The sequence below is a fragment of the Burkholderia sp. JPY481 genome, from assembly GCF_038900515.1.
GTDB lineage: Bacteria > Pseudomonadota > Gammaproteobacteria > Burkholderiales > Burkholderiaceae > Paraburkholderia > Paraburkholderia youngii.
Genome location: NZ_JAYMRT010000010.1, coordinates 225,663 through 280,337 on the forward strand (window position 1 = coordinate 225,663; position 54,675 = coordinate 280,337).

The 54,675-nt window shown below is 63.6% G+C and carries 54 protein-coding genes and 1 pseudogene (1 of these 55 cut by a window edge); 29 read left to right on the forward strand and 26 right to left on the reverse strand.

Annotated features, from left to right (window positions below; translation table 11 throughout):
* Nucleotides 1–129 precede the first annotated feature (129 nt).
* The gene (gene phbB / locus VSR82_RS23840) at nucleotides 130–873 is read left to right on the forward strand and encodes an acetoacetyl-CoA reductase (RefSeq protein ID WP_368581284.1); all 744 of its coding nucleotides are present in this window, start codon (nucleotides 130–132) and stop codon (nucleotides 871–873) included.
* 305 nt (nucleotides 874–1,178) lie between these two features.
* Entirely contained in the window at nucleotides 1,179–1,445 is a 267-nt protein-coding gene (locus tag VSR82_RS23845; protein WP_176111277.1) for a hypothetical protein, read from the forward strand.
* 476 nt (nucleotides 1,446–1,921) lie between these two features.
* On the opposite strand, the gene VSR82_RS23850 is transcribed toward VSR82_RS23845, so the two are convergent.
* The gene (locus VSR82_RS23850) at nucleotides 1,922–2,299 is read right to left on the reverse strand and encodes a DUF3022 domain-containing protein (protein ID WP_368581282.1); all 378 of its coding nucleotides are present in this window, start codon (nucleotides 2,297–2,299) and stop codon (nucleotides 1,922–1,924) included.
* Nucleotides 2,300–2,529: 230 nt separating this feature from the next.
* Here VSR82_RS23850 and VSR82_RS23855 point away from each other — a divergent pair.
* Nucleotides 2,530–2,819 (forward strand): annotated as a pseudogene (locus VSR82_RS23855) (methyl-accepting chemotaxis protein); the annotation flags it as partial.
* A 108-nt stretch (nucleotides 2,820–2,927) separates the two neighbouring features.
* On the opposite strand, the gene VSR82_RS23860 reads toward VSR82_RS23855, so the two are convergent.
* From VSR82_RS23860 to VSR82_RS23890, 7 genes are all read right to left on the reverse strand, one after another.
* Nucleotides 2,928–3,884 carry an ABC transporter permease gene (locus tag VSR82_RS23860; protein WP_429463134.1) on the reverse strand — a complete coding sequence of 319 codons (957 nt, stop codon included), beginning with the start codon at nucleotides 3,882–3,884 and terminating at the stop codon, nucleotides 2,928–2,930.
* A gap of 2 nt (nucleotides 3,885–3,886) precedes the next feature.
* A complete protein-coding gene (locus VSR82_RS23865; protein WP_498858117.1) occupies nucleotides 3,887–4,897 on the reverse strand; it encodes an ABC transporter permease in 1,011 nt (336 codons plus the stop codon).
* On the reverse strand, nucleotides 4,894–6,420 hold the full coding sequence (locus VSR82_RS23870) for a sugar ABC transporter ATP-binding protein (RefSeq protein ID WP_429463132.1): 1,527 nt from the start codon (nucleotides 6,418–6,420) through the stop codon (nucleotides 4,894–4,896). The genes VSR82_RS23865 and VSR82_RS23870 overlap by 4 nt, the downstream gene beginning before the upstream one ends.
* A gap of 8 nt (nucleotides 6,421–6,428) precedes the next feature.
* A complete protein-coding gene (locus tag VSR82_RS23875; protein ID WP_410851250.1) occupies nucleotides 6,429–7,448 on the reverse strand; it encodes an ABC transporter substrate-binding protein in 1,020 nt (339 codons plus the stop codon).
* Between the two features lie 90 nt (nucleotides 7,449–7,538).
* On the reverse strand, nucleotides 7,539–8,876 hold the full coding sequence (locus VSR82_RS23880; RefSeq protein WP_429463131.1) for a metal-dependent hydrolase family protein: 1,338 nt from the start codon (nucleotides 8,874–8,876) through the stop codon (nucleotides 7,539–7,541).
* A gap of 149 nt (nucleotides 8,877–9,025) precedes the next feature.
* Nucleotides 9,026–9,811, reverse strand: a complete 786-nt coding sequence (locus tag VSR82_RS23885) for an alpha/beta fold hydrolase (protein ID WP_429463130.1) — start codon at nucleotides 9,809–9,811, stop codon at nucleotides 9,026–9,028.
* A 2-nt stretch (nucleotides 9,812–9,813) separates the two neighbouring features.
* Entirely contained in the window at nucleotides 9,814–10,692 is an 879-nt protein-coding gene (locus tag VSR82_RS23890) for a fumarylacetoacetate hydrolase family protein (RefSeq protein ID WP_498858118.1), read from the reverse strand.
* A gap of 131 nt (nucleotides 10,693–10,823) precedes the next feature.
* Between VSR82_RS23890 and VSR82_RS23895 the strand changes: the two genes are divergently transcribed.
* The 6 genes from VSR82_RS23895 (at nucleotide 10,824) to VSR82_RS23920 (ending at nucleotide 16,922) form a co-directional block, all read left to right on the forward strand.
* Nucleotides 10,824–11,531, forward strand: coding sequence for a FadR/GntR family transcriptional regulator (locus VSR82_RS23895; protein WP_429463127.1), 708 nt, complete (start codon nucleotides 10,824–10,826; stop codon nucleotides 11,529–11,531).
* Between the two features lie 788 nt (nucleotides 11,532–12,319).
* Nucleotides 12,320–13,495, forward strand: coding sequence for an ABC transporter substrate-binding protein (locus VSR82_RS23900; RefSeq protein ID WP_429463126.1), 1,176 nt, complete (start codon nucleotides 12,320–12,322; stop codon nucleotides 13,493–13,495).
* Between the two features lie 95 nt (nucleotides 13,496–13,590).
* On the forward strand, nucleotides 13,591–14,451 hold the full coding sequence (locus VSR82_RS23905) for a branched-chain amino acid ABC transporter permease (RefSeq protein ID WP_176111280.1): 861 nt from the start codon (nucleotides 13,591–13,593) through the stop codon (nucleotides 14,449–14,451).
* A gap of 20 nt (nucleotides 14,452–14,471) precedes the next feature.
* Nucleotides 14,472–15,461, forward strand: a complete 990-nt coding sequence (locus tag VSR82_RS23910; protein ID WP_429463674.1) for a branched-chain amino acid ABC transporter permease — start codon at nucleotides 14,472–14,474, stop codon at nucleotides 15,459–15,461.
* A complete protein-coding gene (locus VSR82_RS23915) occupies nucleotides 15,458–16,222 on the forward strand; it encodes an ABC transporter ATP-binding protein (RefSeq protein WP_368581272.1) in 765 nt (254 codons plus the stop codon). Before VSR82_RS23910 ends, VSR82_RS23915 begins: the two co-directional genes overlap by 4 nt.
* Nucleotides 16,215–16,922: an ABC transporter ATP-binding protein gene (locus VSR82_RS23920; RefSeq protein WP_429463125.1), complete on the forward strand. Its 708-nt coding sequence runs from the start codon at nucleotides 16,215–16,217 to the stop codon at nucleotides 16,920–16,922. Before VSR82_RS23915 ends, VSR82_RS23920 begins: the two co-directional genes overlap by 8 nt.
* 23 nt (nucleotides 16,923–16,945) lie before the next feature.
* Here the strand turns inward: VSR82_RS23920 and VSR82_RS23925 are convergent, their stop codons facing one another.
* Nucleotides 16,946–17,809 (reverse strand): alpha/beta fold hydrolase, encoded by an 864-nt coding sequence (locus tag VSR82_RS23925; RefSeq protein WP_429463124.1) that lies wholly within the window; start codon nucleotides 17,807–17,809, stop codon nucleotides 16,946–16,948.
* Nucleotides 17,810–17,917: 108 nt separating this feature from the next.
* Between VSR82_RS23925 and VSR82_RS23930 the strand changes: the two genes are divergently transcribed.
* A complete protein-coding gene (locus tag VSR82_RS23930) occupies nucleotides 17,918–18,769 on the forward strand; it encodes a LysR substrate-binding domain-containing protein (protein ID WP_026228833.1) in 852 nt (283 codons plus the stop codon).
* A gap of 11 nt (nucleotides 18,770–18,780) precedes the next feature.
* Here VSR82_RS23930 and VSR82_RS23935 read toward each other — a convergent pair whose 3' ends face one another.
* Nucleotides 18,781–19,911 carry an MBL fold metallo-hydrolase gene (locus VSR82_RS23935; RefSeq protein ID WP_498858119.1) on the reverse strand — a complete coding sequence of 377 codons (1,131 nt, stop codon included), beginning with the start codon at nucleotides 19,909–19,911 and terminating at the stop codon, nucleotides 18,781–18,783.
* Between the two features lie 85 nt (nucleotides 19,912–19,996).
* On the opposite strand from VSR82_RS23935, the gene VSR82_RS23940 reads away from it, so the two are divergent.
* From VSR82_RS23940 to VSR82_RS23955, 4 genes are all read left to right on the forward strand, one after another.
* On the forward strand, nucleotides 19,997–20,611 hold the full coding sequence (locus tag VSR82_RS23940) for a TetR/AcrR family transcriptional regulator (protein WP_368581269.1): 615 nt from the start codon (nucleotides 19,997–19,999) through the stop codon (nucleotides 20,609–20,611).
* A gap of 208 nt (nucleotides 20,612–20,819) precedes the next feature.
* A complete protein-coding gene (locus tag VSR82_RS23945) occupies nucleotides 20,820–21,194 on the forward strand; it encodes a hypothetical protein (protein ID WP_026228832.1) in 375 nt (124 codons plus the stop codon).
* Between the two features lie 4 nt (nucleotides 21,195–21,198).
* A complete protein-coding gene (locus VSR82_RS23950) occupies nucleotides 21,199–21,537 on the forward strand; it encodes a hypothetical protein (RefSeq protein WP_410851241.1) in 339 nt (112 codons plus the stop codon).
* Nucleotides 21,538–21,559: 22 nt separating this feature from the next.
* Nucleotides 21,560–22,051, forward strand: coding sequence for a lytic transglycosylase domain-containing protein (locus tag VSR82_RS23955; RefSeq protein WP_410851240.1), 492 nt, complete (start codon nucleotides 21,560–21,562; stop codon nucleotides 22,049–22,051).
* Between the two features lie 48 nt (nucleotides 22,052–22,099).
* Here VSR82_RS23955 and VSR82_RS23960 read toward each other — a convergent pair whose 3' ends face one another.
* From VSR82_RS23960 to acnB, 3 genes are all read right to left on the reverse strand, one after another.
* Entirely contained in the window at nucleotides 22,100–23,368 is a 1,269-nt protein-coding gene (locus VSR82_RS23960; RefSeq protein WP_368581266.1) for an RNA polymerase sigma factor, read from the reverse strand.
* Nucleotides 23,365–23,733: a YciI family protein gene (locus tag VSR82_RS23965; protein ID WP_368581265.1), complete on the reverse strand. Its 369-nt coding sequence runs from the start codon at nucleotides 23,731–23,733 to the stop codon at nucleotides 23,365–23,367. Before VSR82_RS23965 ends, VSR82_RS23960 begins: the two co-directional genes overlap by 4 nt.
* Before the next feature lie 366 nt (nucleotides 23,734–24,099).
* Nucleotides 24,100–26,685 (reverse strand): bifunctional aconitate hydratase 2/2-methylisocitrate dehydratase, encoded by a 2,586-nt coding sequence (gene acnB, locus VSR82_RS23970; RefSeq protein WP_429463122.1) that lies wholly within the window; start codon nucleotides 26,683–26,685, stop codon nucleotides 24,100–24,102.
* A 336-nt stretch (nucleotides 26,686–27,021) separates the two neighbouring features.
* Here acnB and VSR82_RS23975 point away from each other — a divergent pair, with 336 nt between their 5' ends.
* Both VSR82_RS23975 and VSR82_RS23980 read left to right on the forward strand, forming a co-directional pair.
* Entirely contained in the window at nucleotides 27,022–27,624 is a 603-nt protein-coding gene (locus VSR82_RS23975; RefSeq protein WP_018436175.1) for a DUF1326 domain-containing protein, read from the forward strand.
* A 2-nt stretch (nucleotides 27,625–27,626) separates the two neighbouring features.
* Entirely contained in the window at nucleotides 27,627–28,421 is a 795-nt protein-coding gene (locus VSR82_RS23980; protein ID WP_429463672.1) for a DUF2182 domain-containing protein, read from the forward strand.
* A gap of 33 nt (nucleotides 28,422–28,454) precedes the next feature.
* Here VSR82_RS23980 and VSR82_RS23985 read toward each other — a convergent pair whose 3' ends face one another.
* Together VSR82_RS23985 and VSR82_RS23990 are read right to left on the reverse strand one after the other, a co-directional pair.
* The gene (locus VSR82_RS23985) at nucleotides 28,455–29,384 is read right to left on the reverse strand and encodes an alpha/beta fold hydrolase (RefSeq protein ID WP_429463670.1); all 930 of its coding nucleotides are present in this window, start codon (nucleotides 29,382–29,384) and stop codon (nucleotides 28,455–28,457) included.
* Nucleotides 29,385–29,540: 156 nt separating this feature from the next.
* Nucleotides 29,541–30,098: a TetR/AcrR family transcriptional regulator gene (locus VSR82_RS23990; RefSeq protein WP_429463121.1), complete on the reverse strand. Its 558-nt coding sequence runs from the start codon at nucleotides 30,096–30,098 to the stop codon at nucleotides 29,541–29,543.
* A gap of 288 nt (nucleotides 30,099–30,386) precedes the next feature.
* Between VSR82_RS23990 and VSR82_RS23995 the strand changes: the two genes are divergently transcribed.
* A complete protein-coding gene (locus VSR82_RS23995) occupies nucleotides 30,387–31,916 on the forward strand; it encodes a CYTH and CHAD domain-containing protein (protein ID WP_429463120.1) in 1,530 nt (509 codons plus the stop codon).
* Here VSR82_RS23995 and VSR82_RS24000 read toward each other — a convergent pair.
* A complete protein-coding gene (locus tag VSR82_RS24000) occupies nucleotides 31,905–32,318 on the reverse strand; it encodes a hypothetical protein (protein WP_429463119.1) in 414 nt (137 codons plus the stop codon). The genes VSR82_RS23995 and VSR82_RS24000 overlap by 12 nt on opposite strands.
* 77 nt (nucleotides 32,319–32,395) lie before the next feature.
* Complete coding sequence (locus tag VSR82_RS24005) at nucleotides 32,396–32,569, reverse strand: hypothetical protein (protein ID WP_013093753.1); 174 nt, start codon at nucleotides 32,567–32,569, stop codon at nucleotides 32,396–32,398.
* Between the two features lie 144 nt (nucleotides 32,570–32,713).
* Between VSR82_RS24005 and VSR82_RS24010 the strand changes: the two genes are divergently transcribed.
* From VSR82_RS24010 to VSR82_RS24020, 3 genes are all read left to right on the forward strand, one after another.
* The gene (locus VSR82_RS24010; RefSeq protein ID WP_429463118.1) at nucleotides 32,714–35,383 is read left to right on the forward strand and encodes an ATP-binding cassette domain-containing protein; all 2,670 of its coding nucleotides are present in this window, start codon (nucleotides 32,714–32,716) and stop codon (nucleotides 35,381–35,383) included.
* Between the two features lie 111 nt (nucleotides 35,384–35,494).
* Nucleotides 35,495–36,835, forward strand: coding sequence for an MFS transporter (locus VSR82_RS24015; RefSeq protein WP_429463117.1), 1,341 nt, complete (start codon nucleotides 35,495–35,497; stop codon nucleotides 36,833–36,835).
* Between the two features lie 50 nt (nucleotides 36,836–36,885).
* Nucleotides 36,886–39,636, forward strand: a complete 2,751-nt coding sequence (locus tag VSR82_RS24020; RefSeq protein WP_429463116.1) for an MGH1-like glycoside hydrolase domain-containing protein — start codon at nucleotides 36,886–36,888, stop codon at nucleotides 39,634–39,636.
* Here VSR82_RS24020 and VSR82_RS24025 read toward each other — a convergent pair.
* A complete protein-coding gene (locus VSR82_RS24025) occupies nucleotides 39,617–41,011 on the reverse strand; it encodes an MFS transporter (RefSeq protein ID WP_429463115.1) in 1,395 nt (464 codons plus the stop codon). The genes VSR82_RS24020 and VSR82_RS24025 overlap by 20 nt on opposite strands.
* Before the next feature lie 130 nt (nucleotides 41,012–41,141).
* Between VSR82_RS24025 and VSR82_RS24030 the strand changes: the two genes are divergently transcribed.
* Nucleotides 41,142–42,068, forward strand: coding sequence for a LysR family transcriptional regulator (locus VSR82_RS24030; protein WP_429463114.1), 927 nt, complete (start codon nucleotides 41,142–41,144; stop codon nucleotides 42,066–42,068).
* Between the two features lie 11 nt (nucleotides 42,069–42,079).
* On the opposite strand, the gene VSR82_RS24035 is transcribed toward VSR82_RS24030, so the two are convergent.
* From VSR82_RS24035 to VSR82_RS24060, 6 genes are all read right to left on the reverse strand, one after another.
* Nucleotides 42,080–42,277: a DUF3562 domain-containing protein gene (locus VSR82_RS24035; RefSeq protein WP_429463113.1), complete on the reverse strand. Its 198-nt coding sequence runs from the start codon at nucleotides 42,275–42,277 to the stop codon at nucleotides 42,080–42,082.
* Between the two features lie 138 nt (nucleotides 42,278–42,415).
* Nucleotides 42,416–43,450, reverse strand: a complete 1,035-nt coding sequence (gene pstS / locus VSR82_RS24040; protein WP_410851229.1) for a phosphate ABC transporter substrate-binding protein PstS — start codon at nucleotides 43,448–43,450, stop codon at nucleotides 42,416–42,418.
* Nucleotides 43,451–43,523: 73 nt separating this feature from the next.
* Complete coding sequence (locus tag VSR82_RS24045) at nucleotides 43,524–43,697, reverse strand: hypothetical protein (protein ID WP_410842367.1); 174 nt, start codon at nucleotides 43,695–43,697, stop codon at nucleotides 43,524–43,526.
* A gap of 162 nt (nucleotides 43,698–43,859) precedes the next feature.
* A complete protein-coding gene (locus VSR82_RS24050) occupies nucleotides 43,860–44,612 on the reverse strand; it encodes a lipoyl protein ligase domain-containing protein (protein ID WP_429463112.1) in 753 nt (250 codons plus the stop codon).
* 569 nt (nucleotides 44,613–45,181) lie between these two features.
* A complete protein-coding gene (locus VSR82_RS24055) occupies nucleotides 45,182–46,369 on the reverse strand; it encodes a pilus assembly protein TadG-related protein (protein ID WP_429463111.1) in 1,188 nt (395 codons plus the stop codon).
* Nucleotides 46,370–46,379: 10 nt separating this feature from the next.
* Nucleotides 46,380–46,799 carry a TadE/TadG family type IV pilus assembly protein gene (locus tag VSR82_RS24060; protein WP_368581249.1) on the reverse strand — a complete coding sequence of 140 codons (420 nt, stop codon included), beginning with the start codon at nucleotides 46,797–46,799 and terminating at the stop codon, nucleotides 46,380–46,382.
* Between the two features lie 452 nt (nucleotides 46,800–47,251).
* Between VSR82_RS24060 and VSR82_RS24065 the strand changes: the two genes are divergently transcribed.
* Entirely contained in the window at nucleotides 47,252–47,755 is a 504-nt protein-coding gene (locus VSR82_RS24065; protein WP_429463110.1) for a flavin reductase family protein, read from the forward strand.
* Between the two features lie 19 nt (nucleotides 47,756–47,774).
* On the opposite strand, the gene VSR82_RS24070 is transcribed toward VSR82_RS24065, so the two are convergent.
* Nucleotides 47,775–48,227 carry a hypothetical protein gene (locus VSR82_RS24070; RefSeq protein WP_368581247.1) on the reverse strand — a complete coding sequence of 151 codons (453 nt, stop codon included), beginning with the start codon at nucleotides 48,225–48,227 and terminating at the stop codon, nucleotides 47,775–47,777.
* A 129-nt stretch (nucleotides 48,228–48,356) separates the two neighbouring features.
* On the opposite strand from VSR82_RS24070, the gene VSR82_RS24075 reads away from it, so the two are divergent.
* Together VSR82_RS24075 and VSR82_RS24080 are read left to right on the forward strand one after the other, a co-directional pair.
* Nucleotides 48,357–48,863, forward strand: a complete 507-nt coding sequence (locus VSR82_RS24075; protein WP_368598008.1) for a PRC-barrel domain-containing protein — start codon at nucleotides 48,357–48,359, stop codon at nucleotides 48,861–48,863.
* Nucleotides 48,864–48,960: 97 nt separating this feature from the next.
* On the forward strand, nucleotides 48,961–49,257 hold the full coding sequence (locus tag VSR82_RS24080) for a hypothetical protein (protein ID WP_429463109.1): 297 nt from the start codon (nucleotides 48,961–48,963) through the stop codon (nucleotides 49,255–49,257).
* Between the two features lie 45 nt (nucleotides 49,258–49,302).
* On the opposite strand, the gene VSR82_RS24085 is transcribed toward VSR82_RS24080, so the two are convergent.
* Nucleotides 49,303–49,851, reverse strand: coding sequence for an amidohydrolase family protein (locus tag VSR82_RS24085; RefSeq protein ID WP_498858120.1), 549 nt, complete (start codon nucleotides 49,849–49,851; stop codon nucleotides 49,303–49,305).
* Between VSR82_RS24085 and VSR82_RS24090 the strand changes: the two genes are divergently transcribed.
* The 5 genes from VSR82_RS24090 to VSR82_RS24110 all read left to right on the forward strand — a co-directional run.
* Nucleotides 49,741–50,634 (forward strand): LysR substrate-binding domain-containing protein, encoded by an 894-nt coding sequence (locus tag VSR82_RS24090; RefSeq protein WP_429463108.1) that lies wholly within the window; start codon nucleotides 49,741–49,743, stop codon nucleotides 50,632–50,634. The genes VSR82_RS24085 and VSR82_RS24090 overlap by 111 nt on opposite strands.
* Before the next feature lie 164 nt (nucleotides 50,635–50,798).
* Entirely contained in the window at nucleotides 50,799–51,548 is a 750-nt protein-coding gene (locus tag VSR82_RS24095; protein ID WP_368581244.1) for an SDR family NAD(P)-dependent oxidoreductase, read from the forward strand.
* Between the two features lie 110 nt (nucleotides 51,549–51,658).
* On the forward strand, nucleotides 51,659–52,984 hold the full coding sequence (locus tag VSR82_RS24100; protein ID WP_368581243.1) for an MFS transporter: 1,326 nt from the start codon (nucleotides 51,659–51,661) through the stop codon (nucleotides 52,982–52,984).
* 32 nt (nucleotides 52,985–53,016) lie between these two features.
* Nucleotides 53,017–53,862: a transketolase gene (locus tag VSR82_RS24105; protein WP_429463107.1), complete on the forward strand. Its 846-nt coding sequence runs from the start codon at nucleotides 53,017–53,019 to the stop codon at nucleotides 53,860–53,862.
* Nucleotides 53,859–54,675: the 5' portion of a transketolase family protein gene (locus VSR82_RS24110; RefSeq protein ID WP_368581241.1), read on the forward strand. 182 nt of this gene lie beyond the right edge of the window; only the first 817 of its 999 coding nucleotides appear in the window; it begins with the start codon at nucleotides 53,859–53,861; its stop codon lies off the right edge, out of view. The genes VSR82_RS24105 and VSR82_RS24110 overlap by 4 nt, the downstream gene beginning before the upstream one ends.

Here is a 54,675-nt window from a genome sequence, read left to right on the forward strand (position 1 = left end):
CAATGCCGAAGCCGTTCCTCCACTGACGCTGGAGGCGGCAGCGCATTGTGGCAAAGCAATGGCGGGTTGTGCGAGGCGGCCATTGGGTATTCACGATCCTCGCAGACATTTCGATCACGGATGGAAAGGATGACGAAACGAACCGTAGTAGTAACGGGCGGCATGGGCGGCCTCGGAGAAGCGATCAGTACGAAACTGCACGACGCAGGGTATGCGGTGGTAGTCACGCACTCGCCGAGCAACACCGGTGCCGACAAATGGTTGGCTGATATGGAAACTCAGGGCCGAAGCTTTCGCGCCTACCCGGTCGACGTGGCCGATTACGACTCATGCCAGCGTTGCGCGGACAAGATTCGGGCGGAAGTCGGCCCCGTCGACATCCTGATCAACAACGCTGGCATCACCCAGGACATGACCCTCCGGAAGATGGACAAGGTGAATTGGGATGCGGTCATCCGCACCAACCTCGACTCGGTCTTCAACATGACCAAGCCGCTGTGCGAAGAGATGGTCGCACGAGGCTGGGGGCGCATCGTCAATATCTCGTCCGTCAACGGCTCAAAAGGCTCGGTCGGCCAGACCAATTACGCCGCAGCCAAGGCCGGCATGCACGGCTTTACCAAGTCACTGGCGCTGGAAGTGGCGCGCAAAGGGGTCACGGTCAACACCATTTCGCCGGGCTACCTGGCCACCAAGATGGTCACCGCGATTCCGCAGGAGATCCTCGACACGAAGGTCCTGCCGCATATCCCGATGGGACGTCTCGGCAAGCCCGACGAAGTCGCGGCGCTCGTGCTCTATCTGTGCTCGGAAGATGCCGGCTTCGTGACCGGCTCCAATATCGCGATCAACGGCGGCCAGCACATGCAGTGACGCGACAGACCGCGCCGGTACGTGCCGGAACACCGGACGAATCGGCGTGAACCATTCACGCAACACCCCTGTGCTTCCATGAGAGAGGAACGTGTCATGAGTGAGACCTGGATGGGCCTGATCATTGGGGGCACGGCCCTCAGCATCGCAATGCTCATGGTGATTGATCACTATCGCCGTGAGCGCAGAAGGGCAAGACTGCTACGACATCTGGATCATCATGAGTGGTGGCATCAACCGCGCGGGCGAATGTAAGTGCATCGACCGCGCCAATAAAAAATCAGATACATCGAGAGGGCTGAAGAATGACACCGGAAATCACCGGACAACAAAAGGCCACAGGCCATCAGATCACGGTTCGTACGAGGCGCGGCGGCATGCGGGTCGCCGCAGTGTGGCAGGTATTGATGCCGGTCGCCGATGCCATCGAGGACGTACGGATCACGAGCAACCGCAAACATGATGTCGAAGACATGACGATCGCGTTTGCCGACAGGTTCTCGGGATCGCTGCACACCGTTCTCAAGAAGTTCGAGACGATGCCGTGGGTGGCCGCCGCGGAGCTTTGCTGAACACCGAGGGCCGTGCCGCTTGCGATGGGTCGCGTCGCTACGAGGACCGGCGCGCGTCACGCTGCCTGGCTCGCCAGGTAGCTGGCGGGCGCCTGGGCCTCGCAAAGGTTGTATGGCATAAGCGGGCCCATTGAAGTCGGACGTACACGACCGGACCCAGCCGGTCACCACCTGAGAGAAGTGGATGAAAACAACAATCAAGAGAGGGCCCCCGGACAGGGAGAGCCCCTATACACCCCTGACCGCTGGAGATGCGATTTCGCATCTCGAACGGATCCTGTCCCACGATGGCGTCGATTCGTTGTTCAGCCGGACCTACTGGCGCGCGCGCGTCCAGCAGGTGAGCGCTACCCAAGGACTGACTCCGCAGCAGCAGGCAAGGCTGGTGAAGCTGCTCGAGTCGCTGCATCCCCCGGTCCCGAGCGAGGAGACGTGTTAGTCACGCGTCGACGCGGACGTACGTCGTCCGCGATCGCTCAGAGCTGATCGTCGACATCCAGCAGCCGATCCTCCACATGCAGATCTTCGGCGCACTCTCCCTGCAAGGGCAACTCCTTGCCTTCCGCTGGGAAGTGATCGCGGACCATCCGGCACAGGCGTTCGCGCACGAGCACACGTTGTGCCGTGTCCATCCGCGCGTAACGCTGAATCTGCGCAGCCGAAAAGTGCAGTGTCAGCACGCATCGCGCATCCAGCGTCGTGTCGCCATGTGACTCGATCACCCAGGAAGCCTGGATGAGGAAGTTCCGGCCGTCGTCGTAACCGCTGATCGCGGGCGCTTTCGGTGACTCGAATAGCGTGGAAAGAGCCAGTTCGATTTCTTCGATGCGCTGGTTCAGATCGATGTCTTTCATTGAAAGTCCTCCTTGTGGTCGAGGCCCCGGCCTCGACCATTACGCGAGCAAAATCCGTGTCCGGCTGTCGCTGTCTGCGCAGTGCTTCGACCGGAGCCGGACTCGTAATCCCGTTGCCGCTCACTGGCAATATGTACCGTTGCCCCATCAGCAGATATTCAAGCGGGTAAGGAGTGATCCGCACGCTTCACACAGCGACAAAACGACGACGCCGCGCACATATCGCCGGTTCAGATCGCGCGGCCAAGGAGATCAAGGAACTGATCGACGAGTCGGTCGCTCGCGTCAAGACCGGTCAAGCTCAGGTCGACGAATCGGGCCGCACCATCGACGAAGTCGTGTCCGCGGTCCGTCGCCTGACCATCAGGGCATCGAGCAGGTCAATCAGGCGATCGTGCAGATGGACAAGGTCACACAACAAAATGCCGCGCTGGCAGAGCAGGCGGCCGCCGCGGCGAGCTCGCTGCAGCAGCAATCAGGCACGCCGGTGCAACAGGTAGCCGTATTCGCCGTCGACTGATACGCCAGCATCGGTTTCGCGTCACCGGTCGCCTCGTCACCATCGCGGCCTGGTATGACCACGCAGCGGGCGGCGATGCCGCGGCCTGCGCAAAGTGCGAAAAGCGCCTCATGCATGCCGACGCCGCATCGCCCCCTTGAACGACCAACCGTTGAGCGCCAGAAAGACGAGCAGCGTCGCACCGAAAATGCATTGGCGTCCTGCTTCGCCTATCTGCAGCGCGGTCAACAGACTTGTGAGAACCGTCAGCAGTGCAGCGGCGAGCGCGACCGCGATGTAGTCGCCCCGTCCGCCCGCGAGCGACACGCCGCCGATCACCGCGACGACGACGCTCGGTAGCACATAGGTCGTTCCGAGCCCGAGAAACGCCTGGCCGACATAGCCGACGAGCAGCACGCCCGTCACAGCGGCAATGATGCCGCTCGCGACATAGACCGCGATGCGGATCGCGCGCACGCGCGTACCGGCGATGGCGGCAGCGACCGGATTCGCGCCGGTCGCCATCAGGCGACGCCCCCAGGCTGAATGGTCGAGAAAACGCCACATCAACGCGCCGGCGCCGAGCCAGATCAGCGCGACGCTCGGCACGCCGCCGAGCGTCCTGCCGGCGAGCGCGGCGAGTGCGGGACTCGCGGCCGTATTGACGTGCATGACCGACGACCAGACGATCAACGCGCCGTCGACGAGACTCGCCATCGCCAGTGTCATCACGAGCGGCGGAATGCGCAGCAGCGTGATGCCGACACCATTGAGCGCGCCCACCAGCGCGCCCGCCAACGTCGCGACGGCGAACGCAGCCGGCAATCCAGCCGATGCCGCTCCGAGCAGCGCGGCGCCAAGAATGCCGCCCAACGTCGCGGCCGCGCCTACCGACAGATCGAGCCCCTGCTCTCCCGCCATCATCACGAGCGACTGCGCGAGGCCGAATAGCCCCAGAAACGTCGCGATCTTCAACTGATTGGCGACCTGCCCGAGGCTTGCGAAGCCCGGCACCGCGAACTGCCCACTGATGAGCACGATCACGGCGAGCGCCAGCAAAAAGGCGCGGCGCGAATTCGGTTTCATCGTCACACTCTCCTTTTCGCGCCCACGAACGTGAAGCCGAGCGCAAGCACGATCACGGCACCCTTGAACACTTCCTGGTAATTGCTCGGGATGCCCGCGAAGTAGACGACGTTGCCGATCAGCGTGAGCACGAGCGCGCCGCAGACGGCGCCGAGCATCGTGCCGCGCCCACCCGCCAGCGAGATGCCGCCGATCACCACAGCCGCGACCGAGTTCAGCGTGTATGGCAATCCCAGACGCGCATCGCCGGACGCGGTTTGCGCGCTCAGGCAGAGCGCCGCCGCAAACACGAAGAGCCACGCGAGCAGATAGCCGAGCAGTTTGACGAGCCGGACATCGATGCCGGCCTTGAACATCGCATCGGCGTGGCTGCCGGTCGCGATCAGTCGCCGTCCGAAGCGATGCCGCTGCAGGACCGCCCACAGCGCGATCGCGGCGAGCACCGGCAGCGCCGCGAGCGGAATCACCGAGATACGCGCCGCGAACCATTCGCCCAATGCGTCGGGCACCGCGCCGCCCGGCTGCGGGATCAGCAGCAGAGCACAGCCAAACCAGACGGCGCCGGTCGCGAACGTCGCGATCAGCGCGCTTTGCTTCGCATAGCCGACCAGCAGACCGTTGCACGCACCGGCAAGCAGCGCAGCGGCCAGCGCGGCGACACAGGTCGCGCCGAGACCCCACCCCATCAGACCGGGCGCGGCCGCGAGCACGCAGTTGACCAACGAGATTCCCGCGCCCATCGATAGATCCAGCTCTCCCATTAGCACGACGACCGCCTGCGCCATGCAGATCAGGACCACCGGCGCGGCGTTCTGCATGTTGCTCGCGAGCGAATCGGCGGTGAGAAAGTCCGGCTGCAGCCATGCATTCGCGATCACGACCGCGAGCAGCATGACGAGCGCGGGCAGCGCACTGGCGGCACGCGCGCAGGATATCCTCAGCGCCGCGCCGATCCGTTTGCCTGGCGACCAGCCGCCAGTGGCGGCAAGTCCGTCTCCCAGTTGCGCCTTCATGCCGCGCTCCGGCCGAACAGCGCGCTCGTCACGCGGGATTCATTCATCTCATCACCTTCCAGCTGCGCGATGATCCGACCTTCGTACATGACGATCAGGCGGTCGCACACCGCGAGCAATTCTTCGGTATCCGAGGCATAGACGAGCACGGCCGTCCCCGCTTGCGCGAATGCACCGATCGTCTCGTAGATTTCCCTGCGGGCGATCACATCGACGCCCTTGGTCGGATCGCTGAGCAGCAGCACGTCGACCTGCCGGTTCAGCCAGCGCCCGATCACCACTTTCTGCTGATTGCCGCCCGACAGATCCCGCACCGGCTGGCGCACGTCGGACGTCTTGATGCGCAGTCGCGCGACCACGTCGTCGACGAACCGGCGGATCGGCGCGCGACGCAGCCGCCACGGGCTCGCCGCGAAGTTCACGCTGACCTGCGCCAGATTGAATTCGACCGGGTGATCGAGCCACAGGCCCTGCCGATGCCGGTCGTTGGGCACGAGGCACACGCCCGCGGCGATCATCTGACGCGGCGAACGCGGCATGATCGTCCTCGCTCCAGCTCGTCCGTCGAGCCTCACCTCGCCGCCGTCTGGCACGCGAAAGCCCGCGAGCGCGTCGAGCAGTTCTTCCTGGCCATGGCCTTGCAGTCCCGCGATGCCAAGAATCTCTCCGCGTTCCAGTTCGAAGCTGACGCCGCGCAGCCGCGCGCCGGCGCGCAGATCGGTGACGCCGAGCGCGACGGTTCTTTCGGTGTGCGCCGGATCACCGCCACGTCCACGTTTGCCGTCGTGCCCATGCGTGGCAGCCGCGCCGCCCATCAGTTCGAGCACACGCGCTTCGTCGAGTTGCCCGCGCACCGCTAGCTCGCCGACCGCGCGGCCGTTGCACAACACCATCACGCGATCGCACAGCGCTTCGATCTCCGCCATCCGGTGCGAAATGAAAACCACCGCCGTGCCGCGCGCCGTCAGGCTACGCACGACGCGCATCAGGTTGTCGACTTCAACGGCGGCGAGTGCGGCGGTCGGTTCGTCGAGAATCAGGATGCGCGGCCCGAGCGCAAGCGCCCTCGCGATCTCGACCAGTTGCTGATCGGCGGCGCTGAGGCTGCCTGCGCTCGCTTCGATATCCCAGCCGGGTCTCAGGCTCTCCAGCAGCCGCGTGGCGCGATCGCGCGTGCGCCGCTGATCGAGAAAGCGACCCGTATGGCACAGCTCCGCGCCAAGAAACACGTTCTCCCACACCGGCAGATCCGGCGCGAGACCGGGATGCTGATGCGCAATCGCGATTCCCGCCGCGCGCGCCGACTTCGGCGAGCCGGGTCGCAGCGGCGCACCGATCATTTCGATCGTGCCGTCGTCCGGTATCGTGTCGCCGGCGAGAATGCTCGACAACGTCGATTTGCCCGAGCCGTTGGCGCCGAGCAGCCCCAGCACTTCGCCGGCGTTCAGCGTGAGGCTCGCGCCGTCGAGCGCGAGCACGCCGCCATAGCGTTTCGCCAGTCCCTTCGCGATGAGCACGGACATGATCGGCGCTATTGCGTGAACAGCGCGTCGAGCTGGGCTTCGCTCAGCCATTGGCCGAGAAAGTAGCTGTCGGGCTTGTCGCTCATCGAAGCAAGCGTAGCGTCGAGGTTCTCGGCGGTTACGGTCTTGGTGATCGGGAAGTAGTAGGTGTTGTCGGGCAGCGGCTTGAGCGTGCGACCGTGCGCGAGGCGTACCGCGATGCCGAGCGCCGTGCGGCTGATATCGGGCGGATTCACCTGCACGAACACCTTCATCGGATTGCCGGCGTCGCGCTGCTTCTTCCATTCCGTCAGAAAGCCCTTTTGCGCTTCGCCGGTCATGATCGGCACGCGCCGGTTCGCGTTCTCGAATGCGCGCAGAACGCCGAGCGCCATCGCGTCTTCGGTGAATACCGCGTCGATCTGCGGTTGCGCCGCGATCACCGTCGCCATCACCGCTTGCGCCTTGGCCTCGTCCCATTCGCCATAGCCGGACCAGACGACCTTGATGCCCGGATACTTCGCGAACGTCTCGAGCGCGGCCTTCTTGCGCGCCTCCGCCGCCGGATGTCCGGGGATGCCGTCGAGCACCACGACATTGCCCTTGCCGTGCAGTTGCTCCGCGATCCATTCGGCGTAGCGTTGACCCCACTTGTAGTGATCGACGGTCACGTTCGTCGCGTAGCGATTGGACACCGCCTGGTCGAACGACACCACCGGGATCTTGCTGCGCTGCGCCTCCGAGATCACGCCGTTGAGCGCGGTGGCCGAGTTCGCGTCGACCATGATCGCGCCCACCTTCTGGCGAATCATGTTGCGCATGTCCTGAATCTGCTGACCAGTGTTGGCGCCCGATTGCTGCACGATCAGCTTGTCGGCGAGGCCCCTGGTTTTGTACGTCTGGAACTGCTGATTGGCGCCGTCGATCATCTGGTTGCGCCATTCGGTGCCGAAATAGCCGTTCGACAGGCCGATATCGGGCGCGGCGGCCAACGCCGATGCGCACGCGAGGCTAGTCGCCACGGTGGCAAGCAAAGTGCGCGGTTTCATGTCGTCGTCTCCTGATGTTTGGTGTGCGCGCGAAGGCGCCAGCCGCGGCGTGCGGCCGGCTCCGCGCATCTTCTGGTGGGCGATGCGGTTTCAGTGCACAGGCGCGGATGCCGCCGTCCCGACACCGGGATCGGCCGGCAACGCCGCGCCTACATGAAGTTCGCCGCGCGGCGGCAGCGCGTCGTGCGTGCTCTTGAAGATGTCGCCATCCTTCATCACCAGCGTGATCTTGCTCGGGTCCTGCAGCACGGTGAGGTCCGCGAGCGGATCACCGTCCACCAGAATGATGTCGGCAAGATAGCCCTCGCGAATCTGGCCAAGCTCGTCGGGCATCATCATCAGCTCGCCGCCGTAGCGCGTGGCCGAGATCAGCACCTCCATCGGCGTCATGCCGATGTAGTCGACGAAGTATTGAAGGTCGCGCGCGTTCGTGCCGTGCGGCATCCACGCAAAGCCGTAGTCGCCGCCCGGCAGAATGCGGATGCCGCGCTTATGCATCTTCTGCAGCGTCACCGCGGCGGTTTCGAGCTCGCGCTTGTAGCCCATCTTCGTCGCCAGTTCCTCGCTGATGCCCCACTTCTCAGCGTGATACAGCGTGCTGATCAGCCAGCCGATGCCCGGCGCGACGAAGTGCTTTTCCTTGTTTGCTTCGAGCATGTCGAGGGCTTCCTCGTCGGCGAAGCTCGCATGGAAGATCAGTTCGAGCCCGTGCCGCACGCATTGCTTGACCGATTCGCTCGAACGCGCATGCGCGGCCACGCGCTTGCCGGCGCGTTTCGCCTCGGCAGCGAGCATCGCGATCTCTTCCTCGGAAAACGGCGACGATTCCGCCGAAATGCCCGCGATGTACTCGCCCGACAGATTGATCTTCAGATGATCGACACCGTACTTGACGAACATGCGCGTGGTCGCGCGCATTTCTTCCGGCCCGCTCACGACCGCGCCGAAGTTCAGTTCCTTGAACGGCATGTGCGGCAGCGTGTTGTCCGCGAGGCCGCCGAGAATGGTGATTTCCTGGCTGCCCGCCAGATAGCGCGGTCCCGGAAATTCGCCGGCGTTGACCGCGTTGCGCAGCACGACATCGAGCCGCGGCTTGGCGGCGGCCGCGCCCAGTGCCGAGGTCCAGCCCATTTGCAGATAACGCTTCGCGACGCGCACGCACCACAGCATGTGCTCCTCGGGCGGCATGAACTGGATCGCTGACAGCGACGGCTGGTCGTTCCACGAGAAATGCGTGTGCGCTTCGGTCATGCCCGGCATCAGGAATGCGCCACGGCCGTCGATACGCTGTGCCTGGGGCGCGTTGATCGGCTCTTCGTCGCGAGCGACGCGGACGATGCGCTGCCCGTCCACCAGCACCTGACCTCTGAAGGGCTGAGCACCGCTACCATCGAAAACCGATACGTTGGTAAACAAGATCGAACTCATGTCTGTCTCCTCCACGTGGGGCCGAACGCGCGCGGGCGTCCGCCGCCGGTTGGTTACTGCCTGACTGTGCCTGTTTCGCGCTCGGGGGCCCGTCGATCGCCGTTCTGCGCGGCTATTCTGATCGACGCGGCGCCCACCTGTTCAATGCGTCACCGAGCCCCTTGATAGAAGCGCTTCAACTCCGCCGTCGTTTCGACGGGTTTTTCGAATGTGGTCCAGTGACCACAGCCGCTCAGCACGACGACTTTCGCGCCCGCAATACGCTCGCCCATCGCCTTCACCGCATCGGGTTTGCCAACGCCGTCCTGGTCGCCTGTCACGAGCAGCGTCGGCACATGGATGTGTTCGATCTCCGCCGCCTGCGCGCCAGCCAATGCCTCGCAGCTTTGCGCGTAACCTTCGGGCGATTGACGCATCACGCTTTCGCGCACGAGCGCGAGCGTCACGGGCCGCTGCGACCTGGTTTCGTCGCTGGTGGCGCCTTTGACGATCGCATCGGCGATTTCCTGCAGGCCCGGCACGCCCTTCTCGCGCGCGATGCGCGCGCGCTGGCGCATGCCGTCGCGCGCGGCGTCGGGCGGAGCAATGAGCGGCCCGAACAGCGCGAGGCTTTTAACCAGCTCGGGATGCCTGACGGCCAGATGCTGCGCGACGATGGTGCCCATCGAATGCGCGACGATGTCCGCGTTATTCACCTGCAGCTCGCGCAGCACGGAGGCGATCGTGTTCACGTAGGAATCGATCGACAGCTTCTGCGCGGGCAACGGCGAACGCGCGCTGCCAGGCAGATCGATGCGGATGACCTTCCTGCCTTCGAACGCCGGCAGCACCGGCGTCCAGTTGTTCGAGGAACCGCCGAGACCGTGGATGCACACGACCGGCGCGCCGTCGCCTTCGATCTCGATGAAGATGCCTTGCACTTGAGTTGTTGCCATGCTTAAGCCACCTCGTTTTCAAGGACGCCGATGCGCGGAATCTCCATGCGCACGACATCGCCGCTTTGCAGAAATTTCGGGGGATTGAAGCCGATGCCGACACCCGCCGGCGTGCCCGTCGCAATGACGTCGCCGGGCTGCAGTTCCATGCCGGCCGACAACGTCGCGATGATCGTCGGGATATCGAAGATCAGCAGCTTCGAGTTCGATTCCTGACGCAACTCACCGTTGATCCAGCAACGCACGTCGATGTTCGACGCGTCCAGTTCGTCGGCCGTCACGAGATACGGGCCCATCGGGCAGAAGCCGTCGAGCGACTTGCCGATGAACCACTGACGATGCAGCTTTTGCAGATCGCGCGCGGTGACGTCGTTGATGATCGTGTAGCCGAACACGTGATCGAGCGCCTTCGCCTTCGAGATCGCGCGACCTGCCTTGCCGATGACGACACCGATCTCGACTTCGTAGTCCATCTGTCGCGTCACGTCGGCATGGCGCGGAATGCGCTCGCCAGTCGCGATGATCGTCGATGCGGGCTTCGTGAAAACGACCGGTGCTTCAGGTATGTGCTCGCCTGCCTGCGCGCTCTTGTCGAAACCGGACCTGCTGAACTCTTCGGCGTGGTCGTGATAGTTCTTGCCGATACAGAACAGGTTGCGGCGCGGCTGGTCGATCGGCGCGAGGAGCGTCGCCGACGCGAGCGGGCGCCCTTCGCCGCGCGGGCACAGCGACTCGCGCAGGTCGGCGAATTGTTGTACCAATTGGACCATGTCGCCGGCAAAGCCGTCGCAGAGCTGCGATACCGGCCAATAAACTCCGGCTTCGGGGTCGACCAGGGCGACCGCCCTCGCCCCGTCGTGGCGCAAAGTTGCTAATTTCATGATGGGCCTTTAATCTAGGTCTGGTGGGTCAATCTGGAACCACTGTAGGACCAAATCCGGACAAAAAGAACCAGGGTTAACCAAAAATCAGAACCAATTGGTTCTTGTTTGAATGCGCAGCAGGACTGGGTATGAGTGACGTCGACACAAGGCTGACGGTCAGGGCGAAGGGAGCACGGGAGCTCGCCAGCTATCTGGAGGAAGCGATTCGCAGCGGACGCTTCGCCGAAGGCGTGCGCCTGCCGCCCGAACGCGAACTTAGCGAGGAGTTCGGCGCTTCACGTGGCGCCGTCCGGCGAGTCCTCGCCGATTTGAAAGAGCGTGGGCTGATCCGGCAGACGGTCGGCAGCGGCACGTTCGTGCTGCCTGGCGCAAGCGTGCCGGCGCCGCCGCTACCCGAGGCGAAGCCGCACGCCGTGCAGACGAGCCCAGCCGAACTGATGGAAGCGCGGCTTTTGATCGAGCCGCTGATGCCCGGGCTCATCGTCCGATATGCGACGGCGGCCGACTTCGCGCAGATGAGCGACTGCATCGAGCGTTCCGAGGCGGCGCAAACCATCGAGGAGTTCGAGCACTGGGACGGCGAACTGCATCGCGCGTTGGCGGTCGCCACGCACAACACCTTCTTTCTGCGCGTGCTCGAATTGACCAACGAGGTGCGCGAACAGGGCGAGTGGGGACGTCTGAAGCGCCTGTCGCTGACGCCCGAGCGGCGCAGTCAATATGAGGCGCAGCATCGCGCGATCGTGGATGCGCTTCGCGATCGCGATGCCGAGATGGCTTGCGAGCTATTGACGAGCCACCTGCGGCAAATCAGGGAAAACCTGTTCGGACGTTGACAGCTTTACGAATACTTGCGGCGGCACGCATTCAAGGGTTGCGATTTCCTTCCGGGGGTATCGAATCTGTTTATCAGACGCGATGCGAGACCACGCCAGACCCAACCTGGATGCCTCACCCGCGACGTTCGTCGAGCCCTACCGGGGCGAGCTTCCGCGCGACGCAGATCGCCGCCGCCCGCGCACGGACCGGGCAATGCGCGATTCATGCGGAACCATGCGTATGTGGTTAACCCGCTCTTTCAACCCTTGGCGCGCGTGCTTATCGTGCTGGGTGCGCGCGGCAGGCCAACAACTTCAAGCAGCTGCCGGCGCGTAACGTCTTCGGCGGCGCCGGGGCGACCGTCACATCGGCGAGTCGAAAAGCGCACGCAGAAGCGAACAGATACCTGCACCGCCGGCATGGCCGGACGGGTTCGCAGCCGAGCGGGCCACAACCGGGAGGCCGCCGTAGAGGGGACAAAAGATGTTCGGATCCAAGCTGATTGACGTCAACGCATTATCTGGCCCACGCGCCCGAGCGCCGGTCCAGGGGCGCCTACGCCTATCCCCTCACGGCCATGTCCATGCCGTGCCCACGCCCCACGACAAGACACCGTCCGGTCATTAGCCACTGGCAGGCTCACTGCCGCATTTCATGACCGCCGCTACTCCCAACCGATCAATCAATCCCTCGGCTCCGGGTGTGCAAACCGTTACGCCGGACCCCGCTCACAGCGCTCTCGCAGCAATGAACAAGGGGTCCGATTTTCAACGTTGTTTACGTGGTTCGTTAGCAAGGAAATCGAATGCAAAACAAAAAGCGCACTTTGCTTAAGGCCGCCGCCGCACTCGTGCTGGCAGGTTCGAGCGTGGTCGCCCATGCGGACGATGTGGTCAAGATCGGGCTCATCGTGCCGATGAGCGGTCCGTTCGCGTCCACGGGTCGTCAGGTCGACGCGGCGGTCAAGCTGTATATGGCCCAGCATGGCGACACGGTCGCGGGCAAGAAAATTCAGGTCATCCTGAAGGACGACACCAACGTTCCGGATACGACCAAACGCCTCGCACAGGAGCTGATCGTGAAGGATCACGTGTCGGTGCTGGCCGGCTTCGGCCTCACGCCGCTCGCGCTCGCCGCCGCGCCGCTCGCGACCCAGGCGAAGGTGCCGATGATCGTAATGAACGCGGCCACCGCGATGATCACCGAGCAATCGCCCTACATCGTGCGCTCGGGCTTCACGCTGCCGCAGAACACGTTGGGTATCGCGCGTTGGGCGCCGAAGAACGGCATCAAGAAGGTGGTCACGCTCGTGGCCGACTACGGTCCCGGCATCGACGCGCAGAACTCCTTCAAGAAGGTCTTCGAATCGGAAGGCGGCAGCGTCGTCGAGCAATTGCGCGTGCCGGTCGCCAATCCGGACTTTTCGCCGTTCCTGCAGAAGGTCGCCGACCTGAAGCCTGACGCGTTGTTCATCTTCGTGCCGTCGGGTGCCGGCGCCGCGTTCATGAAGCAGTTCGCCGAGCGCGGCCTGAGCAAGCAGGGCATCAAACTGATCGGTACCGGCGACGTGGTGGATGACGACATCCTGAACGCCATGGGTGACGTGGCGCTGGGCGCGGTGACGTCGATGCACTACTCGGCCGCTCTCGACAATCCCGAGAACCGCGCCTACGTGGCCGCCTTCGAAAAAGCCAACCCCGGCATGCGCCCGAACTTCCACAGCGTCGGCGCCTATGACGGCATGCACCTGATCTACGCGGCGCTGCAAGCCACCAAGGGCGACACCAACGGCGACAAGCTGCTGGCAGCCATGAAGGGGCAGAAATGGGTCAGCCCGCGCGGCCCGGTGGAACTCGATCCGCAGACCCGTGAAATGGTCCAGAACGTGTACATCACCCGGACGGAACGCGTGAATGGCCAGCTGTTCAACGTGTCGTTCGACAAGGTAGACGCCGTCAAGGATCCGGCCAAGATCAAATAAGCTCGCAAAAGCGAGACAGGCCGTCTCCGGATGATTCGATTTGCCCGTCGCGCCCCTCGCACTGCCAGGGCGCGGCGTTTCGGCGGTAAAAACTCATGCTAACCATTCTCTTCGACGGCATTGCCTACGGCATGCTTCTGTTCGTGCTGGCGAGCGGCCTGGCCATCACGCTGGGATTGATGAACTTCGTCAATCTGGCTCACGGCGCCTTCGCCATGGTGGGCGGTTATGCCACCGTGCTCGCGATGTCGCGCCTGGGCATCCCTTTCCTGTGCGCATTGCCGATTGCGTTCGTCGCGTCCGCGGTGCTTGGCGGCATTCTCGAACGCACGCTTTATAAGCGCGTGTACGGGCAGTCCGAACTCAACCAGGTGTTGTTTACGATCGGCCTGACCTTCATGGCCATCGCGACGGTCGACTACTTCATGGGCTCGACCCAGCAGTTCCTGAACCTGCCGCAATGGCTGCAGGGCCGCACGGTGTTCGCCGGCATCGGCATCGGTTACTACCGGCTGTTCGTGATCCTGGTCTGCGTCGTCCTCGTCGTCGCGCTGCAGCTGATCCTGACCAAAACCCGCTTCGGCAGCCGCCTGCGCGCATCGGTGGATGATCCGCGCGCGGCGAGCGGCCTCGGCATCAACATCAACTTCGTGTTTCTGACCACCTTCGCGTTCGGCTCGGGCCTCGCCGGCCTCGGCGGCGCGCTGGGCGCGAACATGCTCGGCCTCGATCCGATCTTTCCGCTCAAGTTCATGATTTATTTCCTGGTCGTGGTCGCGGTGGGCGGCACGACCTCGCTGACCGGTCCGCTGCTGGCTTCGCTGCTGCTCGGCATCGCGGACGTGGCGGGCAAGTACTACATCCCCGATCTGGGGGCATTCATCATCTACGGCGTCATGATCATCACCCTGATGTGGCGACCACAGGGTCTATTCGTCAGGGCGGGGGGCAAATGAAGTCGGCAACTTCTAGCGAAATGGGCACATCGACGATCGTGCCCGCAGTCCGCAGCATGGGCAGGCAGTGGTCGCGCTGGCGCCCGGTGGAAATCATCTTCTGGATCGTGGCTCTGGGCGTCTGCGTGATGCCGCTGAATAACTTCCTGCTGCTCAACGAGATGGCGATCCTCGCGTTGTTCGCGGTATCGCTGGACCTGATCCTCGGCTATACCGGCATCGTGTCGCTGGGCCATGCGGCCTTTTTCGGTCTCGGTGCTTATTCGGCTGCGTTGCTGGCCAAGTACTTCAACGTCGATCCGCTGCTGGGCATGCTGCTCTCATGCGGGGTCGCGGCGCTGGCGGGCCTCGTCACCAGTGTGCTGGTGATGCGCGGTTCGGACCTCACGCGTCTGATGGTGACGCTCGGCGTGGCCTCGATCCTGCACGAACTGGCCAACAAGCTCGGCTGGCTCACCGGCGGGGCCGACGGCATGACGGGCGTGCCGATGGTGCCGCTGTTCGGTCACATCGAGTTCGATCTGTTCGGCAAGGTGGCCTACACGTATTCGATCGTCACGCTGTTCGTGCTGTTCGTGATCGGCCGCGCGGTGGTCAAGTCGCCGTTCGGCATGTCGCTGCAGGTGATCCGCCAGAATCCGCTTCGCGCGGCGGCAATGGGCGTGCCGGTCAACCTGCGTCGCACCGCCGTCTACACGTTGAGCGCGGCCTACGCGGGCGTGGCCGGCGCCCTGCTCGCGCAGACCACCGGCTTCGCGTCGCTCGACGTGCTCGACTTCCACCGCTCGGCCGACGTGCTGCTGATGCTGATGATCGGCGGCGCGGGTTATCTGTATGGCGGCATCATCGGCGCGGTCGTATTCAGGTTCATGCAGGACCGGCTGGCGGACATCACGCCGCAATACTGGCAGTTCTGGATCGGCTTGCTGCTGGTGATCATCGTGATCGTCGGTCACGAGCGGCTCGTGCGTCCGTGGACGTGGTTCCGTCGCAGCGGGAGCAAAGCATGACGATCGCACTGCAAACATTCAATCTGATCAAGCGCTTCGGCGGCCTCGTCGCCACCAATGACGTGTCGATCGCGGTCGAGAAAGGCGCTCGCCAGGCGCTGATCGGCCCCAACGGCGCCGGCAAGACGACGCTGATCAATCAGCTGACGGGCGTGCTGTCGCCGACTTCGGGCCGCATCGAGCTGGAAGGCCACGACATCACGTCGCTGTCCGTGCACAAGCGGGCTCGCGCCGGGCTCGTGCGCACGTTCCAGATCAACCAGCTGTTCAAGCACATGACGCCAGCCGAATCGCTGTCTGTCGCGATCTCCGAGCGCGACGGTCTGGGCGCGCGCTTCTGGCGCGCGCTCGGTCAGCGCGGCGAAATCATGGACGAGGTCGCTTCGCTGCTCGAACAATGCAAGTTGCTCGACGTGATGAGTCGCGAAACGCGCGTGCTGCCCTACGGCAAGCAGCGCCTGCTCGAAATTGCGCTGGCGCTGGCGGCAAAGCCGCGCGTGCTGCTGCTGGACGAGCCAGTGGCCGGTGTTCCCGACGGCGAACGCCGCGAGATTCTCAATACGGTCGCCGCGTTGCCCGACGACGTGACCATTCTGCTGATCGAGCACGACATGGACCTCGTGTTCAGCTTCGCCAACCGCATCTCTGTGCTGGTGAGCGGCGGTCTGCTCACCGAGGGCGCATGCGCGGAGATCGCCCGCGATCCTCGCGTGAAGGCCGTGTATCTGGGCGAGGAGCTGGTTGGAGGTGAATATGTCTGAATTGCTGAAGCTGGAAGGAATCGTAGCGGGCTACGGCGAAGCCAAAATCCTGACAGGTATCGATCTGGCCTTGGATCAAGGCCAGGCACTCGCGCTGCTTGGCCGCAACGGCACGGGTAAAACCACGCTGATCAACAGCATCGTCGGTCACACGCGTCGGTTTAGCGGGCGGATCTGGCTCAATGGCAAGGACGTCACCGGAGTCAAGCCGCATCAGCGCGCGCTGGCAGGCATCGGCTGGGTGCCGCAGGAGCGCAACATCTTCAAGTCGTTGACGGTCGAAGAGAACCTGACCGCGATCGCCGTGCCCGGTCCCTGGGACCTGGCGCGCATCTACAGGATGTTTCCGCGCCTGGAGGAGCGCCGCGCCAATATGGGCAACCAGCTTTCCGGCGGCGAGCAGCAGATGCTGGCCATCGGTCGCGCGCTGATGCTCAATCCCAGGGTCCTGCTGCTCGACGAACCGCTCGAAGGGCTCGCGCCGATCATCGTGCAGGACTTGATGCGCATCCTCTCGGAGATCATCCGCGACGAAGGCCTGTCGGTGATCCTGGTCGAGCAGAATGCGCGCAAGGCGCTGAGCATCACGCACAACGCCGTGGTGCTGGAGCGCGGCTCGGTGATTCATTCGAGCACCGCGGCCGAGCTGCTGGCCCAGGATCACAAGATCGATACCTTGCTGGCCGTGTCTCAACACTGAGCGGCTCGCGATGCGTGGGCGGTCTACGCGGCGAAAGTCGCGACCGCCCGGTTGAACGCATCGGGTCTTGCGACATTCATCCCATGCGACGCACCGTCGATCGTTTCGCGTTCGGCAAACTCGATCCACTGTTCGAGCTTGTCGACCGTATTGCGGAACATGCGGGGACTCTTTTGGCCGTCGATCAACAACGTACGGCACTTGATATCGCGCGCGGCATCCGGCGTATAGGCCGGAAGCGGATCGAGCAACTGCTTCGGCAGCGTGAGCGCGTTGTCGAGCGCCATGCGACGAAAGCTCTCCGGGCTTTTGTTCCAGTACCCCGGCATGCTCACGGAGTCGACGAACATCGACAAGCCGGCGTCGTACTCGCCCCGTTCGATCAGCTCCGCGACCCGGGCGCGCAACACGTTGGTCGCCGGCGGCATGAACGCGGGCTGCCCCCGCGGTTCGGTTTGCAGCGGGCCGCCGGGATCGGCTAGCGTCAGCGTTTTCACGAGGCGCGGATAGGCGCGCGCGAGATGGAAAGCCACGCACCCGCCCCGCGAGTGACCGACCAGATGAACGGGAGCCAGCTCGAGCGCCGTGATGAATCCGGCAATTTCCTCGACGTGCGCCTCCCAACTGAAGTCGCCGTGTCCAAACGCATCGATCTCGGGCCAGTAATGGCTCAAGCTCGGCGCGAAGCAGCGAAACCGGCCAGACAGCGAGGCCATCTGGGCGTCCCAGTAGCGATAGTCGCAAAGCGAGCCGTGCACGAACACCATCGGCTCGCCGCTCCCGGACTCGACATACGGTATGGCAACACTCGATGCGGTGGTCACGAACGACGGCGCGGACGCGCCATCGGCTGAGGCCAGAATCGATGGGCTGGTACGTGCATTCATCAAAGGGCTCCTTTGGCGACACTATCGATGGTGTTCTGGCAAAAGAAAATCGCATAATATTGATGGAATCGATCTACTTTTCTGATACGAACCATCATGGCAACGGAAATGAAAGCGCTCGATCTGGACGTGCTGTCGATGATCATCGCGGTCGCGGACGCCGGCACGATCAGTCGCGCGGCGCAGGTCGTGCACCGCTCGCAATCGGCGGTGAGCATGCAGATCAAGACGCTCGAGACCGCGCTCGGCAAGGCGCTGTTCGTGCGCAAGCCTCGCAGCGTGGTGCCGACGCAGGACGGCGAAATGCTGTTGACCTACGCACGACGGATGATCGCGCTGCGCGATGAAGCGTGGGCAGCGGTGGTTCGGCCCGACGTGACCGGGCGCGTGGTGATCGGCGTGCCGGACGACTATGCGACGTCACTGTTCCCGCCGATCCTCAAGAAGTTTTCGGCGACCTATCCGAAGGTGGAGATTCAGGTGGTAGGCCTGCCGAGCGTCGCTCTAGAGCCGATGTTGAAGGACGGCACGGTCGATCTCGTCTGCGCGACGCGCGTGAAAGGATTGCACGGCGAGTTCCTGCGTCACGAACCGATGGTGTGGGCCGCCGCCCCGGGCGCGACCGAGATCTGGCGCGAAAGGCCCTTGCCCATCGCCGTGTTTTTGCCGGGCAGCGTCGCGCGAGAGAAAGCCATCCGGAGCCTGGAGCGCGCGCGCATCACGTATCGCACGTCGTATGAGAGTCCGAGCCTGCTGGGTCTGCTGACGATGGCCGAGGCCGGCCTCGCGGTAACCCCTTTGGCCAAGTGCGCGGTACCGGCTCACTTCTCGCTGCTGGGGGCCGCGAATGGCCTGCCGGAAATCGGCACGCTCGAAGTCGTGCTGGCGCGAAGCGCGGCTTCGAAGCGGCCCGTGTGCGATTTTCTCGCGGAACGGATTCTCGCCGACCTGAAGAATTAACCCGGAAGACTTCAGGAAGACTCCTCCGCGCCGGCTCGGCACGACGCACACATCCGCCACGCAGCCTTCGGCGCAGCGACCGTTTCCGCCACCTCGCGCCACCAGCGTTCACCGCGATGCACCGCAATCAGATCGAGGCGCTCGCCCATGCGCGGCGTCGACAGCGCGACCCCGCGCGCGAGCGCCAGCCCGGTCACCCTCTCGAACGGTTCCTGCCAGCGATGCATCGCGAGGTCGAAGGTGCCGTTGTGAATCGGCACGAGCCAGCGGCCGCGCAGGTCGATATGCGCCTGCACGGTTTCTTCAGGCTGCATATGGACGTATGGCCACATCGCGTCGTACGCGCCGGTCTCGATCAAGGTGACGTCGAATGGTCCGAGGCGCTCGCCGATCGCGCTGAATCCATCGAAGTAGCCGGTGTCGCCGCTGAAGAACACGCGCAGGTCGTTATCGACGATCACCCACGACGCCCACAACGTACGGTTGCCATCGAACAGGCTGCGCCCGGAGAAGTGCTGTGCGGGTGTCGCGGTGAACTCGATGCCTTCGACCACCGTGCCCTGCCACCAGTCGAACTGCCGGACCTTCGCCGCGTCGATACCCCATTCGATGAGCCGGTCGCCGACCCCGAGCGGCGTCAAGAACACCTCGGTACGCTGCGCCAGGATCAGGACGGTCTCGCGGTCCAGATGGTCGTAGTGATCGTGCGACAGGATCACGCCGTGCAGCGGCGGCAAATCGTCGAGCGAGATCGGCGGCGCATGAAAGCGCTTCGGACCGAGATTGCGGAACGGCGACGCTCTCTCGGCGAATACGGGATCGGTCAGCCAGAACTTGCCGCGCAACTTCAGCAGCATCGTCGAGTGACCGAGCCGGTACAGGCTTCGGTCGGGCGCCGCATCGAGTTGCGCGCGTGTCAGCGTTTCGACGGGCAACGCGTCGGCCGGCACGGTGCCGCGCGGCTTGTTGAACAGCACCGTCCATGCGAGCCCGAGCGTTTTGCGCAGGCTTTCCGCCGGACGCGGCTTGACGTTGCGAAAGCGCTCGCCGTCATGCTGCGGCGACAGGCTGAACTTCGCGCGGCTGCGATGCACGGCATTCACGCCGAGCATTCGGCGGAGATAGGCGGGAAGCGACGTCATGAAGTTGACCTTCCGAAGAAAAATGTACACCCGGCAGTGTAGTTTATTTCCGAGAAAAGTAAACTGACCAGTGTAAAATTGACGGATGGAATCCCCTGCCCGCCCCCAACGTCTGACTGACCGAAAGCGCGTCGCGATCGTCACCGCCGCGATCGACGAATTCCTCGCCGCCGGATACGACGCAACCAGCATGGACCGCATCGCCGCCCGCGCGAGCGTCTCGAAGCGCACGGTCTATAACCATTTCCCGAGCAAGGAAGCGCTTTTCGCGGCGATTCTCCAGCAGCTATGGGACGCGAGCCACGACGGCGATGCGCCCAACTACCGCGCCGATCAACCGTTGCGCGCGCAGTTGCTCGATCTGCTGGAGCGCAAGCTGAGGCTGCTTCACGACGAATCCTTTTTGTCGCTGGCACGGGTGGCGATCGCGGCTGGCATCCATTCGCCGGAGCGCGCGCGCGATATGGTCGCTCGCATGGGGGAGCGTGAGGAAGATCTGACCGCGTGGGTCCGGGCGGCTGCCGCGGACGGCCGCATCAAGACCGGGGACCCCGTCTTCGCCGCACTGCAGTTGCAGGGGCTCGTGAAGGCCTTTGCCTTCTGGCCGCAAGTGGCGATGGGTCAAGTGCCGCTCGATGCCGGCGAGCAGAAGCGCATCGCGGAGGCAGCGGCGGATATGTTTCTCGCGCGTTATGCGTGAGTGGGTTTGCCGGGTCGCGTTCGCTTTGGCTCCCGCGCCGAGGCAAGAAGTTCTTTGCTCGAAGGCGGCGGTGCGCGCAGCGGCCTTCCGTGAAGCAGCACCGGGGGAGTGAAGTCTTTCTTTTTCGCAAACGTTTGCTTTGAGGTATCAAGTCTCAGCTTCAGAAGCCGAAAACGCGTACATCGCCTCGAAACTTTGGAGACCCGATGTGACGCGCGTTGTGCTCTTACTTGCCGTAATGTTCATGACAGGCTGCGCACAAGTGCAGCAGCCCACTACGGCTCAAGCCGAGAAACCTGCGGTGTCGAACGTGATCATGAAGTTCGACATTCCCGCCGATGCACTCGGCGCGCGCGATCCGCAACTGGCTACGGTGCTCGCCAAGGCAGGCGCGCTCGCCGCCGCGCAGAAGCGGCCCACGGTGATCCGCGTGACGGCGCTGGGCCAGGACTTCAAGTACATCAACGAGGCGATCTGGCGGGGCGTGCCGCAACAGGGACTCAAACCCGCACTCGAAAATCTGACGACCGGCGCGAACCAGACGTACAGCGTGTCGATTCAGCCGCTACGTGCGGGGAGCTGACACGATGCGCCTGATTGCTTTCGCCGCGGCATCGCTATGCTTGAGTTCGGCCGCGTGGGCGGGCCAGCCCGCCGCCGGCGCACCGGCAGCCGCCGCCGCCCCTGCCACCCTGGCCTCCGCGGACAAGGTCTACCCGCCGCTGCCCACGCTCGCGATGCTGCCGCCCTCCACCGGCGACGATGACGACCTCCCCGCGCCGCGCTCGAGCTCGCGCAACAAGAAGAAGACGCAAAAACGCGATTGCCACTGCGCGATGCCAACACCGCGCCTCGTCGTCTCCGATGAATCACGCGCCTATCTGAAGGACATCGAGCGGCAGCTCGATTCCGCGCTGGCGCAGTAAAGCGGGACCTGGAGCCCGACCCATGGACCAGCACAAGACCAACGGCTTCCGCCCTTTGCGGTCGTGGGCCATCTGCGCCTGGGCGGCGCTGGTGGTCATCGGCAGTTCGTCCGCGCAAGCCGCCCCGAGCGCCGACGATTGCTTCGACAAGGCTGGCGCCTACCAGGGCGTCAATCCGCACGTGCTGCGCGCCGTCGCATGGCGCGAATCGAAAGGCGACACGAGCGCCATCAACCGCAACGCCAACGGTTCGATCGACGTGGGCCAATTGCAGATCAATTCGATCCACTTTCCGGAACTGGCGAGCCAGGGCATTCCGCACCGCGCGCTCACGGACCCGTGCGTGAATATCTTCGTGGCCGCCTGGCTGCTCAAGCAGAAGATGGTGCGGCACGGCAACACATGGCGCGCGATCGGTGCGTATCACTCGGAATCGCCGCGCGAGCGCGACGCCTACGCGCGCAGCATTCAGGCGATTCTCGTCAGCTGGGGGCTGTTGCAGCCGGAGCGGTGAGATTCAAAGCGCGGGCCGTGCGGGGCGTTGCCAGCGCATCGCGCTGCGCTACCTCCCCGCCGATGCAAGCTCCATTCGCTTGCGCTGCAGGAAGCGCCGCACGGCCGGGTCACGCTCCAGACCGATCGCCAGATCGTACGCACTGAGGGCTTGTGCCGTCGCGCCGGCACGCGCGAGCAGATTGGCGCGCGCGGCCCAGTAGGGCTGGTAGTCGGTGAGCCGCGGATCGTCCGCATACGGCGCCAGCGCGTCGAGCGCCGCCTGCGGGCCGTCACGTTCCGCCACCGCGAGCGCGCGGTTCACGGCGACTACCGGCGACGCTGCAATCGAAAGCAGCCCATCGTAGAGCTGCACGATCTCGTCCCAGTTCGGCCGCCCCGTCCGGCAGCGATCCACATGCGCCGATTGCAGCGCGGCCTCGAGCTGAAAGCGCCCGATGGCGTTGAACGCGTTCGCGCGCCGCAGCAGTGCGTTCGCCGTGCCGATCATCGGTGCGTTCCATGTTGCGGGGTCTTGTGCCGATAGCGGCACGTAGTCGCCAGCCGCATCGCGCCGCGCATCGCGCCGCGCCTGGGCAAACAGCATCAGCGCGAGCAGGCCCAGCGTCTCCGGTTCTTCGGGAAGCAGTTCGACGAGCAGTTGCGCGAGATACAGCGCCTCGTCGGCGAGCTCGCGCCGCTCGGTATCGCCGCCGATGGGGTCCGTCCACCCTTCCGCATACGCCGCATAGACCGCTTCGAGCACCGCGTCGAGCCGGCCGGGCAGCTCCTCGCGCTCGGGCACGCTGAACGGAATGCCCGCTTCGCGGATCTTGGTCTTCGCCCGCACGAGGCGCTTGCTCATCGCGGCGGGCGACATCAGGAACGCCGACGCAATCGTCTTCGCTTCCAGCCCCAACACCACTTGCAGCATCAGCGGCGTGCGAATCGGGGCCTCGAGCGCGGGGTGCGTGCACGCGAACAGCAGCGCCAGCCGCCGGTCGGGCAACGCGTCTGTCGCGCACTCGTCGATTTCGTCGGCGAGAATCAGCAGCTGGTTCGCCACATCGTCGCCGACCTGGCGATGACGCGCGCCGTCGATTGCCCGGCGGCGCGCAACCGTCATCAGCCACGCTTCTGGACTGGCCGGACAGCCGTGCTCCGGCCAGTCCGCGAGCGCCGCCGCGAAAGCATCGGCGAGCGCGTCCTCGGCTGCCGCGACGTCGCGCGTGCGCATCGCCAGCAGCGCGACGAGCTTGCCGTAGCTGCGGCGAGCGACCGCCTCGGCGATCGACCGCGCGACGCCGTCATTGCCTCGGGCGTCGCCGGACGGACTCATGCAGACGGCGCTTCGTACGGAGCGGTCCAGACCGGGCGCACCTCCATCACGCCGTGCGCCGCGCCGGGACAGCGCGACGCCCACGCCATCGCCGCGTCGAGGTTAGGCACGTCGATCAGGTAGTAGCCGGCGAGTTGCTCCTTCGTATCGGAAAACGGGCCATCGAGCACCTGCGGCTTGCCGTCGACGAGCCGCACCGTGGTGGCCGTGTTCGAGTGCTGCAGCCGGTTGGCCCCCACCAGAGCCCCCGATTTCTTCAACGATTCGGTGTACGCGTGATAGGCGGCAACGCCTTGCTGCCGCTCGCTGTCGGTCATCTTGTTCCAGCTGCTTTCTTCCGAGTAGATCATCAACAGGTATTCCATTTGAGCCTCCGTCACAGGGTTAAGGCGGATGAATTGCATCGGCCGCCATATCAATGACGCGCGGGCTGCGTGCGGACGGACAGGCGGCGTCAAAAAAATTCGCGGACGGCCACCTGGGACCCACGCTGTGTTGGAAAGAGACGTTTGAATCGCAGCCCGTTCGACCGTGTTTCGCAAAGCATTGTCGGACGGGTTGGCTGGGTTGTCGACCCGGGATTGGCGGACAGTGCAGAGAGCGCCGGCCGGGGATCGGACGCCAGGACATCCGAAACCAACGCAAAAAAAAATGGCGCCGCTGGCATTCAGCCCGCGGCGCCATTTCGTGGTGCTACGACGCAAACAACACGCCGTAGCCCGACAGCACACTTACATCGTCACGCCGTCGGCGACTTCCTTGAAGTCCTCGATCTGGTCGAAGTTCATGTATTGATAGATCTTGTCGCCGTTGGCGTTGAGCACGCCCATATCGGCCATGTACTCTTCCTTGGTCGGGATCTTGCCGAGACGCGAGCAGATCGCCGCCAGTTCCGCCGAGCCAAGGTACACGTTCGTGTTCTTGCCGAGGCGGTTCGGGAAGTTGCGGGTCGACGTCGACATGACCGTCGCGCCTTCGCGCACCTGGGCCTGGTTGCCCATGCATAGCGAGCAGCCCGGCATTTCGGTACGCGCACCAGCCGTGCCGAACACGCCGTAGTGGCCTTCCTCGGTCAGCTGCTTCTGATCCATCTTGGTCGGCGGAGCCACCCACAGCTTGACCGGGATGTCGCGCTTACCTTCGAGCAGCTTCGACGCGGCGCGGAAGTGACCGATGTTGGTCATGCACGAGCCGATGAACACTTCGTCGATCTTGGCACCGGCCACGTCCGACAGCATCTTCACGTCATCCGGATCGTTCGGGCAGGCCACGATCGGCTCGTGGATGTCGGCGAGGTCGATCTCGATGACGGCCGCGTACTCGGCGTCGGCATCCGGCGACAGCAGTTGCGGGTCGGCCAGCCACTGCTCCATCGCCTTGATGCGGCGCTGCAGGCTGCGCGGGTCCTGGTAGCCCTGGGCGATCATCCACTTGAGCAGCGTGACGTTGCTGTTCAGGTATTCGATGATCGGTTCCTTGTTCAGGTGCACCGTGCAACCGGCGGCCGAACGCTCGGCCGATGCATCCGACAATTCGAACGCTTGCTCGACCTTCAGATCGGGCAGGCCTTCGATTTCGAGAATGCGGCCGGAGAAGATGTTCTTCTTGCCTTGCTTGGCAACCGTCAGCGTGCCCTGCTTGATCGCGTACAGCGGAATCGCGTTGACCAGGTCACGCAGGGTCACGCCCGGCTGCATCTTGCCCTTGAAGCGGACCAGCACCGATTCCGGCATGTCCAGCGGCATCGTGCCGGTGGCGGCCGCGAACGCGACCAGACCCGAACCTGCCGGGAAGCTGATGCCAATCGGGAAGCGCGTGTGCGAGTCGCCGCCGGTGCCGACGGTGTCGGGCAGCAGCATGCGGTTCAGCCACGAGTGGATCACGCCGTCGCCCGGGCGCAGCGCGATGCCGCCACGGTTGCTGATGAAGTTCGGCAGCGTCTGGTGGGTCTTCACGTCGACCGGCTTCGGATAAGCGGCGGTGTGGCAGAACGACTGCATCACGAGATCGGCCGAGAAGCCGAGGCACGCCAGGTCCTTCAGTTCGTCGCGGGTCATCGGGCCGGTGGTGTCCTGCGAGCCGACCGAGGTCATCTTCGGTTCGCAGTACGTGCCCGGGCGAACGCCCTGGCCTTCCGGCAGACCGCAAGCACGGCCGACCATCTTCTGCGCCAGCGAGAAGCCCTTGCCGCTGTTGGCCGGCTGCTGCGGCAGGCGGAACAGCGTCGACGGAGCGAGACCCAGCGCTTCACGCGCCTTGGCGGTCAGGCCGCGGCCGACGATCAGCGGAATGCGGCCGCCGGCGCGCACTTCGTCGAACAGCACGTCGGACTTGACCTGGAACTCGGCGATCACTTCGCCGTTCTTTAGCGCCTTGCCTTCGTACGGGCGCAGTTCGACCACGTCGCCCATTTCCATCTTCGACACGTCGAGTTCGATCGGCAGCGCGCCGGCGTCTTCCATCGTGTTGTAGAAGATCGGAGCGATTTTGCCGCCGAGGCACACGCCGCCGAAGCGCTTGTTCGGGATGAAGGGGATGTCTTCGCCCGTGAACCACAGCACCGAGTTGGTGGCCGACTTGCGCGAGGAGCCGGTGCCGACCACGTCGCCCACGTACGCGACCAGGTGGCCCTTTTCCTTCAGCGACTCGATGAACTTGACCGGGCCGCGCTTGCCGTCTTCTTCCGGCGTGATGCCGGGACGCGCGTTCTTCAGCATCGCCAGCGCGTGCAGCGGGATGTCCGGACGGGTGGTCGCGTCCGGAGCCGGCGACAGGTCGTCGGTATTGGTTTCGCCCGTCACCTTGAACACGGTGATGGTCAGGCTTTGCGGCACTTCCGGACGGCTCGTGAACCATTCGGCGTCGGCCCAGCTTTGCATCACGGCCTTCGCATTGGCGTTGCCCTTGTCGGCCAGTTCCTTGACGTCGTGGAACTGGTCGAACATCAGCAGGGTTTTCTTCAGCGCGTCGGCGGCCACGGTGCCCACTTCGGCGTCGGACAGCAGTTCGATCAGCGGCTGGATGTTGTAGCCGCCCAGCATCGTGCCGAGCAGTTCGGTGGCGCGCTCGCGCGAGATCAGTGCGCAGGCGGTCTCGCCTTTGGCCACCGCGGCGAGGAAACCTGCCTTCACGCGGGCGGCTTCGTCCACGCCGGCGGGCACGCGGTTGGTGATCAGGTCGAGCAGCGTCTGCTCTTCGCCAGCGGGCGGGTTCGTCAGGAGCTCGACCAGCTCGGCGGTCTGCTGAGCCGTCAGCGGCAGGGGAGGAATGCCGAGCGCGGCGCGTGCGGCCACGTGAGCACGAAAGTTTTCAAGCATGGGGGACCTGCTGGTATTTGCGTTTCAGGGAAAGGCTTTTTAGGCACTCCAAGCTGTGCCGGGCACTGCTTCGATCGCGATTTTAATTGCAATACCCCTCCACGGTCAAATGTCTTATGTCTTATATAAGAGTTGAGCAGCGGACACCGGCGATGCTCGATGCGCTTCGGGTCCTGTGCGCACGCTTCCCCGCCATCGCAAAAGCACCGACTGTGTAAGCCGTTTCAATCATTCGCCGACGCTCGAATGCTTTGCTTACTGCCCGCTTAACGCCTACAACTGAGGATGTCCGGCGATGTTCTTCCCGGCCGGATTCAACCGGCGGCGGAGGTGCAAATGAGCTATCAACTGATGGGCAGCATCCTCGAAGTGTGCGAATGCAAGGTGCTGTGTCCTTGCTGGATCGGAGAAGATCCCGACAACGGCTCGTGCCGCAGTGCGATGGCTTACCACTACGAGCGAGGCACGATCGACGGCGTCGATGTATCGGGCCTGACGATCGCGTTCGCGGCGTTCATTCCCGGCAATGTGCTCAAAGGCGGCTGGCGCGTCGCGATGTTCGTCGACGAGCGCGCGAGCGACGCGCAATTCGACGCTCTGGTAAGCGTGCACCGTGGCGAGCGCGGCGGCCCCCTCGCGGATCTCGTGCAGTTGATCGGCGAAGTCGTGTCGGTGGAACGCGTGCCGATCGAATACACGGTCGTCGACGGCAAGGGCAGGATGAAAGTCGGCGAAGCAATCGATGCCGAGTTGGAACCTTATCGCGGCCCGACCGGCGAGCCGACCAAGCTGGTCGAAAGCATCTTTTCGACGATACCGGGCTCCCCTGCTTTCGTCGGCAAGGCGAACTCTTTCCGCCTGCGGCACGAAAAGCTCGATCTCGATCTCGCGTTGAGCGGACATAACGCCATTCAGGGATCGTTCAACTTCGCGTCGTGAAGATGCTCGCACGCTCGCGGCTGTTCGCGCCGCTCTTCGTCGCATTGACGAGCAGCGCGTGGATCGCGTTATGGGCGTGGGACGCGGGGCCTTATGCGCGTTATCTGCGTCACGCGAGCTGGGACGAACTGCCGCTCGTCGGCCCGATATGCCGCGCGGTGCCCGGTGCTAGCGTCACGATCGCGGCGCTGCTGCACAGCGCCGCATGGCTGCTGATGATCGCGGCGATGATGCTGCCGAGCGCCTTCCCGCTGTTCGACACCTTCCGGCGGATGACCGTCGCGCGCGACAACCGGCGCACGCTGATGGCGCTTCTGATCGTCGGTTATGCGACGACGTGGGCGCTGTTCGGCGTGGTCGCGCACGGCTTTGACGCGGCGCTCCATCTGGTCGCCGCGCAGGTTCCGAGCTTGCTTGCGAACGGCTGGCTGATCGGCGCGGCGATCGTCGCGCTCGCGGGCCTCTATCAGTTCAGCAGCCTCAAACATCGATGTCTCGACAAATGCCGCTCGCCGCTGATGTTCATCACCGGGCATTGGCGGGGCAAAAGCGCGCGCCGCGAGAGCTTCGTGCTCGGCATCAGTCACGGCGCGTTCTGCGTCGGCTGCTGTTGGGCGCTGATGCTGCTGATGTTCGCGGTCGGCACCGGCAGTGTCGGCTGGATGCTGGCGCTGGGCGCGATCATGTCGGCCGAGAAGAATTTCCGCTGGGGCAGGTCGATCGGCAAGCCGCTCGGCGTCGCGTTGCTTGCATGGTCCGCGTGGATCGTCGTACAGCACTCCTCCCTCATTGCCTGAGCCGTGCCCGGCGGCCTGCACGCACCTGCCCCGTTATCGCTCTGCGCTTCCAAAGAATGCCGTGAGTTCGTCGGCAACCGCGCGCGGTTGTTCTTCCGGAATGAAGTGCCCGCAGTGACTAATGGTGCGGCCTTGGACGTCGGTGAAAAAGGCTCGCAGAGGGGTCGCCATATCGGCGATGGAGCCTTGATCGGAACCGAGCGCCAGCAGTGGCAAATCGAGCCTGCCTCGCTGCTTCAATTCCGCGTTCTGCCGGGCGGACACGTGCGCGGCGCGGTAATACGCAAGACCCGCGCGCAAGCCGCCGTCTTTCTTCAGAATCCGCAGATATTCATCGATATCGGCGTCAGTGAACGTGTCGGGATTGGCCGTCTTTCGCCGCAAAAACCAGTCGAGGTATTCGCGCTCCTTGCCGGCAAGCAGCACTTCCGGCAGATCCGGTAGGACGTGAAACGCAAAATGCCAGGTACGCCATGCACGCTCGGGCGCGATCGGCAACGCATCGGGCAACGTCACGCCGGGGATCCCCGCATCCAGCAGCGCAAGGCGACGGACCTCATCGGCGAACATCACCGCGTAAGGAAAAGCCACCCACGCTCCAATGTCGTGTCCGGCGAGAAAGTACCGGCTCACTCCGAGTTGCTCGAGCAAACCGTGGACATGGCTCGCAAGGGTCTGCGTGTCGTAGCCGTCCATAGGACGATCCGAATCACCTTGTCCGGGAAGGTCCGCTGCGACGATTCGATAGGTCTTTGCGAGCAGCGCGATCACGTTGCGCCACGCGAACCAGCTCTGCGGAAAGCCCGCGAGCAACACGATCACGTCACCCTGTGGGTTTCCACCGGTGACGTAGTGCAGTCTCAGTCCGTCTACGGTTGCGAACTTGTGCTCGAATCCTTCCAACCCCGGAACGGGCCTTGATGCTGGCAGCGTGCTTACGATTTCGGAACTCCCAGATGGCATGGGCGAGTGAAGTGCTTTCACGAACGAGACTCCTTTGGGTTGAGTGATTACATCGTTGAACGGCTGTTTCTCATCGGCGGTTTACGTTAGGAAATAGTCATTTCCTAATTTGGCGAGCAGCACTGGTAACTGATGCGATGCTATATCTTGCTGTGCTTAGTCCAGCAGACGCATGGCCTGCTCCGCCGCCGCCATTATGTGCGCCCGGGGCCGCCCGACTTTGCCGACGACCCTCAAACCTTGCGTCAAACTCAGCAGGGCGCGGCCGGTAGCGTCCGCATCCACGGCAGACGCGATCGAACCGTCTGTCTGGCCCAGCCGGATCAGACGGCACAACAGACGCTCCGTTCGCTGCAAAGAAGCGGCGACATGACCCGCGACCTCATCATCGAAAGCGAGCAGATCGATTGCGCTTCCGACTACGAGACAGCCCCGCTTGCCCTCGTCGCCAACTGCGGACTCGGCATAAAACCGCAGAACGGCCCGCACCTTGTCGCGGCCGGTTTGCTCCGCGTCGAGCAGGCTTTGCAACTGGCTATTTCGTAGATGGATGTAGCGCTCGAGTGCGGCAAGGAACACTGCTCGCTTATCGGTGAACGCCTTGTAGATACTGCCGGCCGTGAGGCCCATCGCGGCACCGAGATCGCCGAGAGACGTCCCCTGATAGCCGCGTTCGCGAAAAATCTGGATTGCGCCGTCCAGCGCGACGTCCATGTCGAATTCGCGTGGACGGCCGGGAGCACGTGGCTGTCTCGCAGGATGGTGGCGTGTAGTCATGCCGCGATTATAGGAAATGATCATTTCCTAATCAAGATGTCCCGTCGCGTAGGGTTCCGAAAACCGCGGTCCGGTTTCGAGGCAGTCGTGCAAAACTTGTCCACCGCCTTATCCACTTTTTCTGTGCACAACTTCTATCGGCGCGGTCACTCGGGGCGATCGGGCGCGACGCGCTCCAGCGAATCCGGTGTAGTCTGACGGTATGGTGCTCATTTCGGAGGCGGCATGGAACGGGAGCTAAAGCTGCGCGTTGCGAACGAAGATCTCGGCAAATTGCGCAACGCATCGATACTCGCGCAATCGGAAGCCACAGCGGGAACGCCTCACCTGCTGACCAGCACCTATTTCGATACACCGGAGTTTTCATTTCACTGGTGCGGGGCTTCGCTGCGCGTGCGCAGCGTCGGCAACGAGAAAATCCAGACGCTGAAGCTCGAAGGCTCGGCCAAGGCGGGGCTGTTCGACAGGGACGAGTTCGAGATGCCCGTGACGAGCGACGTGCCCGATCTGAAGCTGCTGTGCGACCAGATCCCCGACGACAGCGACTGCGGGAAGCTGATTCGCGACGAGACCGTTCCCGCCCAACTGAAGCCCGTATTCGTCACGCGGATCAACCGCTCGGCATTTGCGCTGCGCCAGCCGTCCGGATACGAACTCGAGCTTGCTCTGGACGAAGGAACCATCGAGGCGGAGCCGGGCTCGGTGCAGATCGCCGCCGTGGAACTGGAATTGAAACAGGGCGATCCGGACATGCTGTACCGCGTCGCGCTGGAAATGCTCGAAACCGTGCCGCTGCGTATTGATCATCGCAGCAAGGCCGATATCGGGTATGCACTGCTGGTAGCCGAGCACAGCGAGGCGGTGAAAGCGCAACCGGTGCGACTGGACAAGCGCGATTCGATCGAGGATGCATTCTGCGTGATTGTGCGCAACTGTCTGGACCAGGTCCACGCGAATGAGCTGGGCGTCGTGTCGGGCCACGATCCATCGAGCGTCCATCAGATGCGCGTGGGGCTTCGCCGCTTGCGTTCGGCCCTCGACCTGTTTGCGAAGGTCATCCCCGCCGCTCCCGGCTTCGACGAGGAGTTGCGCTGGATTGCCTCGGAACTCGGCGCCGCGCGCGACTGGGAAGTGCTCGCGGGATCGACGCTCGAACATGCCGGCGCCGACGGCGGTACGGAAGAGATCCGCCCCGTCAGAGAGGCTTGCGAGCAGATTGCCGTCGACAACCGGCAGCGCGCGGCGGCCGCGGTCGAATCGGTTCGCTATACGCGGCTCGCGCTCCAGCTGGCGCTCTGGGTGAGCCGCAAGGGTTGGCGAGATGAGATGTCCGACGAACAGCGCGACGTGATCAGCAGCCCGGTGAAGCCCTTCGCCGCCGATGTTCTGCGCCGCCGGCACAAGAAACTAATCAAACGTGGCAAGGGTTTGGCCGATCTCGACGATCACAGCCGTCACCGCGCCCGCATCGCGGCGAAGAAAGTTCGATACGCCACCGAGTTCTTCGCGTCGCTATGCCCGCGGCGGGTCGTCCGCCACTATGTCGAGGCGCTCACCGCGCTTCAGGACGATCTCGGCTGGCGCAACGATGCCGTCGTCGCCGATCAGCTGCTGAAGTCGCTGCTGACGACGGCGCCCGAGGCGGCCTCGGGCGCGGCCTTCGCACGTGGCTTCCTCGCGTCGCGGGTCGCTGCCGATCATCGGACATTGAAGAAGCTGTGGAAGCGCTTCAAGCTGCTTTCGTCACCGCACTGATGGTCCGAACAAACGCGACCATGCCTCGCGCACGCGGCGCGCGCGATCCTCGAACAGGTACGACGCAGCGAGCGCAAACAGGCCTGACATGACCCCCGTCGCGATGTGTTCGAGCGCATGAAAGCGGTAGTGGCTCAGATGAGAATAGGCATCGCCGATGGCGGTCAGGCAACCGACGAGCAGTGCGTTGCTATAGCGATTCCCGTACCACTTCGCCGCCGGCGTGAAGGTGAGCAGCAGCGCGAGCACACCGGTGAGCAGTCCGGTCTTGAATGCGATCGCCCAGTGCGTGAGGCTCATCACGTTGCTCCAGCTCCCCGGCATACAGGTCATGCACGCGCTGGTTGGCTGCCAGAAACGCTGGACAAGCAGTTTGAAGCGGCGTTTCCATGCGCTTCCCATGATGTGCTCCACGATGTCCGGCGTGAGATTCCACGCGGAAATGGTACATCGCGAGCGCGCCGTAGCGTGGAACTTCGCTATGACGACCGATCTCGATTACGCGCTCGCGTGGCGCCCGTAATCACCGCGATGCCGAGCAGTATCACGGCCACGATGGCAATGATGTGCTGCGCGACATGCAGCGCCATCAATCCCCACGCGACGCCACCAATGAAAATGATCCATCCGACCAGATAGATGAGCAGGGTCATCGTTGTTCTCCTTGATCCACGGGCCTATCTCCAAGCACATTGCGCGCCTGCTGTCATCTGCCGATGTGTCTGGCATAGTCTGTGCGTCCCACATCACCGTTTGCGCGGCCCTGCAGGCAGCGCCCTCTTCTATTACCGATCGATATGGACGCTCCCCGCACCCCACCCCGCCCAAACGCGCCGCCGTCCGGCGGTCGCACCGGCTTCGTATGCGTGCGAGGCGCGCGCGAGCACAATCTGAAAAACGTCGACGTGCAGATTCCGCGCGATGCGCTGGTCGTGTTCACGGGCGTGTCGGGCTCGGGCAAATCATCGCTGGCGTTCGGCACGCTGTACGCGGAGGCGCAGCGGCGCTACTTCGAATCGGTCGCGCCGTATGCGAGGCGCCTGATCGAACAGGTCGGCGTGCCCGAAGTCGATGCGATCGAAGGGCTGCCGCCCGCGGTTGCGCTGCAACAGCAACGAGGCGCACCGAGCGCGCGTTCATCGGTGGGCAGCGTGACGACGCTGTCGAGCCTCGTGCGCATGCTGTATTCGCGAACCGGTGACTATCCCCCGAAACAGCCGATGCTGTTCGCCGAGGACTTTTCTCCGAACACGGTGCAAGGCGCCTGCCCGACCTGCCATGGATTGGGCCGCGTGTACGAGGTCACCGAGAAATCGATGGTGCCCGACGACTCGCTCACGATCCGCGAGCGCGCGATCGCAGCGTGGCCGCCGGCGTGGCACGGGCAGAATCTGCGCGACATCCTCGTGACCCTCGGCTACGACGTCGACACGCCGTGGCGCGATCTGCCGAAGAAGGATCGCGACTGGATTCTCTTCACCGACGAACAGCCGACCGTGCCCGTCTATGCCGGCCTCACGCCGAAGGAGACCCGCGCCGCGCTTAGGCGCAAGGACGAGCCGAGCTATCAGGGCACGTTCACGGGCGCGCGCCGGTACGTGCTGCACACCTTTGCGACCACCCAAAGCGCGCTGATGAAAAAGCGCGTGTCGCAGTACATGGTCGGCAGCGAGTGCCCGGCTTGCGATGGCAAACGGCTCAAGAAAGAAGCGCTGTCGGTGAAATTCGCCGGATTGGATATCGGCGAGTTTTCACAGTTGCCGCTCGCCGAACTCGCCGCGATTCTCGCGCCGATTGCACGCGGCGAATGGCCGGAGCCGCAGACGTCGACCACCGGCCAGGGCAGCGTACTCAGCAAAAGCGCGATGCGTGACGCCGTCGACAAGCGGGTCGCCGCCGGCGGCTCCGCGCACAAGGCGTCGCCCGATGTCCGGCGCACGCCGAACCTGTCCGGGGAGAAACGCCTCGCCGCGCAGCGGATCGCCGCCGAACTGCTGGAACGCCTGACCACGCTGGTCGAGCTGGGCCTCGGCTATCTCGCGCTCGAACGTGGCACGCCGACGCTGTCGTCGGGTGAATTGCAGCGCTTGCGACTGGCCACGCAATTGTCGTCGCAACTCTTCGGTGTCGTGTACGTGCTCGACGAGCCATCGGCCGGCTTGCATCCCGCCGATGGCGAAGCGCTTTTCAGCGCGCTGCAGGAACTGAAGGCGGCAGGCAATTCGCTGTTCGTCGTCGAGCACGATTTGCAGATGATGCGGCGCGCCGACTGGCTGGTCGATGTCGGTCCGGCGGCCGGCGAAGCGGGCGGTCACGTGGTTTATAGCGGGCCGCCGCAGGGACTCGCGACGGTCGAGGCGTCACAGACGCGCCGCCATCTGTTCGCCCCGCCCGCGCAAGTCGATCGCGTACCGCGCGACGCCGCCGGCTGGCTGCGGCTCGCCAATATCACGCGCAACAATCTGCACGGCTTGAACGCCGCGTTCCCGCTCGGCTGCCTGACGACGGTCACCGGCGTCTCGGGCTCCGGCAAATCGAGCCTCGTGAGCCAGGCGCTCCCGGAACTGGTCGCGCGGCGGCTGGGAAAGATCATCGAAAGCCCGGACGATGACGAACCGGACCCGCTGCTCGCCACCGCGACGACGCCCACGAGCGGCCATATCGCCGACGGCATGGACGCGCTGCGCCGGCTCGTACGTGTCGATCAGAAGCCGATCGGACGCACGCCGCGTTCCAACCTCGCGACCTACACAGGTCTTTTCGACCACGTGCGCAAGCTGTTCGCGGACACGCCCAGCGCGCGCAAGCGTCGCTACAGCGCCGGGCGCTTTTCGTTCAACGTCGCGCAAGGCCGCTGCCCGACCTGCGAAGGCGAAGGCTTCGTCAGCGTCGAATTGCTATTTCTCCCGAGCGTGTATGCGCCTTGTTCGACCTGTCACGGCACCCGCTACAACGCATCGACGCTGGAGATCACGTGGCGCGATAAAAACATCGCCGAGGTGCTGGGCCTGACCGTCGATGCCGCGTGCAGCTTCTTTGCCGATGAGCCGGGCGTGATGCGCGCGCTGAATGCGCTGCGCGACATCGGCCTCGGCTATCTGCGGCTCGGCCAGCCCGCCACCGAGCTATCGGGCGGCGAGGCGCAGCGCATCAAGCTCGCCACCGAACTGCAACGCGCACAGCGCGGGGACACGTTGTACATCCTCGACGAACCGACGACCGGCCTCCATGCCGCCGATGTGGACCGGCTGATGGTGCAACTGCAACGGCTCGTCGAGGTGGGCAATACCGTGGTGGTGGTCGAGCACGACATGCGGGTGGCCGCGCAGAGCGACTGGGTCATCGACGTCGGCCCGGGCGCCGGCGACGCCGGCGGGACGATCGTGGCGAGCGGCACGCCGGCCGAAGTCGCGTGCAGGAAGGAAAGCCGCACGGCCGTGTATCTGCGGCAACACCTCGTGGCTTGAGCTGGGGACGCATGCATAAGACCGATCAGTGTTCTAAGCTTTCTCTGCAGGCCCGTCAGGTAGCAAGCACTGAGCGGGCAGCAAAACGCGCGACGCACATGGACCTCTGACATGCCCCTATCCAGTCCAGTCTCGAATGTGTCGACCAGACCGCCCGCCCCTCGCCTGACGACGCTCAGTCACATACAGATCGCGTCGCTGTGGTTTGCGCTGTTTACCCAATGGATGACGGTCGTTCCGGTGCTGGTGCCGTCACAGGTCGCCGAAATGCTCGGACGCGATGCCGTATTGAAGGAAGGGGTGGCCGGCTCCGTCATTGCGTCCGGCGCGTTCGTTGCAATGATCGTGGCGCCGCTGGCCGGCGCCCTTTCAGATCGCTCCATCGCAAAACATGGACGTCGGCGATCGTTTCTCGTCACCGGCGTGTTCGGCACTGCGGTTGCCCTGGTATGGCTTGCTTCGTTCAACAGAGGGGCGAGCGTATGGCTGTATGCACTCGCGTTCCTGAATCTGCAGTTTTGGTGGAACTGGGCGGCGGGTCCGTATGCAGGGCTGGTGCCCGATGTCGTGCCTAAACGGGAAACCAACCGCGCGAGCGCGTGGCTCAACGTGATGTCCGTGCTCGGCACCATCAGTGGCAACGTGGTGCTCGTCGTGCTCTATTCGCCGGGCCGCCTCTATCCGACGGTGGCCACGTTCATTGCGATCATGCTGCTCTGCCTTTGGCTGACGATTCGCGGCTCGCGCGAGCCGACGCCTGTCAGATCCCACGAACGGTTCGAACTCCTCGCGTTCTTGCGCTCGTTCTATCTCGACCCGCGCCTCCACCGAAACTTTTACTGGGTGCTGGTAACCCGTCTGTTCGGCAACATGGGAATCTGGTCGATCTTCACCTTCATGTTGTACTACCTGCAGGACGTGATCGGCATTCGTCATCCGACCGGAGTGATGAACGGGCTTCTCGGTGTCGGCGTGGTGCTGGCGATCCCGGCCAGCCTGTTGGGCGCACGGCTCGCCGACCGCCACGGCGCGGTCCCCGTCGTCCGCCTGACAAGCTGGATCATGGCCGGCGCCGCAATCGGCTTTGTCATGCTGGCGCTGCATCCGAACCTGTCGCTGGTGATCGCGGTCGGACTCGTTTTCTGCGCCGCCTACGGGACCTATCAAGCCGTCGACTGGGCGCTCGCGCTGCAAGTGTTGCCAGACGATGCATCCAGCGGCAAGGACATGGGCATCTGGCAAGTGTCGATGGTGCTGCCGCAGATCCTCGGCCCCGCGGCGACCGGGTGGATGCTGTCGTGGGTGAAGGCGCTTGCGGGTGCAGGAACCGCCTACGTCGTCGCGTTCGTCGTCGCAGCGGGGTGGTTCGTGCTCGCGGCGTGGTTCGTCTCGCACATCAGGATTGTTTCGCAGCAACACATATCCAGCGGACTCGCCGGGCGATCGTCATAGAGCCACGGCCCCGCCTGTTGCAGGTTCATCCGGCCGTAACGGAGGCAGAAATGGCTCGCGCAGACGTCGATGTCACGGAACAAAAACGCTTGAACGACGCGCATTCGGCGCAGGTGCCATGGAAGCAGTGGGGGCCGTACCTGAGCGAGCGGCAATGGGGAACCGTCCGCGAGGACTACAGCGAAGATGGCGACGCCTGGAACTATTTCACCCACGACCAGGCGCGTTCGCGCGCTTACAGGTGGGGAGAAGACGGGCTCGGCGGACTATCCGACGACCAGCAGCGACTCTGCTTCGCGCTCGCACTCTGGAACGGGCGCGACCCGATTCTGAAGGAACGCCTGTTCGGACTCACCAATAGCGAAGGCAATCATGGCGAGGACGTGAAGGAATATTACTTCTATGTCGACAGCACGCCCACGCACTCGTACATGAAGTATCTGTACAAGTACCCGCAGCGGGAATATCCGTACCTCGACCTGATCGAGACGAACCGCGAGCGATCGCGAGAAGAACTCGAGTACGAACTGCTCGATACCGGCGTATTCGATGACGACCGGTATTTCGATGTGTTCGTCGAATACGCGAAGCGCGATCCACAAGACATCTTCGTGCGCATTTGCGTGCACAACCGCGGGCAGGACGCGGCGCAGCTTCGAATCCTGCCGACGCTATGGTTTCGCAATACGTGGTCGGAGAACCACGACGATCCCAGGCCGTCGCTGTGCGAAGACGCGCCGGGCGTCATTCGGGCGCGCCATCATGAACTGGGCGACTACTGGCTCTATTGCGAAGGCGCGACGGAACTGCTGTTCACGGAAAACGAAAGCAATGCACGGCGTCTGTGGAATCAGCCCAATGCTTCGCCGTATGTGAAGGACGCGTTCCACGCGTATGTGATCGGCGGGCAACGCGAGGCGGTGAATCCCGCCAGAACGGGAACCAAGGCGGCGGCCCATTGCGTATGCGACGTACCCGGCGGCGACAGCGTGACGATCCGGCTGCGCCTGAGCGCGGCGAGCCGCGACAACGCGTTCGACGGCTTCGAGAACACCTTCAACGAACGCATTGCCGATGCGGACGAGTTCTACGCGCGCATCGCGCCGAAATCGCTGACGGAAGACCAGCGCCGGGTGCATCGTCAGGCGTTGGCGGGCATGTTGTGGGGCAAGCAGTACTACTACTTCGATCTCGAACTGTGGCTGCGCGAGCATGGGAGTCATCCGTTGCTCGACGGCGAGCGGCTCGACGTGCGCAACACCGGATGGTTCCACATGCTGAATGCGGACGTGATCTCGATGCCGGACAAATGGGAATACCCATGGTACGCGGCCTGGGATCTGGCATTCCACACGATCTCTCTGGCGCTCGTCGACTTCGATTTCGCGCAGGAGCAATTGCTGCTGATGTTGCGCACCCTGTATGTCCATCCGAGCGGCCAGATTCCGGCCTACGAGTGGAACTTCAGCGACGTCAATCCTCCGGTGCATGCGGCCGCCACGCTTTGGCTCTACCGGTACGGCAAAGAGCTGGGACGGGCCGACCCGCGCTTTCTCGAGCGCTCGTTTCAGGGGCTGATGCTCAATTTCAACTGGTGGGTGAATCGCAAGGACCCGGCAGGACGCAACGTGTTCGCCGGCGGCTTTCTGGGGCTGGACAACATCGGGGTGTTCGATCGCAGCGCGCAGCTGCCGACGGGTGGATCGCTGGAACAGGCGGACGGAACCGCGTGGATGGCGTTTTATTGCCAGTGCATGCTGGAGATGGCGATCATCCTGACGGAATACGATCCGATGTACGAGGAGATCGCTTTCAGGTTCGTCCAGCACTTCATGTGGATCGCGTATGCAATGGATCGGCGCGGCGAACATCCGGACGACATGTGGGACGAGCATGACGGCTTCTTCTATGATCTGCTGCGGCTTCCCGACGGCCAGACCATGCGTCTGAAGATCAGGTCGATGGTGGGGCTGCTGCCGCTGTGCGCGACGACAGTATTCGAAGCAGATTCGGTGACACGGTATCCGAAACTGATGGAGCTGATCGCCCAGTTCCGCAAACGCTACCCGGAGCTGCTCGCGCACGTGGCGCCGACGGATACGGGCTTCATCGGCCATCGGGAGCGCAGGCTCCTGTCGATCCTGAACAGACGCAAGCTCGAACGCGTGCTCGGATACCTGCTCGACGAGAATGAGTTCCTCGGACCGCATGGCATCCGTTCGCTCTCCCGCTATCACCTCGATCATCCGTATGTGCTCAACATCGGCGGGACCGATTACAAAGTGCAGTACCTGCCGGCCGAATCCAATACGGGCATGTTCGGCGGGAATTCCAACTGGCGAGGTCCGGTATGGATGCCGGTGAACCTGCTCGTTGTCAGGGCACTGATGAACCTCTACAGCTTTTTCGGCGACGAGTTCAAGGTGCAATGCCCGACCGGGTCCGGGCATTACATGACGCTGTTCGAGGTGACACAGGAAATCGTCCGGCGACTGACGGGTACGTTCTTGCGCGATGCGGATGGAAGACGTCCCGTCTATGGCGGGACCAGCAAGTTTCAGGACGATCCGCACTGGCGCGACCTGATCCTGTTCTACGAGTATTTCCACGGCGACAACGGTGCGGGGCTCGGAGCCAGTCATCAGACCGGCTGGACGGGCCTCGTCGCACCTCTGTTGGACATGTTCGGGCGGATCGATGCTCGAACCGTACTCGACAGCGACCGCTGGCGCGTGATGGCCGGCGCTTCCGCGCACGAGGCGGGCAGCAGCGACAATGCTCTCAACGCGCACCGTCCGTGACCATCGCTCCGGATGTCTTGAGGCCCATGACTATGCTCAGGAGGCTCAAAAGCGTCACAGTAGCGGCCATGATCGCGGCCCGATGCAGACCCTCGGCAAGAGGGTCGAACTCCGGCCGCACAAGGGCGCCAAACAACCCCACGCCGAGCACGCCGCCAATCTGACGCGCGGTGTTCAACACGCCCGATGCAATGCCCATGTACGACGGTTCCACGTGCGCCAGCACCGCGGTGTTGATCGACGGCACCGCGAGCGCGACACCGACGCCAACAGTGAGCAGCGGCAGCGCGACCGCTAGCGCACTGCTATCCACCCGCGCGAACGCAAGCGAAACATAGCCGAGCGCCGCCAGTGCCTGGCCGACAAGCATCGGCAGGCGATAACCGAAACGCGCGGTGAGCGAACCCGACGCGACGTTTGCGACTGCGACTACCGCTGTCATCGGCAGGAACGCGAGGCCGGTTTCGAGCGGTGTGTCGTGACGCGCGTTCTGGAAAAACAGACTCATCGCAAACATCAGTCCGTAGTAGCCGAAATTCAGCGACAGCCCCGTTAGCGCGCTGACGTTCACCGCGGCATGGCGGAACAGCGCGAGCGGTAAAAGCGGCTGCGCCTGCCGCGCCTCGACGATGACGAACAGCCCGCCCGCAACGGCCGCGACGCCAAGTCCGGTCAACACGGTCATGCTGGTCCAGCCCAGCCTGCCGCTTTCGACAACCGCATACGTCAGCCCGACCAACGCAACGACGGCAAGCGTCTGGCCGGCCAGGTCGATGCGACGCGCCGCGTGACCTTGCGTGTCGGGCGCATGAGCGATGGTCAGCCAGATGCCCGCGACGCCGATCGGCACGTTGATCAGAAAAATGGCAGGCCAGCCGAAGCGGTCGACGAGCACGCCGCCGACCAGCGGCCCCGCCCCCAGCGCGAGCGCCGCGGTGCCCGCCCAGACGCTAACCGCCCTGGCCCGCGCATGCGGGTCCGGGAACGCCGCGCCGAGCAGCGCCAGCGACGACGGCACGCACAGCGCCGCGCCGATGCCCTGCACCACCCGCGACCCAACCAGCAGCGCCGCGCCATCCGACAGCCCGCACCCCACCGATGCGCAGGTAAACACGACGAACCCAGCGACGAACATGCGCCGCGCGCCGAACCGGTCGGCCAATGCGCCAGCGGACAGCAGCAGACTCGCGAACGCCAGCGTGTACGCGTTGACGACCCATTCCAGCGCCGTCGAATCGAGGCCGAGGCCATCGCGCATTCGTGCGAGCGCGACGTTCACGACCGTGACGTCGAGACAGATGATGACGAAGCCGAGGCTCGTCGCGAGCAAGGCAAGACGTGGCGACCGGGCCGGTGAGCTGAGCTGTTTGCGCATGATGTCCGTGCAGGAAGTCGGCGATGCGGCACCGGGATGGGCCGCAAGCGCCGTGTACGCGGACTGTATTCCCACAGCGAAGATTGATAAACGCACGGCAAATGGCAACAGAACCAATTATTATTGGGGAATGGACCTCCTCAAAGCGATGACCGTGTTCGTGCGCGTAGTCGAAAGCGGCAGCCTGACGGCGGCGGCGGTAGCCTGCGACCTGTCGCCGACGATGGTCGGCAATCATCTTCAGGCGCTGGAAACGCGGCTAGGCGCGACACTCGTCCATCGCACCACGCGCAAGCAGCAGATCAGCGCGTTTGGGCAGGCCTACTATGAACGATGCATCGAGATCCTCGGGCTGATCGACGATTCGGAACGGCTCGCGCTCGATCACCTCGCGACGCCACGGGGACGCCTGCGCATAACCGCGCCCGTCGTGTTCAGCAACGAATGCCTGATGCCGGTGATCGCGGATTACTACGAGCGCTATCCCGAGGTGAAGCTCGATATCGTCGCCACCGATGCACTGTCGGACCTGATCGACGACGGCTTCGAGGCGGCGGTTCGGATCGGCGCGCTGGGCAATCCGGATCTCGTCGCGCGGCCTCTGCAGCCGTACCGTCTGGTGTTGTGCGCGTCACGCGGGTATCTGGCAGCGCACGGCACGCCGTCATCGCCCGACGCGCTGCGCTCGCATCAGTGCCTGACGTACGCGTATCCGCCGCGCTCGGAATGGCACGCGGCGCAGGCCGAATGGAGCCTCGAGGGTCCGGACGGCCGCGTGCGCGTGCCCGTCGACGGCAGGCTGAGGATCGACAATTCGGAAGCGCTGCGACGGGCGGTGTTGCGCGGCCTGGGCATCGCCATGCTGCCCGAGGTCCTCGTGGCCGCGGATCTGCGAGCGAAACGGTTGGTCGAAGTGCTGCCGGCGTTTGCCGCGCCCGAGCGGCCGCTGAACCTGCTGTATCTGCGTGAGCGGCGTACGTCGCCTAAGCTTCGGAGCTTTATTGAATTTATGGTCGAACGCTTCGGCGCGGAAGCGGCATCGCCCAACGGTGCTTGACCAACCCACGCTCAATGCGAATCCTGTTGCCTCCTGCGTAGATTGTCGCGCACACGACGGGCGACCAGAACCGTCAGATAGTCCGTGATTCGTGCGCCTTCGCTGTATTCGATCCATGTCTGCGCGTACATCTGCAAGACCGTTTCCTCTGGCGTGTTGGTGGCGGCGGCAATTTGCTTGATGACTTCCTCGACGTTGCGCGTGACCATTGCCTGCTCCCAGCGTGCGGTGATGAAAGACCGTCACGCGCACGTTACCCGCCTCAATGCGGCCGTTACTTGATCTGGGTCAATTGATTTCGCCCATGACCGACCACGAGCTGTCTGAGACGGGTCGCAACGAGGCCTTCACTGAAACACCGGTTTTCCCGACGCATCCTTGACCCTGGTCTTCCACTGCGAGCGGATTTCCGACACGACCGAATCCGGCAACGAGATGTAGTCGAGATCGCTGGCAGCCTGCCCGCCGTTCTTGAACGCCCAGTCGAAGAACTTCAGCGTTGCCGCGCCTTGCGCCGGCTTGTCTTGCGTCGCGTGCAGCAGCACGAAAGTCGCGCCGACGACCGGCCATGCGTCCTTGCCGGGCTCGTTGGTCAGGATCTGGTAGAACGACGTCTTCCAGTCCGCGCCCGAGGCGGCCGCCTTGAAGGTCTCGGTCTTCGGCGCAACCACCGTACCGGCGGAGTTCTTCAGGCTGGTGTAGACCATGTTGTTTTGCTTCGCATACGCCCACTCGACATAGCCGACCGCGCCAGGCAGCCGTTGCACGAAGGCGGCAACGCCGTCATTGCCCTTGCCGCCCGTACCGGTCGGCCAGTTCACCGTCGTGCCTTCGCCGACCTTCGACTTCCACTCCGGGTTCACCTTCGATAGAAAGTTCGTCCAGATGAAGCTCGTGCCCGAACCGTCGGCGCGGCGTACCACGGCAATGTCCGTGTCCGGCAGTTTCATGCCCGAATTCAGCGCGGCGATCGCCGGATCGTTCCATTTCTTGATCTTGTTCAGATAGATGTCGCCGAGCACCGCGCCCGACAGAACCAGTTGGCCCGGCTTCACGCCCGGCAGGTTGACGACCGGCACGACGCCGCCGACCACCGTCGGGAATTGGAACAGGCCAGTCTTCGCCAGTTCATCGTCCTTCATCGGCGCGTCGGAACCCGCGAAATCGACGGTCTTCGCGAGGATCTGCTTGATGCCGCCCGCTGACCCGATGCCCTGGTAGTTGACCTTGCCGCCCCCCGCCTTATGGTAGGCGTCGGCCCACTTGTTATAGATCGGGGCTGCAAAAGTGCTGCCCGCACCGGTGATGTCGACGGTTTGCGCGTGCGCGGCCGCGAGCGGTAGAGCAACGGCAAGAACTGCAATTCCTCGTTTGAACAGCATGGTTTGCCTCCACGAGATTGACTGACCGGATCAATGGTTGCAGCGAGCTTCGCTCCGCGACGCAATTGCTCAACTACGCATCCTGCGGGCCCAGGGAACTTGCGTTGGACTCCCGCAACTTGCGCGGGCGCGCGGTGTTCTTGCGATGATGCATTTCAATCCGCTCCAGCACGTCCGTGTCTGTATTGAGCGTTTCCAGAAGGTTGCGCCCTTTGTTCGGCTTTACGCACCCGGCACGGCTGCCCATCGCTCGAACCTTCAAACTTAAGCACTTCAAGTTACATTCCGTTGACAGCGGCCGCGCTGCGTTCAGCGCGGGCGGGGCGCGGATTGTTCGATGTTAGGGAGAATCGCCCTCCGCGCGCCGCCGAACTACACCGGCTGAGCCGAGCGAGTCCGGGCAAGCGGGTTACTGCTTATCAGTTGGTAGTGGCGTGTCGGTGAGACTGTCCTTGATCGCAGCCATCACAGCGGGCATCAGTGGCTCGCGGCCGACCCCAGCCCCTGCCAGCGCTTGCAGCACAGTGACGATCTTGATCGCGTCATATCGACGGCCACTGCCCACCGCCTCTTCGAAGGCGTTCGCCCGCCGGTTCGCCTCGTCCGGGTCGGCACTGACAAGCAATACGGCATGCGCGAGCACCAGATGGCCCCGTCCATCGCTCGTCCGCATCGCGGCTGGCGCCTGTCGCCAATACTGCGCCGTGCCAGCAAACTTGCGCGCGTCGGTGTCGACTCCCCAAGCCAGATTGAAGCGACCGTCGCAAAATGAACCGTCCACTGCCTGGTAGTGGGTCGTGACGCCGATCACGCGCAGCGCGCTCCCGATGACTTCGCATAAGTGCAGGTACACCGCCTCGCTCATTTTGCTCGGCTGCTGCTTGACGAAATAAGCCAGACTTAAATTTAGAATCCCGGGGCCCTGCGGTACGAGGCCGCCGCCCGACATGCGTAGCCAGACGGGGCATCCGCTGCGAAGAAAAGCGGAGCGTGCAGATTCGAACTGGGGGTAACGCAGATAGCTGCGCGGCACCACCAAAGACTTCGGCGCTTCCCACAGTTGAGCAACATTGCGGCCACGCGCCGCTAAGTCCAGCAGTGTGTGCTCTGCCTGAAGGGGGTCGTGGACGGTCGGATCAGGTTGGATGAATTCGAATGACATAGTCAAAACGCGAAACAGAGCAACTGTCAGAATCGGTTGCAAGACGGAATGGCCGAGGCCGACAAAAGGAAGATCCCGTGGTTTCCGACCGGATCGAGGAATGTGACATCAGTTTCGAGGCCAGTCAACGTTCGCGTAGAACGAGCACCCGATGGTCAACGTCACTTTGGCGGACTCCCATCGGCGCCAGGCCGCCTGCTCCATGACGCCAAATTAGCGCTCGGCGTCTACCCGCTCAGGCTTCTTGCAGAAATGCAATGCTCTCCTGATTGAATCTCTCGGGCTGTTCATACTGCGCCCAGTTGTCACAGCCCTTGATTTCCACGAGCTGCGCGTTCGGTACGGTCCTGGCGATCGCACGGGCGTTGCTGAGAAAAATATTGGGCGCATCACTTGTGGGGCGTCTTGAACAGGGCGTGACCAGGAACACTGCGCACGGCATAGTCGAGTCGGCCACTACAGGCTGAGTCGTGCCGACCGGGTATTGGCATCCTGATCGAACAGCGTTGAGGCAGGCTTCTGCTGCGCCGCAGAGTTGCCATGCTGTGAAGCGCGCCTCGATGGCAAAGTTACTGAACCAACCGGGGCATCATGATCGTCCCATAGTTGGGGCCGATGCCGTCCATCTGGCTGTTTTTACAGTAGTTCGGATCGTTGCCCATCTGCACGGTGATGACTGCGTTGGAGCCGCTGCCTGTCTCGTTCAGAATGTGCAGGCACCCGAATGCGACGATCGGCGGAGTGCTCCCCTGTCCACTCGTGACGTTACTCACCACGGCTACCGTCACCCAGGCACAACTACCCGCCGAACCCGCCGGGACCTGACTACACGTTGCAACGTTGTGGAACGCATTGCTATTCAGGCCCGTTTCCAGATAGATCGGTTGGCCGATAGACATCGGACTCGCGTTTCCGCTCGTCATCAACCCCACTATGGCGTCGGAACCAAGCTGGCTGTTAGCAGAAGAGAGGGACGTCCATTGTCCTGCGTTGCAATTGGCGGCCTGGTACGACGCTCTGATCCCGAAGATGTACGGTTGGCCGATCGTCTGCGGAATAGGCGTGCCGTTGTTGGCCGCTTGAGGGTCGGTTGTACTGGTAGCAAGAAGAGGGGAATTGGTCGCCGAATTCCAGTAGGAGTTGTACAGGCATTGCGACATCACGATCGGGAACAGCGCCCCAACTTCAGCGGTTCCAGGACTAGCCACGACCGCGGTCGCCGTCGCACTCGTCTTCAGCGACGCGATGTTCAGCACTTGCGCCAGATACACCGGCACGCTCCCGTTGGAGTCGCTCCCGTCCTTGTGGACCGTCACCTGGACCGCGGGCACGATCTTTCCGCTTGCTACCGGCACGGTGGCCTGGGATACACCAGCCGCAACTTTGGTCACATTGACATAGCCGGTAACGACATCCGACGTATGCAACTGCACGGCCGTCCCCTGCACATTGTTCTTCGGTCCGAACGAAACAGCCACGGTCTGCGAGTCATTCCAATCCGGATTGGCGGCGCTCGCGTTGTTGCAGCTAGCGTTGCTGGCCTGGGTATAGAGGCACTGTGCCCCCGCGAGCGCCGCGGCGTCGGCGGCAGTCTGTGCCTGAGTGCGGGCCACCATCAGATTGCCAATGTCGATTGCGAGCGCCGCGAAGCTCAGGAGCGTAAGCAGCAACAGGGCGACCATGATGGCCACCGCGCCCTTCTGCTTCTTCATCGATTTGGCGCGGCGCTGAGTACGCAGGGTATGGACGGTAGGCATGATGTTCTTCTTATTCGTTGTTCATCGTGGCCGTGGAGCTCAAGGTGATCGGCCCCGTCAACGGGTTGATCAGGGGGCCGAGCAGCAAGCCCGTGAACGTGTACGAGACCTTGACCGCCAACGCGGTGCCGAACGACCCGCCTGCGTTGGTTACCGAGACCGATGGCGTGGGGTTCTTCGTCGCAAACGAAATCAGGTACGAGGACGTATAGCCGGTCACGACGCTGGTGATGTCCGTCGTCGTTGGTCTGGGGCTGGTCAGTACGATGCCCGCTCGCGCGCCCTCCCTGGCGGCGTTGGTGATCACAGCCTGGTCGTACAGAGCCAGGCCGAACTCGACGATTCCGAACACAATGAGCAGCAGAAGCGGAAGTACCAGCGCGGTTTCAACGGCCACCACACCCTTTTGCTTTTTTTTCAGGTTCATCATTTGACTCCGCAGGCGGTCACGCAACTTTCACCGACAGCATCCTGTTCGCTAAAGCTTGCGCTCTGCTCTGGACGCTGATTCGGTGGACGCGATCTGGTATTTCGCAAAGGCGCGGCTAGCGCCAGGGAATCGAAGTTGGCGTGAATGAACGGCAACGAGCCAGCACACATCGAGGTAACATCGATGACGTGGCACGTTTGAAATATGATGGAATCGCGACGGTGCTCTTCGCTTGATTTCTCATGATGTCCCCCGACGATGAGTGCCACACTCCGCATGTGATTGCTGAATGCGAAGGGCCTCGGGAAGCCATCTGGTTGTCATTTTGGCTTCCGTTTATGGTTACAAAGCATACGAGCCAAATCGGGAAATTCTGCGCGCTGCCGCACAATTCTTCTGCAATAGCGGCGAAGCGGCGATCGACGACAACCCATTGAAACGGTTCATTCCCTATGAGCAACAGGATCGCGCAGCTTTTCCGGCATCTGACCTCCGGTGTGTATGTAATCGGCGTAGCGGACGGCGAGCGCCGCAATGCGTTCACCGCGAGCTCGGTGATGCAGGTTTCGTTTGCACCATTGCTGATCGCGCTCGGCATTAGTCCCGAGCATCAGTCGTACGAACTGCTGCGCAGCGGAGCGGTGTTTGCGATCAGCGTGTTACGCGCGGATCAACAGAAACTCGCCGAGCACTTCGGCACGCAGTCGGGCCGCGCCGTCGACAAGCTCGCGACGACTCGCTGGCGTCCCGGCGTAACCGGCGCGCCGCTATTGGTCGATGCGCTCGCGCATTTCGAGTGTCGGGTGGTCGATGACGTCGCGGCGGGAGATCATCGGGTGGTGATCGGGCGTGTCGTCGATGGCGCGCTAGCGAGCGCGGGCGGAAAACCGCTGATCTACGCGCAGACTGGCAATCTCGACATGAGCGAGGCCCTTTATCCCAGCACGTTTTCGTAATGGGTGGCGTGCTGGCTGCTCAATGCCAGTGCCCGCCATGTCCTCCGTGCCAGTGGCCGTAGTGATAGCCGCCACCGCCCCAGTAGCCCCCGATCACCACTGACGGCCCCCACCATCCGTAGTAGCCCGCCCATGGATAACCGTATGGGTAGCCGTACGGATAACCGTAATAGCCCGGATAGCCGTAATACCCGGGATAGCCGTAATAAGCGGGCGCAGGAACCGCGACATACGTGCAATTCTGTCCCGACAACGGCAAGTCGTTCGGCGCCGCATTCGCGCCGGCAGTCCCGCTTGCCGGCGTAGCCGCGTTGCCGGTCGCTGATTCCGTGGTGGCGGTGGCCGCACCGCTGCTGCAGGCGTAATAACCACCCGCTCCCGGATAGTACGAATAGGGACCGTAATAGACGCAGCCACACAGCGCAAATACGCCCGCCACGCCAGTGCATAGACCAACGATTCCACAACGCATGATCGCTCCCCCTCTCCGGGCGCAGCGCAGCCGTCTCGACACGGCATGGTTTTATTCTAGTCGTCGAATCTTGCATCAGGTACGCGCCTTGCGGAGTGCAGATATTCCGTGGAAATCAGGAGTTTCGACATGGACCTGCCCGATCCTCTCGACCCGAACGCCCCCTCGACTCCCGCACAGCCGGCCGCCGGCGCACGTATCGCCGGCGGTGGCGTTGGCGATGGTCCCGGACCCGAGGTTATGGCCGCCGCCACGCTCGACGGCAACAAGGTAATGTCTTCCGATGGCCAGGACCTCGGCAAGATTTCCGACATCATGCTGGACGTGCGCAGCGGCCGCATCGCGTATGCGGTGCTGACGGAGGGCGCGATTCTCGGCATCGGCGGCACCTTGCACGCAATTCCGTGGCGCGCGCTGACGCTCGACACCGACCGCAAGTGCTTCCGCCTGGACGCCACGGCCGAGCAGGTGAAAAGCTCGCCGGGCTTCGACAAGGACCACTGGCCGGCGATGGCCGATCGCGCATGGGGCGCGTCGGTGCACCAGTTCTATCATCGCGAACCGTACTGGGAAGCCACGCGCGGTGTCGTCGAAAGCGATCCCGCCGTACGCATCGATCCGACCACCGGGATCTGAAGGCCCTGGTTCCGGCGCTCCAGCATCGCTATCTCACACACGCCACCGTCTTGCGACGAGCACACGAGGCGCGGCGCGCGGCAAAGGAGAAACGTCGATGATCCGACGCGCACTAATCAATCGAAAGAACATATCCTTCGCCGCGTGGGTGGCAATCGGCACGGGTTCGGTATTTCTCAGCCTTGCGCTTCCGCTGCCCGCGCTGGGCGCATTCGTGGTCGGCGCTTGTTGCGCATATGCGGGGCGTACCGGGCGGCGGCAGGGCGCGAACCCGGTCGTCGGTTTGCTGGAGCGCAAGCAACCAGAGGTCGTCGACGACGTGAATCAGCAAGCACAGGCAACGAATTCGACGCACGAGGCGAGCGAGACGGAAGACGAAGCGGCGACGCGTTGAAGTGCCGCATTCGCACGCTCGCCGCCGGGCGGCCACTCACACACATCAAAACCGATAAACACGCTCGGCGTTGTCATGAAACAGCGCACGCTGCCCTCGCGCTGAAAAGTCCTTCGTAATCGCCTTGAACGCGTTGAAGACCGCGTCGTAACTGCTGAACAGCTTGTCGACCGGGAAGTCGCTCGCGAAGATGCAACGCTCGACGCCGAACGCCTCGATCGCGTGCAGCACGTACGGACGGATGCTGTCGACAGCGCTTTCGCACCCAACGACGCCGGCGCGAAATTGGGACGAAGGCGCACGAATCAAACAGGCAAAAAACGGCGAAGGAAAAACGGATAATGCATGGCAGTCTGTCTCTTGCGCAGTGGTGCACTGCGCCATATCGGTATCGGTGCGGCTTACGGACAGAATGGCAGTGCGCATCACTCGCGACCAAGGCGGCTCCATCCAACTGCAACTGCAACTGAAAGAAATTTCACTATGCGCATCCCACCGCTGAAGGCGATCATCGCGTTCGAAAGCGTTGCCCGCACGAAAAGCGTGAACCGCGCGGCCGACGAACTTGGCCTGACCGCGTCGGCGGTGAGCCATCAACTGAGCAACCTCGAATCGATCATCGGGCAGGCGCTGTTCCAGCGCTCCGGCCGCGGCCTCGTGCTGACGCCGATCGGCGAGCGTTATCTGGCCGACGTGACGGGCTCGCTCGCGGACCTGAGCCGCGCGACCGAACGCGCGTCGAGCCGTACCGACGTCGAGATTCTGCGCGTGCACTCGAGCCCGAGCTTCGGCCTGATGTGGCTGCTGCCGCGACTGTCGTCGTTCCAGGAAGCGAACGACGACATCCAGCTGAACGTCGCCTGCTCATACGAAAACGTGTCGTTCTCGAACGGCTTCTACGACATCGACGTGCGCCACGGCTACGGCAACTGGACCAATGTCGAAGTCAAAACGGTGCGCGGCGAGTTCATCGCGCCACTCGCGTCGCCGAAGTACCTCGCGCAACATCCGGTGAAGACGCCGGAAGACCTGCTGTCGCATCGGCTGATTTATTCGGAGTCGCCGCTCGTGCAGTGGAAACAGTGGTTCGGCAGGACCGGTGTCTCCGCCGCGCACAAGACCTTCGACTTCTCGTTCGACCGCTCGTACATGTCGCTCGAAACCGCGGCGCTCGGGCTCGGCATCGCGCTCGAAAGCCTGATGCTCGCATCGGTGAAGATACGCGAAGGCCTGCTCGTGCCCGTCTTCGACGCCAGCTTCGCGGTCGAAGTCGGTGCCCATCATCTCGTCTATCCGGCGCAGAACGCGGACCTGCCGCGCGTCGAGCGCTTCCTTGCGTGGATCGAGCGCGAAGCGGCCGCCGACTTGCGGGGCTGAATCCGGGCTTTCGTTTGCATCCGGCTGCACGCCTCGCATAGCGCCGGGCGTGCGCTCCCTCCGTCATCTGAATTTTTCTCAGCTATTGCTGAACGTTTCCGCGTTGATCCGGGCGCCTCGCGAGCCGACACTCTGGGCACCAGTCAACACACAGGAGACAAACCATGTTGCTCGAGAACCGGACCATCATCGTGACGGGTGCGGCGTCGCCGCGAGGCATCGGCAAGGCCACGGCCCGCGCGCTGGCCGCGCAAGGCGCACGCGTCGTGATCCTCGATCTGCGCCGCGAAGATGCGCAAAGCGCGGCCGCCGATCTCGGCGCGAAGCATCTCGGCCTGGCATGCGACGTAACCGACAAGGACGCCTGCATCGCGGCCGCGCGCGAGACGTTGCAGCGCTTTGGGCGCATCGACGGTCTCGTCAACAACGCGGGCATCACGCAGCCGGTGCGCACGCTCGAGATCGGCGGCAAGGACTTCGACGCGATCGTCGACGTCAATCTGCGCGGCACGCTGTACATGTCGCAAGCGGTGCTTCCGGCGATGAAGGAGCAAAACGGCGGCAGCATCGTCTGCATGTCCTCGGTCTCGGCGCAGCGCGGCGGCGGCATCTTCGGCGGGCCGCACTACAGCGCCGCGAAAGCGGGTGTGCTCGGTCTCGCCAAGGCGATGGCGCGTGAATTCGGCGCGAACCAGATCCGCGTGAACTCGATCACGCCGGGCCTCATCCATACGGATATCACCGGCGACAAACTGACGCCCGCGATGTGCGAGGACATCATCAAAGGCATTCCGCTCGGCCGGCTCGGTGACGCCGCGGACGTCGCGAACGCGTGCCTTTTTCTGCTGAGCGACCTGTCGAGCTACCTGACGGGGATCACGCTCGACGTCAACGGCGGCATGCTGATTCACTGAAACACCGCGCGCCGCCAGGCGGCGCAAGCAACGCACCCGGGACACTATCCGGGGCATGTGGCCGCGGGCACGCGCAGCAGCGCCTGCCGTGGCGCACACAGGAGACATCGATGAAAGCGAAATACACCGCGACCGTTGCAGGCGACGTGATACCGCGAAACGACGAACTCACGTTCGAAGCGCGGACCTATGCGAAAGTCGCCCGGCGGCTGATTCCATTTCTGATGCTGTGCTATCTCGGCGCGTATCTGGACCGCGTGAACGTCGGCTTCGCGAAGCTGCAGATGCTCAACGATCTGCAATTCAGCGAAACGGTCTATGGGATGGGCGCCGGCATCTTCTTTCTCGGCTACTTCCTGTTCGAGGTGCCGAGCAACGTCATCCTTCATCGCGTCGGCGCCCGCCGCTGGCTCGCGCGGATCATGCTGACGTGGGCCGTCATCTCCGCGAGCTTCGTGTTCGTCAGAACACCTACCGCGTTCTATGTGCTGCGGTTTCTGCTCGGCGTAGCCGAGGCCGGCTTTGCGCCCGGCGTGATCCTTTACCTGACCTACTGGTTCCCGGCGGAGCGCCGCGCCAAAGCGTTGTCGCTGTTCTTCATGGCGATTCCGCTCGCGGGCATCATCGGTGGACCGCTGTCCGGCGCGATCATGCATTCGCTGCACGGCGCGTTGTCGATGTCGGGCTGGAAATGGCTGTTCCTGCTCGAAGCGCTGCCATCGCTCGTGCTCGGCATCGCGATTCTGCTGTATCTCGACGACGGCATCGCCAAAGCGAAGTGGTTGAACGACGCGGAGAAAACGCTGCTCACACGCAACGTCGCGAACGATGCGCAACAGACGGTCACCCACGTGTCGATTCGCGACTTCATCGGCGACCGGCGCTTGTGGCTGATGGCGGCGATCTACTTCTGCGTGGTGCTGGGCCAGTACGGCCTGACCTTCTGGCTGCCCACGATCATCCGCAAGGCCGGCGTCGCCGATCCGTTGTGGGTCGGCCTGTTCACCGCGATTCCGTATCTGTGCGCGATCGTCGCGTTGCCGCTAATCGGCATGAGCGCGGACCGTCGCCGCGAGCGTCGCTTTCACCTGGCGATTCCGATGCTGGTCGCCGCCGCTGGCTTCGCGACCTTGCCGCTGCTTGGCAGCGTCGGCGCGTCGATCGTGTGCCTGAGCGTTGCGTCGGCAGGCATTCTCGCTTCGTCGTCGCAGTTCTGGTCGCTGCCGACCGCGCTGCTCGGCGGCATGTCCGCGGCGGCCGGTATCGCCGCGGTGAACTGCTTCGCAAATCTGGCGGGCTTCTTCTCTCCGGCGATCGTCGGCTGGCTCAACGATCTCACCGGCAAGTCCACCGCCGGGCTGATCTTCATTTCCGCCGCGGTGACGCTGGGCGCCTTGCTGGTCTTTCTGGTGCCCGCGCGATCCGTGAACCGATGAACCTCTCTCTCGACCTGCTACAGGAGTTACCGATGGACACTGACACCATCACCGAGTCGGTCACGCTCGCCGAGCGTGCGTACCGCATCCGCCGCAACGCGTTGCTGATGGGCGAAGTACAGGGCCAAGGCTATGTCGGCCAGGCGCTCGACATCGCCGACGTGCTGGCCGTCGCCTACTTCGGCGCGATGCGTTACCGCGCCGAAGACCTCGAGTGGGAAGGCCGCGACCGCTTCCTGCTGTCGAATGGCCACTACGCGATTGCTCTGTACGCGGCGCTGTTCGAAGCCGGCATCCTGCGCGCCGATGAACTCGAAACCTACGGCAGCGACGACAGCCGCCTGCCGATGTCCGGCATGGCGAGCTACACGCCGGGCATGGAGATGTCGGGCGGGTCGCTCGGCCAGGGGCTGACGATCGCCGTCGGCCGCTGCCTCGGTTTGAAGCGCAAAGCGTCTGACTCCTTCGTCTACACGCTGTTCTCCGACGGCGAACTCGACGAAGGCGCGGTCTGGGAAGGCCTGATGTCGGCCGCGCACTGGAAGCTCGACAACCTGATCGCGATCGTCGACGTGAACAACCAGCAGGCCGATGGTCCGTCGACGCAGATCATGGCGTTCGAGCCGCTCGTCGACAAGCTCGAAGCGTTTGGCTGGTACACGCAGCGCGTGGACGGCAACGACATCGACGCGGTGAAGCGCGCCTTCGATAACGCGCGGCATCACGGCAAACCGCAACCGCGCATCATCGTCTGCGATACGCAGATGGGCTGCGGCGTGCCGTTCCTCGAAGCACGCGAGAAGAATCACTTCATCCGCGTCGATGCACACGAATGGCAACTCGCGCTCGAAGCGCTCGAAGCCGGGAGACAAGCATGAGTACCGTTGCAAATAAACCGCGCCTGAAGACCTCGGCGATGATCGCGTCGATTGCGGCCGAAGGACAGGTCACGCGTTCCGCGCCGTTCGGTCATGCGCTGGTCGAACTGGCTCGCACGAAGGCGAACGTGATCGGCATGACGGCCGACCTCGGCAAGTACACCGACCTGCATATCTTCGCGAAGGAATTTCCGGACCGCTACTACCAGATGGGCATGGCCGAGCAACTGCTGATGGGCGCGGCCGCCGGCTTCGCGCACGAAGGCGCGCAGCCGTTCGTCACGACCTACGCGGTGTTCGGAACGCGCCGCGCGTACGACTTCATTCATCAAACGATCGCCGAAGACAACCTCGACGTGAAGATCGTCTGTGCGTTGCCGGGCCTGACGACCGGCTACGGTCCGAGTCACCAGGCGGCCGAAGATCTCGCGCTGATGCGCGCGATGCCGAACATGACGGTGATCGATCCGTGCGACGCGCTCGATATCGAGCAGATGGTGCCGGCCATTGCCGCACACAAAGGGCCGGTCTATGCGCGCCTGTTGCGCGGCAACGTGCCCGCGGTGCTCGACGAATACGGCTATCGCTTCGAACTGGGCAAGGCGAAGCTGCTGCGCGACGGCAATGACGTGCTGCTGATCTCGTCGGGGATCATGACGATGCGCTCGCTCGAAGTCGCGAAGGCACTGGAGGCAGACAACGTCGGCGTGGCGGTGCTGCACGTGCCGACCATCAAGCCGCTCGACACCGCGACGATCCTGCGCGAAGCGAAGCGCACGGGCCGCATGGTGATCGTCGCTGAGAACCATACGG

Excerpts from the sequence above, each read along its gene's own strand:
- phbB (WP_368581284.1), top strand. The coding sequence starts at position 130 with ATGACGAAACGAACCGTAGTAGTAACGGGCGGCATGGGCGGCCTCGGA.
- VSR82_RS23845 (WP_176111277.1), top strand. The coding sequence starts at position 1,179 with ATGACACCGGAAATCACCGGACAACAAAAGGCCACAGGCCATCAGATC.
- VSR82_RS23850 (WP_368581282.1), bottom strand. The coding sequence starts at position 2,299 with ATGAAAGACATCGATCTGAACCAGCGCATCGAAGAAATCGAACTGGCT.
- VSR82_RS23860 (WP_429463134.1), bottom strand. The coding sequence starts at position 3,884 with ATGAAACCGAATTCGCGCCGCGCCTTTTTGCTGGCGCTCGCCGTGATC.
- VSR82_RS23865 (WP_498858117.1), bottom strand. The coding sequence starts at position 4,897 with ATGAAGGCGCAACTGGGAGACGGACTTGCCGCCACTGGCGGCTGGTCG.
- VSR82_RS23870 (WP_429463132.1), bottom strand. The coding sequence starts at position 6,420 with ATGTCCGTGCTCATCGCGAAGGGACTGGCGAAACGCTATGGCGGCGTG.
- VSR82_RS23875 (WP_410851250.1), bottom strand. The coding sequence starts at position 7,448 with ATGAAACCGCGCACTTTGCTTGCCACCGTGGCGACTAGCCTCGCGTGC.
- VSR82_RS23880 (WP_429463131.1), bottom strand. The coding sequence starts at position 8,876 with ATGAGTTCGATCTTGTTTACCAACGTATCGGTTTTCGATGGTAGCGGT.
- VSR82_RS23885 (WP_429463130.1), bottom strand. The coding sequence starts at position 9,811 with ATGGCAACAACTCAAGTGCAAGGCATCTTCATCGAGATCGAAGGCGAC.
- VSR82_RS23890 (WP_498858118.1), bottom strand. The coding sequence starts at position 10,692 with ATGAAATTAGCAACTTTGCGCCACGACGGGGCGAGGGCGGTCGCCCTG.
- VSR82_RS23895 (WP_429463127.1), top strand. The coding sequence starts at position 10,824 with ATGAGTGACGTCGACACAAGGCTGACGGTCAGGGCGAAGGGAGCACGG.
- VSR82_RS23900 (WP_429463126.1), top strand. The coding sequence starts at position 12,320 with ATGCAAAACAAAAAGCGCACTTTGCTTAAGGCCGCCGCCGCACTCGTG.
- VSR82_RS23905 (WP_176111280.1), top strand. The coding sequence starts at position 13,591 with ATGCTAACCATTCTCTTCGACGGCATTGCCTACGGCATGCTTCTGTTC.
- VSR82_RS23910 (WP_429463674.1), top strand. The coding sequence starts at position 14,472 with ATGGGCACATCGACGATCGTGCCCGCAGTCCGCAGCATGGGCAGGCAG.
- VSR82_RS23915 (WP_368581272.1), top strand. The coding sequence starts at position 15,458 with ATGACGATCGCACTGCAAACATTCAATCTGATCAAGCGCTTCGGCGGC.
- VSR82_RS23920 (WP_429463125.1), top strand. The coding sequence starts at position 16,215 with ATGTCTGAATTGCTGAAGCTGGAAGGAATCGTAGCGGGCTACGGCGAA.
- VSR82_RS23925 (WP_429463124.1), bottom strand. The coding sequence starts at position 17,809 with ATGAATGCACGTACCAGCCCATCGATTCTGGCCTCAGCCGATGGCGCG.
- VSR82_RS23930 (WP_026228833.1), top strand. The coding sequence starts at position 17,918 with ATGAAAGCGCTCGATCTGGACGTGCTGTCGATGATCATCGCGGTCGCG.
- VSR82_RS23935 (WP_498858119.1), bottom strand. The coding sequence starts at position 19,911 with ATGACGTCGCTTCCCGCCTATCTCCGCCGAATGCTCGGCGTGAATGCC.
- VSR82_RS23940 (WP_368581269.1), top strand. The coding sequence starts at position 19,997 with ATGGAATCCCCTGCCCGCCCCCAACGTCTGACTGACCGAAAGCGCGTC.
- VSR82_RS23950 (WP_410851241.1), top strand. The coding sequence starts at position 21,199 with ATGCGCCTGATTGCTTTCGCCGCGGCATCGCTATGCTTGAGTTCGGCC.
- VSR82_RS23955 (WP_410851240.1), top strand. The coding sequence starts at position 21,560 with ATGGACCAGCACAAGACCAACGGCTTCCGCCCTTTGCGGTCGTGGGCC.
- VSR82_RS23960 (WP_368581266.1), bottom strand. The coding sequence starts at position 23,368 with ATGAGTCCGTCCGGCGACGCCCGAGGCAATGACGGCGTCGCGCGGTCG.
- VSR82_RS23965 (WP_368581265.1), bottom strand. The coding sequence starts at position 23,733 with ATGGAATACCTGTTGATGATCTACTCGGAAGAAAGCAGCTGGAACAAG.
- acnB (WP_429463122.1), bottom strand. The coding sequence starts at position 26,685 with ATGCTTGAAAACTTTCGTGCTCACGTGGCCGCACGCGCCGCGCTCGGC.
- VSR82_RS23975 (WP_018436175.1), top strand. The coding sequence starts at position 27,022 with ATGAGCTATCAACTGATGGGCAGCATCCTCGAAGTGTGCGAATGCAAG.
- VSR82_RS23980 (WP_429463672.1), top strand. The coding sequence starts at position 27,627 with ATGCTCGCACGCTCGCGGCTGTTCGCGCCGCTCTTCGTCGCATTGACG.
- VSR82_RS23985 (WP_429463670.1), bottom strand. The coding sequence starts at position 29,384 with ATGCCATCTGGGAGTTCCGAAATCGTAAGCACGCTGCCAGCATCAAGG.
- VSR82_RS23990 (WP_429463121.1), bottom strand. The coding sequence starts at position 30,098 with ATGGACGTCGCGCTGGACGGCGCAATCCAGATTTTTCGCGAACGCGGC.
- VSR82_RS23995 (WP_429463120.1), top strand. The coding sequence starts at position 30,387 with ATGGAACGGGAGCTAAAGCTGCGCGTTGCGAACGAAGATCTCGGCAAA.
- VSR82_RS24000 (WP_429463119.1), bottom strand. The coding sequence starts at position 32,318 with ATGGGAAGCGCATGGAAACGCCGCTTCAAACTGCTTGTCCAGCGTTTC.
- VSR82_RS24005 (WP_013093753.1), bottom strand. The coding sequence starts at position 32,569 with ATGACCCTGCTCATCTATCTGGTCGGATGGATCATTTTCATTGGTGGC.
- VSR82_RS24010 (WP_429463118.1), top strand. The coding sequence starts at position 32,714 with ATGGACGCTCCCCGCACCCCACCCCGCCCAAACGCGCCGCCGTCCGGC.
- VSR82_RS24015 (WP_429463117.1), top strand. The coding sequence starts at position 35,495 with ATGCCCCTATCCAGTCCAGTCTCGAATGTGTCGACCAGACCGCCCGCC.
- VSR82_RS24020 (WP_429463116.1), top strand. The coding sequence starts at position 36,886 with ATGGCTCGCGCAGACGTCGATGTCACGGAACAAAAACGCTTGAACGAC.
- VSR82_RS24025 (WP_429463115.1), bottom strand. The coding sequence starts at position 41,011 with ATGCGCAAACAGCTCAGCTCACCGGCCCGGTCGCCACGTCTTGCCTTG.
- VSR82_RS24030 (WP_429463114.1), top strand. The coding sequence starts at position 41,142 with ATGGACCTCCTCAAAGCGATGACCGTGTTCGTGCGCGTAGTCGAAAGC.
- VSR82_RS24035 (WP_429463113.1), bottom strand. The coding sequence starts at position 42,277 with ATGGTCACGCGCAACGTCGAGGAAGTCATCAAGCAAATTGCCGCCGCC.
- pstS (WP_410851229.1), bottom strand. The coding sequence starts at position 43,450 with ATGCTGTTCAAACGAGGAATTGCAGTTCTTGCCGTTGCTCTACCGCTC.
- VSR82_RS24045 (WP_410842367.1), bottom strand. The coding sequence starts at position 43,697 with ATGGGCAGCCGTGCCGGGTGCGTAAAGCCGAACAAAGGGCGCAACCTT.
- VSR82_RS24050 (WP_429463112.1), bottom strand. The coding sequence starts at position 44,612 with ATGTCATTCGAATTCATCCAACCTGATCCGACCGTCCACGACCCCCTT.
- VSR82_RS24055 (WP_429463111.1), bottom strand. The coding sequence starts at position 46,369 with ATGCCTACCGTCCATACCCTGCGTACTCAGCGCCGCGCCAAATCGATG.
- VSR82_RS24060 (WP_368581249.1), bottom strand. The coding sequence starts at position 46,799 with ATGATGAACCTGAAAAAAAAGCAAAAGGGTGTGGTGGCCGTTGAAACC.
- VSR82_RS24065 (WP_429463110.1), top strand. The coding sequence starts at position 47,252 with ATGAGCAACAGGATCGCGCAGCTTTTCCGGCATCTGACCTCCGGTGTG.
- VSR82_RS24070 (WP_368581247.1), bottom strand. The coding sequence starts at position 48,227 with ATGCGTTGTGGAATCGTTGGTCTATGCACTGGCGTGGCGGGCGTATTT.
- VSR82_RS24075 (WP_368598008.1), top strand. The coding sequence starts at position 48,357 with ATGGACCTGCCCGATCCTCTCGACCCGAACGCCCCCTCGACTCCCGCA.
- VSR82_RS24080 (WP_429463109.1), top strand. The coding sequence starts at position 48,961 with ATGATCCGACGCGCACTAATCAATCGAAAGAACATATCCTTCGCCGCG.
- VSR82_RS24090 (WP_429463108.1), top strand. The coding sequence starts at position 49,741 with ATGCGCATCCCACCGCTGAAGGCGATCATCGCGTTCGAAAGCGTTGCC.
- VSR82_RS24085 (WP_498858120.1), bottom strand. The coding sequence starts at position 49,851 with ATGGCTCACCGCCGACGCGGTCAGGCCAAGTTCGTCGGCCGCGCGGTT.
- VSR82_RS24095 (WP_368581244.1), top strand. The coding sequence starts at position 50,799 with ATGTTGCTCGAGAACCGGACCATCATCGTGACGGGTGCGGCGTCGCCG.
- VSR82_RS24100 (WP_368581243.1), top strand. The coding sequence starts at position 51,659 with ATGAAAGCGAAATACACCGCGACCGTTGCAGGCGACGTGATACCGCGA.
- VSR82_RS24105 (WP_429463107.1), top strand. The coding sequence starts at position 53,017 with ATGGACACTGACACCATCACCGAGTCGGTCACGCTCGCCGAGCGTGCG.